At 68.1% G+C, this 56,907-nt stretch carries 57 protein-coding genes (2 of these 57 only partly in view); 25 read left to right on the top strand and 32 right to left on the bottom strand.

Annotated elements, in window-relative coordinates:
- On the bottom strand, positions 1-9 hold the 5' portion of the coding sequence (locus O3I_RS42175; RefSeq protein ID WP_081594261.1) for an NUDIX hydrolase. 528 nt of this gene lie to the left of the window's left edge; only the first 9 of its 537 coding nucleotides appear in the window; the start codon lies at positions 7-9; its stop codon lies beyond the left edge, outside the window.
- A 141-nt stretch (positions 10-150) separates the two neighbouring features.
- Here O3I_RS42175 and O3I_RS42170 point away from each other — a divergent pair, with 141 nt between their 5' ends.
- On the top strand, positions 151-1,611 hold the full coding sequence (locus tag O3I_RS42170; protein WP_041563219.1) for a CCA tRNA nucleotidyltransferase: 1,461 nt from the start codon (positions 151-153) through the stop codon (positions 1,609-1,611).
- On the opposite strand, the gene O3I_RS42165 is transcribed toward O3I_RS42170, so the two are convergent.
- Positions 1,612-2,427 (bottom strand): hypothetical protein, encoded by an 816-nt coding sequence (locus tag O3I_RS42165; RefSeq protein WP_014989204.1) that lies wholly within the window; start codon positions 2,425-2,427, stop codon positions 1,612-1,614.
- Between the two features lie 204 nt (positions 2,428-2,631).
- Here O3I_RS42165 and O3I_RS42160 point away from each other — a divergent pair, with 204 nt between their 5' ends.
- Positions 2,632-3,387: a LamB/YcsF family protein gene (locus O3I_RS42160; protein WP_014989203.1), complete on the top strand. Its 756-nt coding sequence runs from the start codon at positions 2,632-2,634 to the stop codon at positions 3,385-3,387.
- Between the two features lie 4 nt (positions 3,388-3,391).
- Positions 3,392-4,096, top strand: coding sequence for a 5-oxoprolinase subunit B family protein (locus tag O3I_RS42155; protein ID WP_014989202.1), 705 nt, complete (start codon positions 3,392-3,394; stop codon positions 4,094-4,096).
- 8 nt (positions 4,097-4,104) lie between these two features.
- On the opposite strand, the gene O3I_RS42150 is transcribed toward O3I_RS42155, so the two are convergent.
- A complete protein-coding gene (locus tag O3I_RS42150) occupies positions 4,105-5,646 on the bottom strand; it encodes a DUF4185 domain-containing protein (protein WP_014989201.1) in 1,542 nt (513 codons plus the stop codon).
- Between the two features lie 271 nt (positions 5,647-5,917).
- Here O3I_RS42150 and O3I_RS43295 point away from each other — a divergent pair, with 271 nt between their 5' ends.
- The gene (locus O3I_RS43295; protein ID WP_014989200.1) at positions 5,918-6,496 is read left to right on the top strand and encodes a hypothetical protein; all 579 of its coding nucleotides are present in this window, start codon (positions 5,918-5,920) and stop codon (positions 6,494-6,496) included.
- A 46-nt stretch (positions 6,497-6,542) separates the two neighbouring features.
- Here O3I_RS43295 and O3I_RS42140 read toward each other — a convergent pair whose 3' ends face one another.
- On the bottom strand, positions 6,543-7,850 hold the full coding sequence (locus O3I_RS42140; RefSeq protein ID WP_041565015.1) for an MFS transporter: 1,308 nt from the start codon (positions 7,848-7,850) through the stop codon (positions 6,543-6,545).
- Positions 7,851-7,913: 63 nt separating this feature from the next.
- Positions 7,914-8,414: an NUDIX domain-containing protein gene (locus tag O3I_RS42135; RefSeq protein ID WP_041565014.1), complete on the bottom strand. Its 501-nt coding sequence runs from the start codon at positions 8,412-8,414 to the stop codon at positions 7,914-7,916.
- Positions 8,415-8,661: 247 nt separating this feature from the next.
- Here O3I_RS42135 and O3I_RS42130 point away from each other — a divergent pair, with 247 nt between their 5' ends.
- Positions 8,662-9,435: a pirin family protein gene (locus O3I_RS42130; RefSeq protein ID WP_014989197.1), complete on the top strand. Its 774-nt coding sequence runs from the start codon at positions 8,662-8,664 to the stop codon at positions 9,433-9,435.
- A gap of 129 nt (positions 9,436-9,564) precedes the next feature.
- On the top strand, positions 9,565-10,050 hold the full coding sequence (locus O3I_RS42125; RefSeq protein ID WP_014989196.1) for a DUF4190 domain-containing protein: 486 nt from the start codon (positions 9,565-9,567) through the stop codon (positions 10,048-10,050).
- Here O3I_RS42125 and O3I_RS42120 read toward each other — a convergent pair.
- Entirely contained in the window at positions 10,047-10,550 is a 504-nt protein-coding gene (locus O3I_RS42120; protein WP_014989195.1) for a hypothetical protein, read from the bottom strand. The two genes, O3I_RS42125 and O3I_RS42120, sit on opposite strands and share 4 nt — an antisense overlap.
- Positions 10,551-10,685: 135 nt before the next feature.
- Here O3I_RS42120 and O3I_RS42115 point away from each other — a divergent pair, with 135 nt between their 5' ends.
- The 3 genes from O3I_RS42115 to O3I_RS42105 all read left to right on the top strand — a co-directional run bounded on the left by O3I_RS42115 (position 10,686) and on the right by O3I_RS42105 (position 14,033).
- The gene (locus O3I_RS42115) at positions 10,686-11,537 is read left to right on the top strand and encodes a DUF5753 domain-containing protein (protein WP_014989194.1); all 852 of its coding nucleotides are present in this window, start codon (positions 10,686-10,688) and stop codon (positions 11,535-11,537) included.
- Positions 11,538-11,547: 10 nt separating this feature from the next.
- Positions 11,548-11,928, top strand: a complete 381-nt coding sequence (locus O3I_RS42110) for a DUF397 domain-containing protein (RefSeq protein ID WP_014989193.1) — start codon at positions 11,548-11,550, stop codon at positions 11,926-11,928.
- Positions 11,929-12,014: 86 nt separating this feature from the next.
- Positions 12,015-14,033 (top strand): M13 family metallopeptidase, encoded by a 2,019-nt coding sequence (locus tag O3I_RS42105; RefSeq protein WP_014989192.1) that lies wholly within the window; start codon positions 12,015-12,017, stop codon positions 14,031-14,033.
- A gap of 40 nt (positions 14,034-14,073) precedes the next feature.
- Here O3I_RS42105 and O3I_RS42100 read toward each other — a convergent pair whose 3' ends face one another.
- The 8 genes from O3I_RS42100 to O3I_RS42065 form a co-directional block, all read right to left on the bottom strand.
- On the bottom strand, positions 14,074-15,153 hold the full coding sequence (locus tag O3I_RS42100; RefSeq protein ID WP_014989191.1) for an ABC transporter ATP-binding protein: 1,080 nt from the start codon (positions 15,151-15,153) through the stop codon (positions 14,074-14,076).
- Positions 15,154-15,244: 91 nt separating this feature from the next.
- The gene (locus O3I_RS42095) at positions 15,245-16,573 is read right to left on the bottom strand and encodes an ABC transporter substrate-binding protein (RefSeq protein ID WP_014989190.1); all 1,329 of its coding nucleotides are present in this window, start codon (positions 16,571-16,573) and stop codon (positions 15,245-15,247) included.
- Positions 16,574-16,589: 16 nt separating this feature from the next.
- Positions 16,590-17,402 carry a carbohydrate ABC transporter permease gene (locus O3I_RS42090; protein WP_014989189.1) on the bottom strand — a complete coding sequence of 271 codons (813 nt, stop codon included), beginning with the start codon at positions 17,400-17,402 and terminating at the stop codon, positions 16,590-16,592.
- Between the two features lie 50 nt (positions 17,403-17,452).
- Complete coding sequence (locus O3I_RS42085) at positions 17,453-18,382, bottom strand: carbohydrate ABC transporter permease (protein WP_193364890.1); 930 nt, start codon at positions 18,380-18,382, stop codon at positions 17,453-17,455.
- A gap of 225 nt (positions 18,383-18,607) precedes the next feature.
- Entirely contained in the window at positions 18,608-19,513 is a 906-nt protein-coding gene (locus O3I_RS42080; RefSeq protein ID WP_063632420.1) for a L,D-transpeptidase, read from the bottom strand.
- Between the two features lie 301 nt (positions 19,514-19,814).
- The gene (locus O3I_RS42075; RefSeq protein ID WP_014989186.1) at positions 19,815-21,230 is read right to left on the bottom strand and encodes a cytochrome P450; all 1,416 of its coding nucleotides are present in this window, start codon (positions 21,228-21,230) and stop codon (positions 19,815-19,817) included.
- A gap of 57 nt (positions 21,231-21,287) precedes the next feature.
- Entirely contained in the window at positions 21,288-22,559 is a 1,272-nt protein-coding gene (locus O3I_RS42070; protein ID WP_014989185.1) for a serine hydrolase domain-containing protein, read from the bottom strand.
- A 49-nt stretch (positions 22,560-22,608) separates the two neighbouring features.
- The gene (locus O3I_RS42065) at positions 22,609-23,148 is read right to left on the bottom strand and encodes a DUF6764 family protein (RefSeq protein WP_014989184.1); all 540 of its coding nucleotides are present in this window, start codon (positions 23,146-23,148) and stop codon (positions 22,609-22,611) included.
- A gap of 190 nt (positions 23,149-23,338) precedes the next feature.
- Here O3I_RS42065 and lppU point away from each other — a divergent pair, with 190 nt between their 5' ends.
- Positions 23,339-23,944, top strand: coding sequence for an LppU family putative lipoprotein (gene lppU, locus O3I_RS42060; RefSeq protein WP_014989183.1), 606 nt, complete (start codon positions 23,339-23,341; stop codon positions 23,942-23,944).
- A gap of 49 nt (positions 23,945-23,993) precedes the next feature.
- Positions 23,994-25,472 carry an MFS transporter gene (locus O3I_RS42055; RefSeq protein WP_014989182.1) on the top strand — a complete coding sequence of 493 codons (1,479 nt, stop codon included), beginning with the start codon at positions 23,994-23,996 and terminating at the stop codon, positions 25,470-25,472.
- Between the two features lie 5 nt (positions 25,473-25,477).
- Here O3I_RS42055 and O3I_RS42050 read toward each other — a convergent pair whose 3' ends face one another.
- From O3I_RS42050 to O3I_RS42040, 3 genes are all read right to left on the bottom strand, one after another.
- Positions 25,478-25,816, bottom strand: coding sequence for a hypothetical protein (locus O3I_RS42050; protein WP_141691832.1), 339 nt, complete (start codon positions 25,814-25,816; stop codon positions 25,478-25,480).
- Positions 25,817-25,954: 138 nt separating this feature from the next.
- The gene (locus O3I_RS42045) at positions 25,955-26,470 is read right to left on the bottom strand and encodes a hypothetical protein (RefSeq protein ID WP_014989180.1); all 516 of its coding nucleotides are present in this window, start codon (positions 26,468-26,470) and stop codon (positions 25,955-25,957) included.
- A gap of 278 nt (positions 26,471-26,748) precedes the next feature.
- Complete coding sequence (locus O3I_RS42040) at positions 26,749-27,447, bottom strand: hypothetical protein (protein ID WP_014989179.1); 699 nt, start codon at positions 27,445-27,447, stop codon at positions 26,749-26,751.
- 560 nt (positions 27,448-28,007) lie between these two features.
- Between O3I_RS42040 and O3I_RS42035 the strand changes: the two genes are divergently transcribed.
- From O3I_RS42035 to O3I_RS41995, 9 genes are all read left to right on the top strand, one after another.
- Complete coding sequence (locus tag O3I_RS42035) at positions 28,008-28,826, top strand: ABC transporter permease (RefSeq protein ID WP_014989178.1); 819 nt, start codon at positions 28,008-28,010, stop codon at positions 28,824-28,826.
- On the top strand, positions 28,827-29,690 hold the full coding sequence (locus tag O3I_RS42030; RefSeq protein ID WP_014989177.1) for an ABC transporter permease: 864 nt from the start codon (positions 28,827-28,829) through the stop codon (positions 29,688-29,690).
- A 6-nt stretch (positions 29,691-29,696) separates the two neighbouring features.
- A complete protein-coding gene (locus O3I_RS42025; protein ID WP_041563215.1) occupies positions 29,697-31,190 on the top strand; it encodes an MlaD family protein in 1,494 nt (497 codons plus the stop codon).
- Positions 31,187-32,230, top strand: a complete 1,044-nt coding sequence (locus O3I_RS42020; protein ID WP_014989175.1) for an MCE family protein — start codon at positions 31,187-31,189, stop codon at positions 32,228-32,230. Before O3I_RS42025 ends, O3I_RS42020 begins: the two co-directional genes overlap by 4 nt.
- Complete coding sequence (locus tag O3I_RS42015) at positions 32,230-33,228, top strand: MCE family protein (protein WP_014989174.1); 999 nt, start codon at positions 32,230-32,232, stop codon at positions 33,226-33,228. Before O3I_RS42020 ends, O3I_RS42015 begins: the two co-directional genes overlap by 1 nt.
- A complete protein-coding gene (locus O3I_RS42010; protein WP_014989173.1) occupies positions 33,225-34,334 on the top strand; it encodes an MCE family protein in 1,110 nt (369 codons plus the stop codon). The genes O3I_RS42015 and O3I_RS42010 overlap by 4 nt, the downstream gene beginning before the upstream one ends.
- 8 nt (positions 34,335-34,342) lie before the next feature.
- A complete protein-coding gene (locus O3I_RS42005) occupies positions 34,343-35,434 on the top strand; it encodes an MCE family protein (RefSeq protein ID WP_014989172.1) in 1,092 nt (363 codons plus the stop codon).
- On the top strand, positions 35,431-36,603 hold the full coding sequence (locus O3I_RS42000; protein ID WP_014989171.1) for an MlaD family protein: 1,173 nt from the start codon (positions 35,431-35,433) through the stop codon (positions 36,601-36,603). The genes O3I_RS42005 and O3I_RS42000 overlap by 4 nt, the downstream gene beginning before the upstream one ends.
- Positions 36,604-36,735: 132 nt before the next feature.
- Positions 36,736-37,551, top strand: a complete 816-nt coding sequence (locus O3I_RS41995; RefSeq protein ID WP_014989170.1) for a hypothetical protein — start codon at positions 36,736-36,738, stop codon at positions 37,549-37,551.
- Between the two features lie 85 nt (positions 37,552-37,636).
- Here the strand turns inward: O3I_RS41995 and O3I_RS41990 are convergent, their stop codons facing one another.
- From O3I_RS41990 to O3I_RS41955, 8 genes are all read right to left on the bottom strand, one after another.
- On the bottom strand, positions 37,637-38,248 hold the full coding sequence (locus O3I_RS41990) for a ribonuclease H family protein (protein ID WP_014989169.1): 612 nt from the start codon (positions 38,246-38,248) through the stop codon (positions 37,637-37,639).
- Between the two features lie 10 nt (positions 38,249-38,258).
- Positions 38,259-38,732 (bottom strand): SRPBCC family protein, encoded by a 474-nt coding sequence (locus tag O3I_RS41985; protein ID WP_014989168.1) that lies wholly within the window; start codon positions 38,730-38,732, stop codon positions 38,259-38,261.
- Positions 38,733-38,900: 168 nt separating this feature from the next.
- Positions 38,901-40,091: an L-2-hydroxyglutarate oxidase gene (gene lhgO, locus O3I_RS41980; RefSeq protein ID WP_014989167.1), complete on the bottom strand. Its 1,191-nt coding sequence runs from the start codon at positions 40,089-40,091 to the stop codon at positions 38,901-38,903.
- A gap of 22 nt (positions 40,092-40,113) precedes the next feature.
- Entirely contained in the window at positions 40,114-40,797 is a 684-nt protein-coding gene (locus O3I_RS41975) for a hypothetical protein (RefSeq protein ID WP_014989166.1), read from the bottom strand.
- Positions 40,798-41,180: 383 nt separating this feature from the next.
- Positions 41,181-41,972, bottom strand: coding sequence for a TIGR03084 family metal-binding protein (locus O3I_RS41970; RefSeq protein WP_014989165.1), 792 nt, complete (start codon positions 41,970-41,972; stop codon positions 41,181-41,183).
- 111 nt (positions 41,973-42,083) lie between these two features.
- Entirely contained in the window at positions 42,084-43,439 is a 1,356-nt protein-coding gene (locus O3I_RS41965) for a hypothetical protein (RefSeq protein ID WP_014989164.1), read from the bottom strand.
- 117 nt (positions 43,440-43,556) lie between these two features.
- Positions 43,557-44,633 carry a PrsW family intramembrane metalloprotease gene (locus O3I_RS43290; protein ID WP_014989163.1) on the bottom strand — a complete coding sequence of 359 codons (1,077 nt, stop codon included), beginning with the start codon at positions 44,631-44,633 and terminating at the stop codon, positions 43,557-43,559.
- The gene (locus tag O3I_RS41955) at positions 44,630-45,163 is read right to left on the bottom strand and encodes a hypothetical protein (RefSeq protein WP_014989162.1); all 534 of its coding nucleotides are present in this window, start codon (positions 45,161-45,163) and stop codon (positions 44,630-44,632) included. The genes O3I_RS43290 and O3I_RS41955 overlap by 4 nt, the downstream gene beginning before the upstream one ends.
- 228 nt (positions 45,164-45,391) lie before the next feature.
- Here O3I_RS41955 and O3I_RS41950 point away from each other — a divergent pair, with 228 nt between their 5' ends.
- Together O3I_RS41950 and lon are read left to right on the top strand one after the other, a co-directional pair.
- Positions 45,392-45,958 carry a dihydrofolate reductase family protein gene (locus O3I_RS41950; RefSeq protein ID WP_014989161.1) on the top strand — a complete coding sequence of 189 codons (567 nt, stop codon included), beginning with the start codon at positions 45,392-45,394 and terminating at the stop codon, positions 45,956-45,958.
- A 216-nt stretch (positions 45,959-46,174) separates the two neighbouring features.
- Complete coding sequence (gene lon / locus O3I_RS41945; protein ID WP_063632417.1) at positions 46,175-48,538, top strand: endopeptidase La; 2,364 nt, start codon at positions 46,175-46,177, stop codon at positions 48,536-48,538.
- A gap of 85 nt (positions 48,539-48,623) precedes the next feature.
- On the opposite strand, the gene O3I_RS41940 is transcribed toward lon, so the two are convergent.
- From O3I_RS41940 to O3I_RS41930, 3 genes are all read right to left on the bottom strand, one after another.
- On the bottom strand, positions 48,624-49,064 hold the full coding sequence (locus O3I_RS41940) for a PaaI family thioesterase (RefSeq protein ID WP_014989159.1): 441 nt from the start codon (positions 49,062-49,064) through the stop codon (positions 48,624-48,626).
- Positions 49,061-49,666 (bottom strand): TetR/AcrR family transcriptional regulator, encoded by a 606-nt coding sequence (locus O3I_RS41935; protein WP_014989158.1) that lies wholly within the window; start codon positions 49,664-49,666, stop codon positions 49,061-49,063. Before O3I_RS41935 ends, O3I_RS41940 begins: the two co-directional genes overlap by 4 nt.
- 64 nt (positions 49,667-49,730) lie before the next feature.
- A complete protein-coding gene (locus O3I_RS41930) occupies positions 49,731-50,384 on the bottom strand; it encodes a DUF1707 SHOCT-like domain-containing protein (protein ID WP_014989157.1) in 654 nt (217 codons plus the stop codon).
- 118 nt (positions 50,385-50,502) lie between these two features.
- Between O3I_RS41930 and O3I_RS41925 the strand changes: the two genes are divergently transcribed.
- Together O3I_RS41925 and O3I_RS41920 are read left to right on the top strand one after the other, a co-directional pair.
- A complete protein-coding gene (locus O3I_RS41925) occupies positions 50,503-51,573 on the top strand; it encodes a DNA polymerase IV (RefSeq protein ID WP_014989156.1) in 1,071 nt (356 codons plus the stop codon).
- Positions 51,574-51,654: 81 nt separating this feature from the next.
- The gene (locus O3I_RS41920) at positions 51,655-52,650 is read left to right on the top strand and encodes an oxidoreductase (protein ID WP_014989155.1); all 996 of its coding nucleotides are present in this window, start codon (positions 51,655-51,657) and stop codon (positions 52,648-52,650) included.
- Between the two features lie 3 nt (positions 52,651-52,653).
- On the opposite strand, the gene O3I_RS41915 is transcribed toward O3I_RS41920, so the two are convergent.
- Complete coding sequence (locus O3I_RS41915; protein ID WP_014989154.1) at positions 52,654-53,076, bottom strand: type II toxin-antitoxin system VapC family toxin; 423 nt, start codon at positions 53,074-53,076, stop codon at positions 52,654-52,656.
- Complete coding sequence (locus tag O3I_RS41910) at positions 53,073-53,333, bottom strand: FitA-like ribbon-helix-helix domain-containing protein (RefSeq protein WP_237748223.1); 261 nt, start codon at positions 53,331-53,333, stop codon at positions 53,073-53,075. The genes O3I_RS41915 and O3I_RS41910 overlap by 4 nt, the downstream gene beginning before the upstream one ends.
- Before the next feature lie 200 nt (positions 53,334-53,533).
- Here O3I_RS41910 and O3I_RS41905 point away from each other — a divergent pair, with 200 nt between their 5' ends.
- A complete protein-coding gene (locus tag O3I_RS41905) occupies positions 53,534-54,265 on the top strand; it encodes a TetR/AcrR family transcriptional regulator (RefSeq protein ID WP_014989152.1) in 732 nt (243 codons plus the stop codon).
- Between the two features lie 7 nt (positions 54,266-54,272).
- Here the strand turns inward: O3I_RS41905 and O3I_RS41900 are convergent, their stop codons facing one another.
- Both O3I_RS41900 and O3I_RS41895 read right to left on the bottom strand, forming a co-directional pair.
- A complete protein-coding gene (locus O3I_RS41900) occupies positions 54,273-55,220 on the bottom strand; it encodes a DNA-3-methyladenine glycosylase family protein (RefSeq protein ID WP_014989151.1) in 948 nt (315 codons plus the stop codon).
- A 404-nt stretch (positions 55,221-55,624) separates the two neighbouring features.
- Positions 55,625-56,907: the 3' end of an FAD-binding and (Fe-S)-binding domain-containing protein gene (locus tag O3I_RS41895; RefSeq protein WP_014989149.1), read on the bottom strand. Its footprint extends 1,525 nt past the window's final position; the window shows 1,283 of its 2,808 coding nt (coding positions 1,526-2,808); its start codon lies beyond the right edge, outside the window; the stop codon is at positions 55,625-55,627.

Raw genomic sequence — 56,907 nt, 5'->3', positions numbered from 1 at the left:
CGGAGACACCAAGCAATCCTACTGTGTTGGGTTTGCGGTGTTGTCGGCCGCAGCGCCGCGGGCGCGGTTCACCCGAGATCGCCACCACTGAGTGCCGCCGACACGCAGGGCCGCAGGCGCGGCGAGGTCAGCACAGTAAGCTGCCGATTCGTGGTTTCGCCCAAGTCCGAGGACGCAGAGCTGGATAGACGTACCCGATTGCTGGCTGCCGCGGCGGTGACGCTGGGCAGGCTGTCCGATGTGCTGACGCCGCTCGGCGAGATGTTCGCGGCCCGCGGGTACGAGCTGTATCTGGTGGGCGGCAGTGTGCGCGACGCGGTGCTCGGCCGGCTGGGCACCGACCTGGATTTCACCACCGACGCGCGCCCCGAACAGGTGCAGGAGCTGCTGCGCGGCTGGGCCGATCATCTGTGGGATACCGGGGGCTTGGCGTTCGGGACGGTGAGCGGGTCGAAATCCGGCCAGCAGTTGGAGATCACGACGTTCCGCTCCGACAACTACGACCGGGTGTCCCGCAATCCCGAAGTGACGTTCGGCGATTCGCTCGAAGACGACCTGGTGCGCCGGGATTTCACGGTGAACGCGATGGCGGTGCGCATCGGCGCCGACGGCACGCTCGACTTCGTCGACCCGCTGAACGGGATGGACGCGCTGCTCGCCGGCCTACTGGATACCCCTGCCGCACCACAGGATTCGTTCAACGACGATCCGCTGCGGATGTTGCGGGCGGCGCGGTTCGTCGCGCAGCTCGGTTTCGAACTGCATCCGCGGGTCCGGGCGGCGATCACCGAGATGGCCGAGCAGATCGATCGGATCACCGCCGAGCGGGTCCGGGTCGAACTGGACAAGCTGATCGGCGGCGCGCATCCGATCGACGGCATCAACATCATGTGCGAGACCGGCCTGGCGCAGCGGGTGCTGCCCGAGGTGCCCGCGATGAAGCTGGAGATCGACGAGCATCACCAGCACAAGGACGTCTACTGGCATTCGCTCACCGTCCTGCAGCAGGCGATCGACCTGGAGGAGGGCGATCCGGATCTGGTGCTGCGCTGGGCCGCGCTGCTGCACGACATCGGCAAGCCGGACACCAAACGCAACGAGCCGGGCGGCGGCGTCAGCTTCCACCACCACGAGGTGGTCGGCGCGAAGATGGTGCGCAAACGGATGCGGGCGTTGAAGTATCCGAAGCAGTTCACCGAGGACGTGGCCCGGCTCGTCTTCCTGCACTTGCGGTTTCACGGGTACGGCAAGGGCCAGTGGACCGATTCGGCGGTGCGCCGCTACGTCACCGACGCCGATGAGCTGCTGCCCCGCCTGCACAAACTGGTCCGGGCCGACTGCACGACGCGCAACAAGCGCCGGGCCGCCGCGCTGCGCGCCACCTATGACGAGCTGGAGGCGCGGATCGCGCGGCTGCAGGAGCAGGAGGACCTGGCCAAGGTCCGGCCCGACCTGGACGGCAACGCGATCATGGAGTTGCTCGGCCTGCCGCCGGGGCCCGAGGTGGGCAAGGCGTGGCGGTTCCTCAAGGAGCTGCGGCTCGATCGCGGGCCGATGACCAGGGACGAGGCCGAGGCCGCGCTGCGGGAGTGGTGGCGGGCGCAGGGCTGATCAGAACACGATCAGCGTGGTCCCGGCGACGATCGCGGACCGTATCTGCGCCAGGTCGAACGAGCCGGTGATCTCGGGCAGTTCCACCCGGAACCGGACGAGGTCGCCGTCCCTGGTGGCGTGGGCGATACGGGCCTGATTCGGCAGCTGTTCGAGCAGCAGCGCGGGCGCGGCGACCATCCGGCGCGGCATCCGCAGGCCGAACCAGCTGACCCGGTGCAGGTCGATGGTCACCCGGTTGTCGAGCACGGCGGCGTCGACCACGGCCGTCAGTTTGCGGGTGCGGTGCTTCGCGCGGACCAGCCCGTTGTCCTCGATCTCCAGCACCCAGTCCAGCGGCTGGGTGTTCAGCCAGCCGACCAGTGCCGCGGTCGTGACGGTGCCCTCGAGGTCCATCCGCCCGGCGCGGACCTTCGTCGGCACGCCGGGGATCAGCCGCACCTCGTGCGCGATCACGGTCACCGCCTCGATCGGGTGGTCGTCCCAGCGGAGCCGGGACAGCACCGTCTTGGTCTGGAAGTGCGCGCCGCGCCGCCGGACCTTCAGCACCTGGAGCGTGGCGTGCAGGTCGTGCCCGAGCAGGGTGGCGTTCACCTCCTGCCCGCCGAACCGGCTGAGGATGCCCTCGCTGAGCATGGTCATCAGGACATCGGGCAGCAACGCCGTGACGGTGCCCGCACCGAGGTCGACGACCGGATCCACCCAGGCGGTGGTGACCGAGACCCACTGCTCCAGCCAGGATTGATCGAACAGGCGCTTGCCGAGATCGACGGCTCGCAACGGCGACCAGGACTTCGGATCGAAATACGTGGCCATGATTGCTCCGAGCGTACTTGCCCGCCCCGGCCCCGACCATCGCGCTGTGACCCAGCTCGCCCCGCTCGACACCGCCTATCTACCGCGCGCTGTGGCGCCGACCTGCGCCTTTCTCGCGAGCCGGGCCGCCGATCCCTTGGCGATGCGCGGACGAGGACAATAAGGGTGAGGCAATGGCAGCAGTAAAGAAAGGCAGGCCCGAAGGTGCCGCTGGATCTGAACAGTGACCTCGGCGAGGGTTTCGGCCCGTGGCCGATGGGTGACGACGCGGCGATGCTCGACATCGTCACCAGCGCCAACATCGCCTGCGGCTTTCACGCCGGCGATCCCTCGATCATGCGCCGGACCTGCGAGTTGGCCGTCGCGAAGGGGGTCCGGATCGGCGCCCACGTCGGCTACCGCGACCTGGCCGGTTTCGGCCGCCGGGAGATCACGATGAATCCGGCCGAGCTGCGCGACGAGGTGCTGTATCAGATCGGCAGCCTCGACGCGTTCGCCAAGGCCGCTGGTGCTCGGGTGTGCTACCTGAAACCGCATGGTGCGCTCTATCATTCGGCCGGCCGCGACCACGCCCTGGCCGAGGCGGTGCTGGCCGCACTCGCCGAATACGACGGCGAGCTGGCCTTGCTCGGCCCGGCCGGCTCCCAGTTGGAGAAGGCGGCGGTAGCGGCCGAAGTGCGTTTCGTCGGTGAAGGTTTCGCCGACCGCGCCTACACACCCGCTGGCACGTTGGCGCCCCGCGGCTTGCCCGGTGCGGTGCTCGACGCGGATGCGGCTGTCGCCCAGGCGATGTCGATCGCAGTCTCGGGCGCGGCGAAGATCGTCGACGGCTCCGGCACGGTGCCGGTGCAGGCCGCCAGCCTCTGCGTGCACGGCGATACCCCGGCGGCGGTCGAGATGGCCCGGCGTATCCGGGCCGCCTTCGACGAGGCCGGCGTGCCGGTCGCGCCGTTCGGCTGAGCGGATGAATCGCACGTCGGCAACCGACCCGGTGGCTGCGGATCCGCGGATCCGCGCGGCGGGTGATCGAGCGCTGCTGGTGCTGCTGTCGCATCGCACCGAGGTGGTCGAACTCGTCGAGGCACTGCGCCACCACCCGCTCGCGGGCGTGCAGGACGTGCTGCCCGCGGCGGAAACCGTGCTGGTGACGCTGCTTTCACCGGCGCACGCGGCAGCCGTGCGGCACGCGCTCGATTCGCTGCTGTCCGCACTGCAACAGCCTGGGCCAGGCCAGGATTCGAGGGATGTTTCCCGTGGAACACTGGCGCACAACAGTTCTCCCGACGAACCGCTCGTCGTGCCGGTGCGCTATGACGGCGCCGACCTCGCCGAGGTCGCACGGTTGCTGCGGCTGACCGAGGCGGAGGTCGTCGCGGCGCACACCGGCACGATCTGGCAGTGCGCGTTCATCGGATTCGCGCCGGGCTTCGGCTATTTGGCGTCCGACGACGCACGGTTGAGCGTGCCCCGCCGGGCGCGGGCTCGCACCACCATCCCCGCCGGTGCGGTCGCACTGGCCGGCGGCTACTCGGCGGTGTATCCGCGCAGCACGCCCGGCGGCTGGCAGCTGATCGGCACGACGGAGCTGCGGATGTGGGATCTGGACCGGGAGCCGCCCGCGCTGATCCGGGTGGGCGATCGCGTTCGTTTCGTCGACGTCGACGGCTGAGCGCACCGTCAGCGCGGCGAATCCAATTGCGCGTGCATCAGATACACGTTGTAGGTCTGCCAGGCCGAAATGGTGAAGTACAGGTCCCGGCCGGTCGACCACGGATGCAGGAAGCCGCCGTAGGACGTCGGGTAGTCGGCGGTGGACAGCAACGGCACCGCCTCGGTCCACTGTCCTTGCGGCTGGGCGGCATTGCGCAGCACGATCGCCCCGCGGGCGAGGTCGAGGTACACCATCTGCCACTGCTCGGTGCCCGGGTCGAACCGGACCGACACCTCGCCGGCCAGACCGGCGACCAGCGGGGTGGCCTGGTTCTCGGCCGCCGATTCCCAACTGCCGTTCACCCAGTACTGATAGGCCGAGGTGTTGAGCACGTCCCGCTTCGGCACCCGGGCCAATCCGATCACGCCGAGTCGTCCGTTGGGCGTGCCGAACATGTAGACGTGGTCGCCGTGCGGCACCATCGCCGCGACCTGGAAGCGTCCGGCGCCGAAGACGTTGTCCCACTTCGCGTGCGGATCCTTGGTCCAGGTGCGGCCGTGGTCGTCGGAGTAGGCCAGCCCGCCGTAGTTGTTGCGCCACAGGCCGGGAATCCGGCTCCACCGATTCACCGACATGTAGCTGAGGTACTGCCGCTCGCCCAGCGCGAAGCCGGAGGTCGGGATGGTCGTGGTTTCCCAGTTCTTGATCTTGCGGCTGCTCAGGATCTCGGCGGCGTGACACCTGCTGTCCTGCACCATGCGGTCCAGCGAGAGCCCGTCGGACAGGTCGCGATCGGTGCTGTAGCCGAGCACGTTGCTGCGCCAGTCCTGATCCTCACGGCCCGCGCCGCCGGTCACCCAGCCCTTGCCGAAGGTGTCGCCGAACGCCACGGCGACCTCGCCGGGTCTGGTCTCCCACAGCACGCCGAGGTCGGTGCCGTCCACCTGCCAGCGCACGTCGGTGCGATTCGGCGAGCCGTGCCCGGTGACCTGCCCGGCCAGCTCAACCGCGCGCACCTTGGGCGCGTCCACCGGGGGCGCGAGCGGGCCCGATTCCGCCGGATACGTCACCGGTGGTGGTGGCGCGGGTATCGGTTCCGGCGCCGGGCCCTCGGGTACCGGGACCGGAATCGGCTCGATCTCCGGCCTGATCACGATGCGCGGCAACGGGATCGGCGCACCCGATCCCGGTGGCGCCGGGGGTGCGACGGGCTCAGGCTCCGCTGCGATGTCACGGACGTCCGGGCAGGGCGTGTGGCACGGGTCCGGCGCGAGCGGCGGCGGATCGATCCGGACGTCGCGCTGTGGCGGACCGGGCACCGGTACCGGCACGAACCGCGGTATCGGGATCGGGATATCGATCTGCTCGGGCAGGGTGACGGGCGGTGGCGGAGGCAGTGCCGGATCGGGGTCGCGCAGGCGCGGATCGAATCCTGCTTCGCCGCAACTGTTCACCGGCGACGGCGCCCACGGCAGCGGCCCCGCCTGCGCGGGCACGGTCAGCACGCCGCTGAGCAACACACCGAACAGTGCCGGTACACAAGGGGTTTTGCGGCCGAGCCGGCGCATCGCGTCGGGCGCGAGCTAGTCGGAGATCTCGGTGAGCGGGTACAACATGGTGCCCCACCCACCGAATAGTAGGTGCTGCACCGCAGCGAAGATCATCGCCGGAAAAGCCATGTCGCGTTGACTCCCTCTCGAACTCGTTGACACACTGCCGAATCGGGGCGAAGCGAGATCAACGTACCGGACCGGCGCGCCGCAATGCCGGACCTCGTCATCGAAATTATTTGTGGCGAATTAACGGAACCGATGGCCGGTCGGCTGCGTCCAACCAAATATGGACGAGATCGAGTACGTCTTCGGTACCGGCGTCGGCCCCCCGCACGTCTGGACCAGCGCGGCAGATCTGTCATTGGCGAGTCCCGGTGACGCAGTACAACTCGACTTCGACGGCGACGGTCTGACCGACGATGCCCTGTGGGACAGCGCCGGTCTCGGTATCGCCGATGTGGCGGCCCTGGACCTGAACGACGACGGGGTGCTCGACCACTTCTATACCGATCCCACCGGCCTGGGCACCTGGAACCACCACGTCACCGGCACCACGGCCGACGCGGTCGACGAGCCGCTCAACTGGATCCACCGCACCGACGGGTTCGGGGCCGAAGGGCCGCAGGCACCGGACCCGAATGTCGCCCAGCAGGATTCGGCCGTCGTCCCCTGTGCCGTGGAGCCGCCCTTCGAGACGATGCGCCCGGCCACCTTTCATCCGCCCGCCATCCACACCGAGGTGAAACCGCCGGGTACCGCCCCGGACAACCTGCCGCATACCGATCACACGGACCTGCCCGACTATCTGACCCAGTGGACGAATCGCACCGGAGGTGATCCCGGCCGAGCACCCACCATTGCTTGAAACGTCAGGAATTCCGCGCTGTTTCGGTAATTTCCTGTTGAGCGGGTCAGCCGAACTTCGGCTCGGTCCGTCGCCGGGTATTCACCAAGATCGCGACAATACCCGCGCAATAGATTCCGGCGCCGGCCACAATCACCGGCAGTGAGCGTCCGTCATCCGGAATAACCGCGGCCGCCGCGGCGATTGCGACAATGAACGCGATATTGAATACGGTGTCCTGCAACGCGAACACCTGACCGCGCCGCGCATCGTCGATATCTATCTGCATCGTCGCGTCGCCGGCCAGTTTGATCGTCTGCCCGGCCAGGCCGAACAGGAACGCACCGACCAGCAGCAGCCGATGCGCATGCTGGGCCGCCGTCCCGGCCTCGGCGATGGCGATCGGCGTGACCAGCGTCAGCTGCACCACGGTCGCGCAGATCAGCCCCAGCACGACCGTGCGCGGCCGCCCGAGTCGCGGAATCAGCAGCGGCGCGACCACCGCGGCGGCCAGCATTCCCGCCGCCGTCGCGGCGATGGCCACGCCGAAACCGAGCAGGCCGTTGCTCAGACCCGAGCCCGCGGCGGGCGTCTGCCGCAGCACCAGCACCATGATCAAGGTGTTGGTGCCGAACACGATCCGATGCGTGCCGATGCCCAGCATCGCCGTCGTGACCTGCTTCGACTCCCACACCGCCGACGCGCCCGTGCGTAAGCCGGTGAGGATGGCGTGCACCGCACTGTCGTGCTTCGCCGCCACGCTGGGTTCCGGTCCGAGCACCCGCGGCGCGAACCCGGCCGCCAGCAGCGCGCTGAGCACCGATCCGATCCCGCTGATCGCCACCGCGACCGCCGACCCGAAATCGCCCGCCCCGATCAGCCCGATCACCGCGACCGAGGTGGCCGCGCCGAGCGCCGCGCACCCCGACGCCACCGTGGCGAGCACCGAATTCATCGGCACCAGCCATTCCTGCGCGAGCACCCGCGGCAACGCCGCCGACACGCCCGACTGCACGAACCGGCTGATCCCCACCACGGCCAAGGCCAGCAACAGCAGCGGCGTCTCCCCGATGCCGGCGAGCAGCCCCGCGCACACCACCCCGATCAACACCGCGCGCAGCACGTTCGCGACCAGCAGCACGGCTCGCCGATCCCAGCGATCGAGCAGCGCGCCCGCGTACGGTCCGATCAACGAATAAGGCAGCAGCAGCACCGTGAAACCGGCCGCGATGGCCAACGGGTCGGTCTGGCGTTCGGGATTGAACAGGATCGCGCCGGACAGCGCCGCCTGGAACATGCCCTCGCCGAACTGCCCGGCGAAGCGCACCACCGCCAGCCGCAGCACGCCCGGGCTCTCGCGCAGCGCGTCCCGCAGCGGGAGCGGCCGCTCGGGCGCGGGTGTGGAGCTCTCGGAGCGACCAGTGGGCACGCCGCGAGGTTAGTGGGTCGGGCCGTGCCGCGCCGAATCAGCGCGAAGGGCCTGGTCGCTGACCAGAGCGCTCACCGCGGCTCGCATGTCGTGCGCCATCGGCAGGTGCGCGAGCACCTCGGCGTCGATCCAGGCGAACGCGTCGTGCTCGCCGGGGGCCAGCGCCACCTCCCCCGGCTCGGTGGTGACCACGAAGCTGTACTTGCGCACCTTGGACTTCGTTCTGGTCGCGTAGTCGAAGCCGCCGAGGAAGTCGGTGATCACCCGGGCCCGCAGGCCGGTCTCCTCGAACAGTTCCCGGTGCACGCACTCGGCGAAGGTCTCGCCGGATTCCACACCGCCGCCGGGTAGTTCGTACATGCCGCCGTGGTAGTCGTCGGGTACCCGGCGCACCACCAGGAGTTTGCCGTCGCGGAACACCGCGACCCCGACGACGAAATGTGCGATGCCGTCGCGCCGGGCCTGCTCGCGGAGCCCGCGCTCGAGGTTCGTGAGCGTCTCGGGTCGCATCCCGTCGTCACCTCCGGTTTCGTTGCGGCACATCATGTTACGAATCCGGCCCGGAAACGGCAGGCCGCGGGGGTGCACCGGGCGCCGGTCGCGCGGACCGGTCGGTTCTGCTCGCCTGGCGTTCACCCGCTGGTCGCTCGCGTAAAATGCCGAGTGCAGGACAATTTACTAGGAATGTGGAGTACCGCCACGGAAGTGCTCCTACCCTGAAAGGTGATCGGTGCACGGGCCCGAGAGGAGGACCATGATGTCCACACTCACGACACCACACATCGACGTCCATCGAGCAGGCGACCGCATGAAGACGCGGGTTTCCTGGTTGGATTCGAAGCACTCCTTCTCGTTCGGGGAACACTACGATCCCGACAACACCCATCACGGCCTGCTGCTCGTCAACAACGAAGACGTGGTCTCGCCCGGTCAGGGTTTCGACACCCATCCGCATCGGGACATGGAGATCGTCACGTGGGTGCTCGGCGGCAGTCTGGTGCACCAGGATTCGCTCGGGCACAGCGGTGTGATCTATCCGGGTCTCGCGCAGCGGATGAGCGCGGGCACCGGCATCCTGCACTCGGAGAAGAACGACTCGTGGCGGCTCGACGGCGCCGAACACGACGAGCCGGTGCATTTCGTCCAGATGTGGGTCGTGCCGGACGAACCCGGCCTGACCCCGGGGTATCAGCAGCTCGAGATCGATGACGCGCTGGCCGGCGGCGGCCTGGTGACGGTGGCGGCGGGCCTGCCACGCTACCGGGACCGCACCGCGATCGCCATCAACAGCAGTCATGCGGCGCTGCACGTGGCGCGGATGTCCGGCGACCCCGAGCAGACGATCGACCTGCCCGACGCGCCGTATCTGCACGTGTTCGTCGCGCGCGGCGAGGTGGACATGGAGGGCGTCGGCACCCTGGACGAGGGCGACGCGGTCCGGCTGACCCGGACCGGTGGTCAGCGCGTGCGCGCCCGGCGGCCCTCGGAAATTCTGGTGTGGGAGATGCACGCCCGGTTGGGGGCGCAGTAGGCGCGTGGGCGTGCGCGGCGCGCGGGTCGACATCCGTCCGGCTGTGGTCGATATGCCCGACTTTATTAACATCCGCCCGTAGCGTGGGCGATCAGTAGGCGATCCCTGCGCACCCCGGAGAGGAAATCCATGTCGCAATACCCGCCTCCAGGCCAATATCCCCCACCTCCCGGATACCCGCCGCCGGGGCAGCAACCCGGGCAGTACTGGCAGGAATCGCCGAAGGGCAAGGGCCTCGCGATCACCGCGCTGGTCCTCGGCATCCTCGCGCTGCTCACCTGCTGGACCGTGATCGGCGGCTTCCTGTTCGGCGTCTTCGCCCTCATCTTCGGCATCATCGCGGCGGTCAAGGCCCGCTCGGGCCGCGCGGGTGGTTCGGGCATGGCCATCAGCGGCCTGGTGCTCGGCATCTTCGGCATGATCATCGCGGGCGTGCTCGCCGTCGTCGGCTACAGCTTCTTCGTCGACTCCGGCGGCAAGGACTTCATCGACTGCGTCAGCAAGGCGGGCAACGACCAGGCCAAGCTCGACCAGTGTGAGCGGGACTGGAACCAGAATCTCGAGGACCGGTTCAGCATCACGCTGACCCCGCCGCCCGCGCCCACACCGCGCTAGGCGCCGCTCGCGCACGCCCGGGTAGCGGCCAGCACCTCGCCCATCTCGCGGCGAAAGTCGTGCTCGGGCGGCGCGATCCAGTTGCGGTAGCCGGTGTGTTCGTCGGTGGGCGAGGGCAGCACGACGTGGCTGCCCGGCAGCGCGACGGACGCGCAGACCCGGAACAGGTCGGCGAACAGCGTGGTGTCGAGGTAGGAGTTGTCGGTCGGGCCGGTCAGGAAGGTCCAGCGCGACGAGCGCGGATGCGCGATGATCGGCCCCGGCCGCGCCTCGGCCGACGTCTCGGTGAGCCGCGTCCGTACCCGTTGACCGAGCGCGGCGGGCATGACCACCGCGCCGACCGCGCCGACCTCGAGCATGATGCGGCCCAGCGCCGGGTCGACGATTCCGTAGAGGCCGTGGTCCTTGCGGTAGCTGCGGCAGCGGGCGAGCGCATCCTGGATCGCGGTGTAGTCCGGGACGCCCGGATGACCGTCGGATTCGGTGCGGGACAAACTCATGACGAACCTGCCTCGATGCGGGTGGATCGTGTGAAGTGGGAGTGAATCGACCGCTGAGACCCGACCATAGTGCGGTGCGTCACTATTGACAATAGTCACACGCCGGTGCTGCGCCCGCGCGTACGATCGCCTGTCATGGCACCCGTCTCGCCTACCGTTGCCCGCTGGGAACTGGTGTTGCGACTGCGGGAGCTGCGCGAACTACGCGGGTTCGACTCGGCGGGTTTCGCCAAACGGGTCGGCTTCACCCCGGCCAATTGGTCGCATGTGGAAAAGGGCCGGCGGGTACTGACCACCAACACCATCGGCCCGGTGCTCGAACTGCTCGAGGTCGAGGCCGAGGAGCGGGCCGAACTGCTCGCCCTGCTCGACGCGAGCAAGCAGCGCGGGTGGTGGGCCAGGTCGTCCGCGCTGATCGGCCCCGAGCTGCAGCGGCTGTACGGCATGGAGTTCGGCGCGCAGAGCATCCGCAGCTACGACAGCCTGGTGGTGCCGGGCCTGTTGCAGACCGAGGACTACGCGCGCGCCCTGATCAGCGCCGACGTGATGATCCGTCCGGTGCAGGTGGAGCAGCTGGTCTCGATCCGGATGCGCCGACAGGAACGACTGCGCGGTGTCGAGCCGGTGGAGCTCACCGCCGTGATCGGCGAGGGCACCCTGCTGCAGCAGACCGGCGGGCCCGAGGTGTTGCGCGGGCAGCTGACCCATCTGGCCGAGCTGATCGATGAGCTCGACACCGTCGAGGTGCGGGTGATCCCGTTCGCCGCCACCGCGGGCGCGGTGCTCGGCGGGTCCAGTTTCCATCTGGTCGACTTCGCGGGCGAGCAGTTGCCGACCTTCGGCTGGGCCGAGAGCGCGGTGTTCGGCGGGGCGGTCGACGACCCGGATCTGGTGCGCGATCTCAGCTTCGCTTACGTTCGCGCACAAGAACAATCGCTGGACCGTGACGAGTCATCGACCCTGATCAGAGCCTATGCCGGCGTGTAAAATCCTGCCCATGGCCACCACCCCTACCCACCGGTCAGTTCCCACCGGCTGGTTCACTTCGACACGGTCCAACAACGGCAACCAATGTGTCGAGGTCCGTTTCGATGGTGCTGCGGTGCTCGTCCGGGACAGCAAATACCGTCGCGATCCGGCCAACCACCCCGCCGACGAGCCCGTCATCACCGTCACCGCCACCGAATGGACCGCATTCCTGGACGACCTGCGGGCGCGGCGGCGAACCGAGGGCACCCTGATCGCCGCCACCACCGCCGAGGGGCACACCACGTTGCGCCACGGCGACACCGTCCTCAGCTACACCCCCGCCGAGTGGGAGGCCTTCCTGCTCGGGGCGCACGACGGCGAGTTCGACCGCGTCGCGCAGACCGTCTGACCGCAGCCACCCGCACCCCCGGCCCACCGTGGCCGGGGGGCCGACTCTCACCTGCGCACCGCCCGTCCGTGGGCATACTGGATAGCGTGACTTCCGAGCTGACCAGTCCTTCCGGCATTGATCTGTCCTATCTCGACCAGGGCGTACGGGCGCAGGACGACCTGTTCGCGCATGTCAACGGCAAATGGCTGGACGACTACGAGATTCCTGCCGACCGCGCGGTGGACGGCGCCTTCCGCACCCTGTACGACCAGGCCGAGCGCGACGTGCAGGCGATCATCGAGCGGGCCTCCGCCGAAGCCGCGGCGCCGGGCACCGACGCACGCAAGATCGGCGATCTGTTCACCAGTTTCATGGACACCGAGACGGTCGCCGCCGCGGGGCTCGCCCCGATCTCCGCCGAACTCGCCGCCATCCACGAGGTCGCCGACCGTAGCGCGTTCGCGGCCCTGCTCGGCCGGTTGCAGCGCACCGGCGTCGGCGGCGCCGTCGGGTTCTACGTGGACACCGACGACAAGAACTCCACCCGCTACCTGGTGCAGCTCACCCAGTCCGGCCTCGGGCTGCCCGATGAGTCGTACTACCGCCAGGACGAACACGCCGAGATCCGCAGCGCCTACATCGCGCACATCGGCCGCATGTTCGCCCTCGCCGCGGCCGATCCCCGGATCGCCGAACTGCTGCCGCAGGATCTGGACACCGTGGGGCAGCGGGTGTTCGAACTCGAACGCAAGCTCGCCGCCGGGCACTGGGACGTGGTGCGCCGTCGCGACGCGGAGCGCAGCTACAACTTGACCACCTTCGCCGCACTCGTCGCCGATCACCCCGAGTTCGATTGGGCGGCATGGACTTCCGCGCTGGCGCAGCACGTGGCCGCGTCGGGGCCCGAGGCGTTCGCCGAAGTCGTAGTCCGGCAACCGGATTACCTGGACACCTTCGCGCAGGTGTGGGCGGCGGAGTCGCTCGCCGATTGGCAGGCCTGGGCGGCGTGGCGGCTGCTGCGTTCGCGCGCACCGTATCTCACCGACGACCTGGTCGCGGAGAACTTCGCGTTCTACGGACGCACGCTCACCGGCGCCGAGGAGATCCGCGAGCGATGGAAGCGCGGTGTCTCGCTGGTACAGGACCTGCTCGGCGAGGCCGTCGGCAAACTGTATGTGGCCGAGCACTTTCCGCCCGAGGCCAAGGCCAGGATGGTGGAATTGGTCGCCAACCTGCAGGAGGCCTATCGGCGCAATATCGCGCAGCTGGACTGGATGGGCGCCGACACCAGGGCGGCCGCGCTGGCCAAACTGGAGAAGTTCACCCCGAAGATCGGCTATCCGGACAAGTGGCGGGACTACTCCGATGTGCGGATCGACCCGGCCGACCTGGTCGGCAACTACCGCAACGGCTACGCCGCCGACCACGACCGCGACCTGAACAAGCTCGGCGGCCCGGTCGATCGCGACGAATGGTTCATGACGCCGCAGACCGTGAACGCCTACTACAACCCGGGCATGAACGAGATCGTCTTCCCTGCCGCGATCCTGCAGCCGCCGTTCTTCGACATGAACGCCGACGACGCCGCCAACTACGGCGGTATCGGCGCGGTGATCGGTCACGAGATCGGGCACGGTTTCGACGATCAGGGCGCCAAGTACGACGGCGACGGCAACATGGTCGACTGGTGGACCGACGACGACCGTGCCGAATTCGGTAAGCGGACAAAGGCTTTGATCGATCAGTACAACGTGCTCTCGCCCAAGGCCCTGTCCGACGAGCACACCGTGAACGGCGAATTCACCATCGGGGAGAACATCGGCGATCTCGGCGGCCTGTCCATCGCCCTGCAGGCCTACAAGATCTCCCTCGACGGCGCCGAGGCTCCGGTGATCGACGGCCTCACCGGCCTGCAGCGCGTCTTCTACGGGTGGGCCCAGGTGTGGCGCACCAAGGCCCGCACCGAAGAAGCCATCCGCCGCCTCACCATCGATCCGCACTCCCCGCCCGAATTCCGCTGCAACGCGGTGGTCCGCAACATCGACAGCTTCCACGAAGCCTTCGACGTAACCCCCGAAGACGCCCTCTATCTCGCCCCCGAGGCCCGCGTCCGCATCTGGTGATGCGGTGCACCGCCGCGGGTCCCGGCGACCCGCGGCGGGGTCAGCGCAGGCGGTCTTCGGTGTCGGCGTCGAAGAAGAAGACGTCGTCCAGTTTGGGGCGGAGCCGGAGTTGGTCGCCGAGTGCTACCTGGAAACGGCGGTCCACTCGGGCGACCACCTTGCCGGAGCGGCTGTTCCAGTCCTCGGCCACGCCGTGGCTGTAGACGAAGGATTCGGCGCCGAGTTCCTCGAGCAGTTCGGCGGCCACGGTGAGGCCGTCGGCGTCGGTGGTGACCTCCCATGATTCGGGGCGGATGCCGACGATCACCCGATCACCGGTTTTCGCGGTGCGCGGCAACGGGATACGCAGGTCGTCGAGTACCGCCGCCCCGTCTCGGACCGGCGCCTCCAGCAGGTTCATCCCCGGCGAGCCGATGAAACCCGCGACGAAGGTGTTCACCGGGTTGTCGTACAGCTCGCGGGGCGCAGCGATCTGCTGCAGCTTGCCGTCGAGCAGCACGGCGACCCGGTCGCCCATGGTCATCGCCTCCACCTGATCGTGGGTGACGTAGACGGTGGTGGTGCCGAGCCGCTTCTGCAACGCGGCGATCTGGGAGCGGGTGCTCACGCGCAGCTTCGCGTCCAGGTTGGACAGCGGCTCGTCCATGCAGAACACCTGCGGCCTGCGCACGATCGCGCGACCCATCGCGACCCGTTGCCGTTGTCCGCCGGACAGTTTCGCGGGTTTGCGGTCCAGCAGGTGTTCCAGCTCCAGCATCTTGGCCGCCTCCTGCACCCGGACCAGGGTGTCGGCCTTGTTCATGCCGGCGTTGCGCAACGCGAAGCCCATGTTCTGCGCGACCGTCATATTCGGGTACAGCGCGTAACTCTGGAACACCATGGCGACGTCGCGGGCGCGTGGCGGCAGCCCCGTGACGTCCTTGCCGCCGATCAGGATGCGCCCGTCCTCGACCGATTCCAGCCCGGCCAGCATGCGCAGGCTGGTCGACTTCCCGCAGCCCGAAGGGCCGACGAGGACAATGAATTCGCCGTCGGCGATGTCGATGTCCAGGCTGTCGACAGCGGGCGTCGGCGCACCGGGATACAGGTGCGTGACGCTCTCGAACTGCACGGTTGCCATCGTTGTCGGCCTTTCCTCGGATGAATCGAATTGCGCCCCAGGTCAGTGCGGCGGGCCGCCGGGTGCCCGCCGCCACGACGAACCAGGGGTTCTACTTGGGCAGCTTCGGCGTGATCTGCCGGTCGATGATGGCCTGCAGCTGGCTGGTGACGTTGCCGAAAACCGTTGCGGGGTCGGCGTTCTGCAGGCCGATCTGTTCCAGGCCGGTGCCGATGATCTGGTCGCCGCCGGGCACGAACACCCGCGCGTAGTCCTGCGACTTGGTCAGCGGCAGCTGGTCGATGGCGACCTTCGCGTTCGGGTTCTTCGCCAGGAAGTCCTGTTCGGTCGGGTCGGTGACGGCCGACTTGCGCACCGGCATGTACCCGGTCTGCTGCGAGAAGTACGCGGTGTTCGTCGGGTTGGTGATGAACTCGATGAACTTCAGCGCGTTGATCTTGCGCTGGTCCGAGATCCGCGCCGGAATCGCCAGGCCGGCACCGCCGGTGGTGACGCCGGGCCCGTTCGGGTGCGGCAGGAAGGCGGTACCGAACTGCAGTTTGCCTTCGGCGTTCTGCTTGATGCCCTTGAGGTCACCGGTGGACGCGATGGTCGAGGCGATGACACCGGTGCCGAAATCGACGGCGATCTGCGGTTTGATGCCCGCGTACTTCTTGGTGTGGATCATGTCGCGGAAGAACTGGCCCGCCGCGATGGTGCCGGGGTCGGTGAACTTCAGCGTCCACTGATCGGAGTACGCGCCGCCGAAGGTCCAGTTCGGGCCCTGGAAGGTCCAGGCCAGGTAGTTCTTCGCATCGCCCCAGCCGTGCGCGAGCTTGCCGTCGCCGACCACCGACTGGATCTTCGGGCCCCACTCGTCGAATTCCTGCCAGCTGTTCGGACCGCGGTCCGGCAGACCGGCTTTCGCCCAGACGTCCTTGTTGTAGTAGAACAGCGGCGTCGAGCGGGAGTACGGCAGCGCATAGTGCTTGCCGTTGAACAGATAGTCCGAGGCCAGCGAGTCGACGTAGTCGTCGAGCTGCACGCCCGCGGCACCGAAGTGCGCGTCGAGCGGTTCGATGGAACCGTTGAGCGCGTAGTTGAACCACCACACATCGGAGAGCACCACGACATCGGGCAGTTCACCACCGGAGAGCGCCGCGTTGAACTTCTGCGACACCTCCTCGTAGTTCTTGCCCGCGTCGATCAGGTTCACCTTCAGGTCCGGGAACTTCTCGGTGAACCGTTTGATCAGCTCGGTTTCCTGGTCTTTCGAGCTGCCGGGGTGGTTGGACCAGAAGTTGATCGTGTTGGAGTCGCCGGACTGCTCGGACCCACCGCCGGTGCCCGCGCACGCGGTGAGCACAGCACCCGCGGCGACCGTGCCGGCCAGCCCGAGGAATCCGCGCCGGGACAGCGCGGGGAACTGAGAAGTGGACACGTGGTTTCTCCTGTTTCTAACCCTTGACCGCACCCGAGGTGAGGCCTTTGATCATGTGACGTTGCAGCGCCAGGAACACCAGCAGGATGGGCAGCATCGTGAGCAGCGTGCCCGCCATCACCGGCCCCCAGTTGGTGACGCTCGGGTTCTCGGTGTTCTGCAGCAGCGTGAGGCCCACCGGCAGCGTCGCGACCTCGGGCCCGTCCGCCATCAGGAACGGCCAGAGGTACTCGTTCCACTCGTTGACGAGGGTGACCACCGCGAACGCGACCATGGTCGGCCCGGACATCGGCAGCACCACCCGGGTGAGCAGCCGCCACCAGTTGGCGCCGTCCATCCGGGCCGCCTCGATCACCTCCGAGGGCAGCGAGAGGAAGTGGTTGCGCATCAGGAAGGTGCCGAACGCGACGCCGCAGAGCGGAACGATGATGCCCACCAGGGTGTTTCGCCAGCCCAGCTGGGAAACCAGCGCGTAGTTGGAGATCACGGTGATCTGGTTCGGCACCATCAGCGCCGCGATGATCACCAGGAACACCACGTTCTTGCCCGGAAAGCGCAGGAACACCAGCCCGTACGCACTGAACACGCCGAGCACGAACTTCACCGCGGAGACGACGCCGGTGACGATCAGCGAGTTGCGCAGGAAGGTCCAGAAGGGCAGCGTCGTCGTGGCGTCGGAGTAGTTCTCCGGCCGCCAGCTGTGCGGCCAGTACACCGCGGGCTGCACGTAGATGTCGGGGCGTTCCTTGAACGAGGTGATGAAGATCCAGAACAGCGGTACCCCGACGATGATCAGCACGCACACCATGGCCGCATAGCCGAGCACCATGATGCCGCGCTGCCGCCTGCGATACGAGCGGGTCTCTACCCCAGCGGTTTTCACTGTTCGTTCCGATCCATGACGCGAACCTGGATCAGCGTGACGATCAGCAGCACCAGGAACATGATGGTGGCGACAGTCGCGCCGTAGCCCGCTCGGAAGTTGCGGAAGGACTCCTCGTAGACCTGGAAGACCATGGTCGTCGTCCCGGTGCCGAGCGGTCCGCCGCGGGTCATCACGTTGATGATGTCGAAGACCTGCAGCGAATTCAGCAGCACGGTGATCGACAGGAAGAAGGTGGTCGGACGCAGCTGCGGCAGCAACACCTTGGTGAAGGTGGTCCAGCGGCTCGCGCCGTCCATCTCCGCGGCCTCCATCAGCTCGGCCCGCACCCCTTGCAGCGCGGCCAGATAGATGACGAAGCTGTAGCCGAGGTTCTTCCAGATGTAGGTCACGGTGATCATGAACATCGCCCAGTGCGGGTTCTGGTAGAAGTCCGGCACCTTGTCCACGCCGATCCGGTGCAGCACGTCCTGGACCAGGCCGAAGCTCGGATCGAAGATGAACTGGAAGGCCACGCCGATCGCGGCGCCGGAGATCACGAACGGCGCGAAGATGGCCGAGCGGACCACGTTGCGCCCGAACAGCTTCCGGTCCAGCAGCAGGGCCAGCGCCAGGCCGAGCACCATGCTGCCGACCACCGCGGCCAGGGTGAACACCACGGTGTTGGTGACGATGTCCCAGGAGTCCGTGCGGCCCCACCACTCGCGGTAGTTCGCCACACCGATGAATGTGGCCACCGGATCGGAGATGTTCCAGTCGTAGAACGAGAGCCGGATGTTGTCGATCAACGGCCGATAGACGAACAGCGTCAGCAGCGCCAGATTCGGGACGACGAGCACGAGGAACAGCGCGTAGTCCTGCCAGGGGCGGCCGCGCCAGCCACGTCCACGCGGTTGGGGTAGAACTCGCTCCGGCCGCATTCGCACGTCGCGCACTCTACGGAAAGGAGCAAACAGCCGGTTAACGCTGCCCCCCGACCTGTTGAACATCTCGAGCACGCGCTCAGTGAATCAAACGACCAACAGAATGATCACCGATTTCCCCAAATGCACATAAAGTGCACGCTCGCCGGGCCGCAAACGCAAACGAGGCGAGTCACCGGTTGCTTCAGCGCAACCTCGTGACTCGCCTCGTGCGAGAAGTGGCAGTAGCTACGGGTTCCAGTCGCCCAGGCCGTCGCTGGAGCTCAGCACCCCGCCCTGGGTGTTCTCCACGACCACCGGGTCGCCGCGCCGCGAGTTCTCCATGAACCACTTGGCGTTCTCGGTGCTCACGTTGAGGCAGCCGTGGCTGGTGTTGGACTTGCCCTGCTGGCCGACCGACCACGGGGCCGCGTGCACGAAGATGCCGCTGTTGGAGATGCGGGTCGCGTACTCGACCTCGAGCTTGTAGCCCTCGGGGTCGGTGGTCGGCACACCGTACGTGGACGAGTCCATGATCATCTTGGGCAGCTGCTCGCCGACGATATAGATGCCGTTGGGGGTCTCGTGCTTGGGCTTGCCCATCGAGGTCGGCATCGTCTTCACCACCTCACCGTTGCGGGTGATGGTGATGGTGTGGGTGTTGTCGTCGGCCGTGCTGACGAACGCGTCGCCGATCTTGAAGGCGCTGCGCGTGCCGCCCGCCTCCACCTGCACGTCGATGTTGTCCGGCCAGTAGTCGTTCGGCCGCCAGCGCACCTGCTTGTCGCCGCGCCAGTAGAAGTGGCCCGGCGCCGACTTCGACGAGGTGATCTTGATGAACTTCTCGGCGAGCGCGTGGTCGGGCACCGGCTCCTTGAAGTTGATGATGATCGGCTGCGCCACCCCGACGACCTCGCCGTCGGCGATGTTGATCGACGGCGGCGCGAAGTTCGGCTGCTGCGGCGCCGGCTCGTTCGCCGACCCGGCGGACCCGGAACCGAACCCGGGGAAGGGCTCGGCGCCCGCGGGGGCGACCAGGAGGACACCGGCCGCCGCGATCGTCGCGGACAGCAGAGCGCCCGCGCGCAACCGGCGGGACAGCTGAGCTCCCCGGCGGTGCGCGACTGGCGACCCGGTGTGCGAAGCGACATGCATAGGTTTCTCGTCCATTCCATCTCTCGCGCGCACGTATAGACGCGCGCGTGAACAAAGATCTCATTCGCCCGGGAGCCAGCAGAGCACTCCACGGGTATTGACGGCCCGACCCTGCCGTCCTTCCTACCGTCCCGGGGTGACCTGAAGCCAGTTGTCTTTCATAATGATTCGAGCAGACCGCCCGGTGTGGTAGCCGTCACGTAGCCGGTCCGCCTTCAGGTGGTTGAGTGAAAGTTACCGGTCACGTCGGCGAGTCCGCTGCGCCGCGGACCGCCGCTGGTAGGCCGCCGCGCCGACACGATCAAACATCTTCGTGACATAAATCACTCACGATGTCGAACAGAATCGGTCGATGCGGACCGGTTGCTATGTTGTGCGGCACCGAAATCGGCGTACGCCCGTTCGCATACCGTTGCGGCAGGCGCAACCGCACGTCGCCGATAATGGTGGCCAACGCAATTCGCAGCTCATAGTCGGCCAGCGCCGCACCGACGCACCGCCGATGCCCGCCACCGAACGGCGCGAATTCGTAGGGCCGATACCGGCGTTCGAGGAACCGCTCCGGGCGGAACAGTTCGGGTGCGGACCACACCGCAGGATCCGAATGCAGCAACGGCACCGCGATCCCCATCGTGTCGCCCGTCGCCAGGGCGATCCCGCACAGCGTGCCCGGCGCGGTCAGCCTGCGCACCACGATCGGCACCGCGGGGTGCAGCCGCAATGTCTCCTGGCACACCGCGTCCAGATAGGGCAGCCGCGCCAGCTCGGCCGGATCGGCCGCCCGCCCGATGACCCGTAGTTCCGCGCGTAATCGTTCCAGCGTCGGCGGCGCGCGATGCAGGTGATACAGCGCCCAGACGAGAGTCGTCGCGGTGGTCTCGTGCCCCGCGACGAGCAGGGTGCGCAGTTCGTCGCACAGCTCCGCGTCGGAGATCGCGGTGCCGTCGTCGTACCGGGTGCTCAGCAGCAGGCCGAGCAGATCGGTCGTGCGGCGGTGCGGATCGGCTCGCCTGCGGGCGATGTCGTCGCGGATCAACCCGTCCAGCCGGGCCCGCGCCCGCACGAACCGGTCCCACGGCCCGAGGCCGAAAGCCTTGCGCCGCAACACCGGCAGCAGCATCAACGGCCCGGAGAACGCGTCGAGGAACGCACCGATCGCGCCGACGTATTCGGCGCGGTGCCGTGCGGTGTGCACGCCGAACACGGCGGTGAGAATCACCTGTACCGTGATCGAACGCGCGGCCGCTCGCGCATCGATGCGTGCACCGGGAACCCAGGCCGGGCCTGTGTCGCCGGACAGCTCCGCGCGGGTGGCGTCCCTGATGAGCGCACCGTATTCGCGGATTCGGGTGCTGTGGAACGCGGGCGTGAGCAGCGCCCGATCCCGACGATGTCGCGCACCCGCGGCCAGGATCAGCGACGCCGAGCCGACCAGCGGCTCGATCGGATTGGGCCGCGGCGGTTCGACGGAGTCGACGGGCGCCCGGAACAATTCGCGCGCGCCCGCAGCGGTGCCCGTGAACAACGCCGACCCCATACCGGGAAACTCGCAATAGATAGGGTCGCCGTCGCGCGCCCGCCGCCAGCGGAAGTACCGGTCGAAATCCAGGCCCGCCCGCAGTGCGTGCCACAGCAACGGCCGCGGTCGCGGTAGCCGCGCAACCGGTATCGGCGGCGCGTCCGGGCCGGGACCAGCGGCGTCCTCTTCCATACTCATAGCAACGAACCGGCCGCGGCTGAGGTTCGACCTGACCTCGAGGTCGCGCAGCGTGGCTCAGTCGCTCTCGTCGACCGCCACCGCGGGCTTGGCCTTGCGCACCGTGGCCCGCGCCGTCGCCGCCAACCGGGCCAGCCTGGCATCGCCGAGCGCCGTCACCGCGTTGCCGAGCCGGTTGGTGACGAACGCGATGGACATGCCCAGCTCCGGATCGGCGTACGCGCCGGACCCGCCGACTCCGTAGTGGCCGAACGCTTTTCGCGGCTGCTGCTTGGACATCAGCACCGGCCGGTGATAGCCGAGGGTGAAGCGCAGCGGCAGGCCGAGCACGTAATCCCGGCTCTCCGCGGGCTGCACCTGGTTGATCGTCTCGATCGTCTCCGGTCGCAGGAAACGCACCGTCCGGCTGCCGCCGCCGGGCTGCGGGAGTTCCACCGTGCCGTGGTTGGCGAGCGCGCCGTACATCCTGGCCAGCGCGCGCGCCGAGAAGACGCCGTTCCAGCCGGGCATCACCGCGTCGTGCACCCGCGGGTCGCGGACCAGTTCGTCGAAGCTCTCCGGCATGCCCGCCTCGGCGAGTCCGCGGATCGGCCGCACCCAGGACAGCACCGACGACGCGGTGTTCCAGCGGATCCCGGGCGGGCTCAGGTGCGGAAAGATCTTGGCGATCCGGTACCGCTCGGCTTCGGGCACCCGGAACCAGAACTCGTCCAGCTCGAGCGGTTCGGCGATCTCGCGGCGCACCACCTCGGTGAACGGATCACCGGTCACCCGCTGCACGATCTCGGCGACCAGCCAGCCGAAGGTGATCGCGTGATAGCCGGAGGTGCGAATGCGGCGTGGGTCGGCCGGGCTCTCGGCCAGCGCCGTGACGACGGCCGCGTAGTCGAGAATGCCCTCGCGGCCGGGCACCAGGCCGCGCACCCGATGCAGCCCGGCCCGGTGCGACAGCACATCGCGCACCGTGATGTCGGCCTTGCCGTGCGCGCCGAACTCGGGCCAGTAGGTGGCCACGGGCGCGTCGTAGTCGAGCAGGCCGCGCTCGGCGAGCCGGTGCACGACGGTGGAGGCGACGCCCTTGCCGGTGGAGAAGGTCAGCGCGACGGTCTCGCCGTTCCAGCGCCGGTCCTTGGCGGCCCAGCCGCCCCAGATGTCGACCACCGGCCTGCCGTCGAGGTAGACGGCCAGCGCGCCGCCGCCGCGGCTGGGTTGTTCGAACATGCCGAAGAATTGGTCCGCGAGCCGGATGAAGCGCGGGTCGACCAGCATCTCCCGGGGCGCGAGGAGTTCGCCGCGCTCGGCGCGACCGTCGAAGCCGCCTGCCGCCATTGCCGAAACCATGAGGTCACCTCCTGACCACCGATCGTCGGACCGTCCCTCAGGGTAACCGCTCGTCGGCGGTCTGCCACCGGCCCAGCGGGGTGCTGAGGCAGGTGTCGCCGGTGCTCGAATTCCAGGCGAAGGCGCCGCCGCCCAGGCAGATCACGCGGGTCTCGGCGGTCCGCGCGCTCGCGCGCGACCCTTCGAAGGCGACCGACACCGCGAGCACCGGAGGCCAGGCGGCGATCGAAACATCCTCGCGATCAATGGAACTGAGCGCGATGGCATCCTGTCCGACGCCGATCGCCAGCGGTATGCCGCCCGAGCCCTCGCCCGCGCCGACCCCGCCCGCGATACCGATCCCGAGTGCGCGGGCGCCCCCCGTGGCATTCGCGTAACCGATACCGTCGATGCCGAGCGATTTGGCCTCACCCAGCAGATCGGTGGCCGCCCGGCAGGCGGTCCTGCCGTCGATCACGGTGATATCGGTCCCGTGCGCCGAAGTGCATTGCACGTCGGTAGCTGAGGCGGTGCCGGAAAAAGACAGCGAGACCCCCGCCGCGGCAGTCGCGCATACGATCGCGCTGATCAGCTTCACGGACAAACTCCTCTCGCACCGAAAACACCACTGTACTCAGATCGGTTGCTAGGAGCCTGATTCCGCAGTCGGGTCGACGTGTGCGCGGTCCATGGTGTATGCATGGCGTGTATTTCAAGCACTGCTTTGCGCACTTCGAATTCTTTCCGGGGGTCCGAGTTCGAAGCACTACAGCTCGGGAGGACTGTACGTGTCTGGTCAACTGACCTGGGGTCGTGTCGCGTTTGCGACGTTGGTCGGTGTTGCCGCCCTCGCGCTGGTGGGCTGTAGCTCCACCATCAGCGGTCACGCGCAGCCCGCGGTGAACAACGGCACCATCGATGCCGTCTCGGTCACGCCGCGGCCTTCGTCCGGCAAGCCCGCGCCCACCAGCACGAACAAGGGTGGCAACACCGACTTCGAGGCGAACATCGGCGACTGCGTCACGCTCGGCGGCACCACCAGCAACGCCACCATCGCGAAGGCCTCGTGCGGCAGCCGGGCGGCCAACTACAAGGTGATCGGCAAGGCGCCCAAGAGCACCGCCTGCGTCGGCGACGCGGACAACTACTACGCCGAAACCCTCAACGGCATCGAACAGGGCGCGTACTGTCTGGATATCGACTGGGTGGTCGGCGGCTGCATGGATGTCGGCGGCGACGACCCCAAGCGGATCGACTGCACCGGCGCCACGCCGCAGAAGGGCGTCAAGGTGGTCAACCGGGTCGAGGGCGCCAGCGATGTCAGCGCCTGCGACAGCGGTTCCGGCTATGTCTACGAGGAACGGCATTTCGTGGTCTGCGTCCAGGAACTCTGACACCACCGGAATACCGCCGCTGTTCGATCCTGCGCATTATGTTGGGTCGGTGAGCACGACTGATCTTCCGCGGCTGAAATCGTCCACCGGGCGCTGGATTCTGCTCGGCACGATCCTCGGTTCGTCGGTGGCCTCGCTCGACGCCACCGTCGTGAACATCGCGCTGCCCCGGATCGGTGAATCACTCGACACCGACGTCGCGGGCCTGCAGTGGACACTGAACGGTTACACGCTGACCTTGGCGTCGTTCATCCTGCTCGGCGGCTCGCTGGGCGACCGGCTCGGCCGGCGCAAGGTATTCGTCTGGGGCACCATCGGGTTCGCGCTCGCCTCGGTGCTGTGCGGTGCCGCGATGAACATCGAGATGCTGGTGTTCGCGCGGATTCTGCAGGGTGTGGCCGGTGCGATGCTGACGCCGGGCAGTCTCGCCCTGATCTCCTCGTCGATCGACCGGCGTGATCAGGGCGCGGCGATCGGTTTGTGGTCGGGGTTCGGCGGCGTCTCCGGCGCGCTCGGCCCGTTCCTCGGCGGTTGGCTGATCGAGGTGGCGGGCTGGCGCTCGATCTTCTTCATCAATGTGCCGCTCGCGGTGGTGGTCGTGCTCGTCGCGCTGAAACATGTGCCGGAGAGCCGTGATCCGAACGCCGGCACCCGGTTGGACGTGCCGGGCGCCTTCGTGGTCGCGCTCGCCCTCGGTGCGCTGACCTTCGGACTGATCGACACTATGCCCCTGCTCGTCGTCGGCGGGCTGCTGCTGCTCGCGGCGTTCGTGGTGATCGAGTTGCGCAGCGACCATCCGCTGGTGCCGCCGGTGCTGTTCGCCTCGCGCGTCTTCACCGCGGCCAACCTGGTCACGCTCGCGGTGTACGCCGCGCTCGGCGGCGTGTTCTTCCTGCTGGTGCTGGAACTGCAACTGGTGGCCGGGTATTCACCGCTGATGTCGGGTGTCGCGACCGTGCCCGTCACGCTGGTCATGCTGCTGTTGTCCGCGCGTGCGGGCCGGTGGGCCCAGGTGCACGGCCCGCGCCTGCCGATGACGGTCGGTCCGTTGCTCGCCGCGGGTGGGCTGGTACTGCTCCTCCGAATCGGCCCGGACACCACGTATTTCATTGATGTGCTGCCCGGCGTGCTCGTCTTCGGGCTCGGGCTCACCGCGCTGGTCGCCCCGCTGACCGGCGCCGTGCTCGGCGCGGTGCCGTCGAGCGAGGCGGGGATCGCCTCCGGGGTGAACAACGCCGTCGCGCGCACCGCGCAACTGCTCGCCGTCGCCGCGCTGCCCGGCCTGGCCGGAATCTCCGGTGCGCTGGGCGATCCCGTCGCGTTCGACCACGGTTTCGCCAAGGCCATGTGGATCTGTGTCGGCCTGCTGATCGCGGGCGCGGTGCTCGCCGGTGTGCTGCTGCGCGCGCCGCGGCGCCCGCCGACCCTGGACAACGTGGACTGCCTGCCGCAGTGCGCCGCGGCCACCGGACCCGCTCTCGCGCCGAGCGAGCGAGCGCCGCAGTCGGGCGACCGAGCGCCGCAATGAGAGCGTCACATCTTTCGGATGTGCACGGCTGGGTAGAGCGCCACGCAGGTGATCGCCGCGGTGTATATCGCGAGAAAAATCAGAAAGGGTGTGGAGACATGCCGGTCGATATCGTGTCGCACGATATTGATCATCGCGATGATCGGCGGGATACACATTGCCGAAGCGGCGAGACCGTAGTTTCGGATCGTGCGGTTCGCCCGGCCTCTGAGTTCCGGATCGGTCAATACTCGATCGGAGACCTCTTCGCGAAAAGGGGTGTCGCGCAGGCCTTGTCCACGATGGCCCTGGATCGCGGAACGTGCGACCATGAAAAGCACTGCGCTGTAACCGATAATAATCACGTATGGAAGCATGCCGCCCCTGTTTCCTGCCGATCACGCTACGGCGTCCCGTGCCCTCGATGCTGATCTCGATCGATCGTATCCACACCGTGCCGGGCCGGCGGCTCGTTACCGCTCGCCGACCCGGACGGTCGCTGGTCAGCCCTTCGGGAAGCGGATGAGCACCGCCGCCACCACCGCGATCAGCCGGTCCTTGTTCTTGATGAACTTCCAGACCACGCCGCCGAATTCGCCTACCAGGCAACCGATGATGGCGTTCCTGGCGTAGTTGGTCCCCTGTCCGCCGTTGGCGATGTCGTCGAGCACGGAGGTCGCCACGCTTCCCAGCGCGCCTCTGGCGCACCAGGCGGCTGCTGCCACCAGCAGCCCTGCCGCAGGCAGTCCCGCATTTCGCCGGAGTTCGGCATTGGCACTGGTGTGGGCCTGCCGGATGTCGGCGATGCCGTCCGGGCCGAGTCGCTCTTCGGCGTATTGCTGTGCCGCCGCGGAGGGGCCGAGACGTCGCGTGGGTATCTCGAATCGGTCCGCCTGCAGTCGGCTCTGGACGACCTGGCCGGTCGGGGTCGCGGTCGCGACCGCGACGGAGCCGCCGGTGATCGTGATCGTGGTGGCCAGCACCAGAATGCCGGCGGTAACGCTGCGTCGTATATTCATTTTTTCCCTGATCTTCGTTCGACGTATCTGGCTCAGGGGTCAGCACAGCAAAGTAGAGCTATTGCGAAATGGCATTCGCAATCGGATTGGTTTCTGTGTCCCCCGATGGATGTGCGGTGCCGGCACCTGCTGAAGTTAACGGATGGCTCGGCGCGCGGTAAAGGTCGCCGACCCGAAGTGGCAGTGCGACATGGCAGTACAGCCGACGATGGCAGTACAACAAAAACGGCGGCGCACCACTGTCGCAGTGGTGCGCCGCCGCGCCGTTCGCCGAAATCTCAGATCGGCCGGAATCCCGCTCCGATGCCGCCGCGAGCGTTGACGTCGTCGGTGATCGTGGACATGTTGGTGCCGACCTCGGGGCCGAAGCACGCGACGGCGAGGTAGGCGTTGACCATGCCGACCAGCGTGGAGCCGACGACGACCGGCGCGCCGGAATCGCCCTCCACGACACACATCTGACTCCAGGTCTCGGTGTTCGACCCGAACACGTCGCCCCAGCTGATGCCGCAGGTGTTGCCGGTGGTCCGGCCTTCCTTGCAGACGATCGTCGGGAACTGGGCGGGTCCGCCGAGCCCGGTGATGGTGACGTTGCCGATCCGATTCACCGGGATCATCTTGTCCTCGTTGAATTCCAGGACGGCGTAGTCCAGGTCGTGGTTGGAGTAGACGAACCGGCCGATCACGCCGGCGCCGCGGTCGGCCTCGGCGTACACCTCGTATCCGGGTTCGCCGCAGTGCCCGGCGGTGAAGCCGACGAGGCGCCCCGCGCCGTCGCGGCCGACCGTGGTGACGGTGCACTCGAACAACTGGTCGCTGAGGGCTCCCGGCGTGTCGGAGATGATGATGCCGGAGCCGCCGCCCACGACCGGTGGGCCGGGATCGGCCTGCGCGGCCCCCGCGCCCGTCCCCAGCAGCGCCGCACCCAGGGCTACGGCGAAGGCGGCGTTGGCCACCTTGGCGAGTTTGCTGAACATGTCCCTCCAGACGTCGGAAGCCCGCACGATATCAATCTGTCGCACCCATCGTGTCAGTATTTCTGTCCGGGCGCGTCATCTACAGCAGGGTGTCCAGGATGCTCCGAGGTCCACCCTATTTCAGGCAAATCCTCCCTTTTGTCTCTTATCGCCGTCGATAGCGACACGCTATGGAAAATCCTTTTGTTCGGTTCCTGTTTGTACTCCGGTAGTAGTGCGGTCCGTTTCGTACGGTTCCGGAATCGATAGGGATTTTGCCTGAATATTGTCCGAATAAATTGCCCGGATGGTCCGTTCCGAGCCGTCGTTTCTCAGCTTGACCTGTCACTTGTGCCAACGTCGATGCCCGCCTGTTTGGGCTATGCCCCAATGTCGATGTCCCACGTCATAGCGTTACGCGCACTGTGGCCGAGGTCTATGACTGCAATCACAAGAGGGTGGTGTGTTCTGGCTTACTACGTAGTAAGGTGCGTCAAGCAAACAAGTCGTCGGGGCAGCCAACCGGCGTCGAGAGGGGTTAGCCAGTGCAGTCGACCGAGAGTCCACCAACAGGGTCACGGATGAGTGATGCGGTCGATTGGACCAAGGGTTACTGGGCAGACCATCCGAAGGCTTCGCTGGAAACCTTCGGTCGCCAGATCACCATGGGGATCGCGGCGGTTGCCGAACTTTTCGTCTCGATCTTCCGTCGCCGCTTCCCTTTTCGTGAGTTCATCCGCCAGTGCGCGTTCATGTCGAGCGTCTCGGCGGCGCCCACGCTGCTCGTCGCCATTCCGATCGGTGTCATCGTATCGATCCAGGTCGGCTCGATCGCCGGGCAGGTCGGCGCGACCTCCTTCATCGGCGCGGCCAACGGCCTCGGCATCATCCAGCAGGGCGCTCCCCTCGTCACCTCGCTGATGATCGCCGGCGCGGTCGGCTCCGCGGTCTGCGCCGACCTCGGCTCGCGCACCATCCGCGAAGAGATCGACGCGATGAAGGTGATGGGCGTCGACCCGATGCGCCGGTTGGTTGCTCCGCGCCTCGGCGCGGCCATGCTGGTCAGTGTGCTGCTCTGCGGCTTCGTCGTCTTCGTCGGTTTCTTGACCGGTTACATCTTCAATATTTTCGCGCAGAACGGAACGCCGGGTTCATATATCGGTACGTTCTCCTCGTTCGCCGTCACGCGTGATCTTCTTGTCGCACTGGTGAAATCGCTGATATTCGGTTTGCTCGCGGCGATCATCGCGTGCGACAACGGACTGAATGCCCGCGGCGGCCCGGGCGGCGTGGCCAACGCGGTCAATTCGGCAGTGGTGAGTTCGGCGATCATGTTGTTCGGCGTGAACCTGATAATCACTCAGGTGTACAACGCACTGTTCCCGTCACAGGTGGTCTGAGTGTCGTCGACATACGTTCCCCCGCTGCTGCGGCCGTTCCAACAGCTTCGCAAGGGCGCGTCGGCGCCGGCGAACCTGCTCGCCAAACTGGGCCACCAGGTGTTCTTCCTGTTGCGCTCGATCGGCTCGATTCCGTTGGCGCTCAAGCACTATCCGAAGGAAGTGTGGCGGCTGCTCTCGGATGTCACCTGGGGCAACGGGAACCTGGTCGTCGGTGGCGGCACGATCGGCGTCGTGGTCATCCTCAGCGCTTTCGGCGGGATGACCGTCGGCATCCAGGGTTACAACTCGCTGAACCTGCTCGGCCTGAGCCCGATCACCGGCGCGATCTCCGCGTTCGCCACCACCCGGGAGATCGGCCCGCTGCTCGCCACGATCGCGTTCGCCGCGCAGGCGGGCTGCCGGTTCACCGCGCAGCTGGGCGCCATGCGGATCTCCGAGGAGATCGACGCGCTGGAGTCCATCGCGATCCGGCCGCTGCCCTACCTGATCAGCACCCGGATGTTCGCCGCGATGATCGCCATCATCCCGCTGTACTGCCTGGGCCTGGCGATGGCCTACATCTCCTGCTCGCTGACCGTGCAACTGATCGGCGGCACCGCCAGCGGTACCTATCAGCACTACTTCTACCAATTCCTGGTACCGGGCGACGTGGTCTATTCGCTGGTGAAGGCGATCCTGTTCGTCGCGGTCACCACGTTCATCCAGTGCTACTACGGTTTCTTCGCCTCCGGCGGGCCGGAGGGTGTCGGTGTCGCGGCCGGCCGGGCGATCAAGGTGTGCATCATCGCGGTCGTGTTCGCGAATCTGTTCATGACATTGGCGATCTGGGGCGTCACCGCCGGAATCCGGATCTCAGGGTAGGACGAGATGATCATTGATCCGAGTGGGCGTGGTCCCACCATGCGCCAGCTGCTCCTCGCGGGTGTCGGCGGGCTGGTCGTCTTCGCGATCGTGCTGGCGTTCTTGATGGGCCGCTACACCGGTTACTTCGTCGACAAGGTCAACGTCGTCGCGAACCTCACCACCACCGGTGACGGCCTGCCGGAGAAGGCGGACGTCAAGTTCCGTGGCGTGCTCGTCGGCGAGGTCGCCGACGTCGAGGTCGCGGCCAAAGGCGAGCTGCAGAAGGTGCAGATCGAGATGAAACCCGAGTTCGCGAAGGGCGTTCCGTCGAACGTCACCGCGCGGGTGGTGCCGAGCAACCTGTTCGCGGTCACCTCGGTCGAGCTGGTCTTCAACGGCCCGGCCGATCAGTTCCTGCGCGAGGGCTCGGTCATCGAGGAGGACCGCAGCGCGGGCACGCTCGCGCTGCAGGACACCCTGACCACGGTGCGCAACATCCTGGACCGGATCGATCCGATGCAGTTCGGGCGCGTGCTCGGCACGCTCTCGCAGGCGCTCGACGGCAGCGGCCGGATGCCCGGCTCCACCGTCGAACGGTTCGATCGCTGGTTGCAGTCGGTGGACGACTCCATCCCGAACCTCGGGGTGATGCTCGGTGACCTGTCCGCGTCGATGCACGCGCTGAACCAGTCCGCGCCCGAATTGCTCGACGTGCTCGGCACTTCCGTCGATACCGCGCGCACCATCGCCGACCGGCGCACCGATCTCGTCGCGTTGATCACCGGCACCAGCAGCACGGTCGACACCGTGAACGATCTGTTCGCGCGCAACGGTGATGTGGGCAAGCAGGTCACCGCGGGCACGAGCGATATGTTCGGCGCGGTGGCCGCGGATCCGTCCGCGATCACCAACACGATCCTGAATCTCAGTGAGATGGTGCGCCGGATGGACACCACCTTCACCTGGGGTCCGCAACAGCAGCAGCGCTGGAACGCGGGTATCACGCTCACGCCGTACAAGCCGTACACCGTGGCCGACTGCCCGCGCTACGGCGAGCTGGCCGGACCGAGCTGCGCCACCGCGCCCGCGGTGAACGAACTGCCGCCGCTGCCGGACAAGCTGAAGCCGCGCGCGCTGGAATCGGCCGCCGGTCTGCCCCCGGTGGTGCCGATGCCGGGCCTGCCGCTGATCCCGGGTGTCACCATGCCCAACCCGGCGACCGCCGCGGGCCCGGTGGCCGGCGAGCCGCGTCCGTTCGCGGGCACGCCGCTGGAGGGCCTGTTCCCGATGCTGCCCGGTCTGCTCGGCGGGCAGCCCGCTCCGGCGCCCGCGCCGGGCCCGGTGCCGCCGGCCGCCGCACCGGCGGGCGCGCCGAAGGTCGGGGAGATCTCCTACCAGGGCGATGCCGCGATCACCCAGCTGCTCGGGCGGCAGCCGACCACCGCCGAATACCTGCTGTTGAGCTCGATCTTGAAGGGCGGGACCATGCACGTGGCCCAGAGCGAGGCGAGCCGATGAGTATAAAAAAGCCGCTGATCGGGTTCGGCATCTTCGCGCTCGTCTCCATCCTGGTGACGGTCGTCGTCTGGAATACCTTGGCGCGCATCGTCCAGGGCGACACCAACACCTACTCCGCGACGTTCTCCGATGTGCTCGGCCTGCACACCGGCGACGATGTCCGAATGGCCGGCGTGCGGGTCGGCAAGGTCGAGAAGATCGAGCTGAACCGCGACCCGAAGTCCAAGAAGCAGGTGGCGAAGGTGACCTTCGTCGTGCAGCGGGATCAAACCCTGTTCGACGACACCAAAGCCCTGGTGCGCTACCAGAACCTGATCGGGCAGCGGTATGTCGCGCTGGCGCCGGGCAAGGCGCCGAGCCCGGCGCAGCTGAAGAACAACGGATCGATTCCGCTGGAGCGCACCGAGCCGTCGTTCGATGTGTCCGGGCTGCTCAACGGTTTTCAGCCGCTGTTCCAGGCGCTGCAGCCCGAGCAGGTGAACCGGTTGTCCGAGACTTTCATCCAGGCCCTGCAGGGCGACGGGGTCTCGTTGAGCGCGTTCATCGTGCAGGCCGCGCAGCTGGCCACCGATTTCCAGCGGCGGGACGCGATCCTGTCCGACGTGATCGTCAACCTGTCCGGCGTGATGTCGGGGTTGGCCAAACGAGGTGATGAATTGGAGACCCTGGTGACCCAGACCCGGGCCTTGATCGGCGGGTTGTACGAGCAGGGGCAGTCGTTGCAGTCCTCGACCGTGCAGATCGCCAACGCCACCAGTTCGCTGGTGGACATGGTCGGCAACATCCAGCCGAAGCTGCAGACCGCGCAGAACTCCACCAGCGCGGCACTCACGCTACTGCTGAACAACGGCGCCAAGCTCGACCAGATGGCGGTCGACCTGCCCAACATCGTCTCGATCGGCGGCAAGCACACCTCCGAGGGCGGCTACGCCAACGCCTACCTGTGCGGCTTGGACGTCTCGCTGTACGGCGTGCTGTTCCCGCGCGGTCTGTTCTCGCAGATCGGTGGCACTTCGCACTCGGCGGTGTGCCGCCCATGATGAGCAAGCTCAAGACCAAGTTCGACAACAACCGCTACTTCTGGCTCGGCATCATCGGCGGTGCGCTCATCGTCGCGCTGCTGCTCGCCTCCAGCGCGATCAAGCTGCTCGGCGTCGGTGAGCAGTCGATCAAGGCCGAGTTCGTGCAGGCCGCGGGCATCAAGGTCGGCGACCGGGTGGCCATCGCGGGCGTGACGAGCGGCCGGGTGGACGGCGCGAAACTCGAGGGCGACCACGTGCTGCTGACGCTGAGCGTCGACAACGGGGTCAAGCTCGGGCCGGACGCGCGCGCCTCGATCAAGATGGCGACGCTGCTCGGCGCCCGGTATGTGGATCTGGAGCCCGGCGACGGCACCGGCCTGAAGGGCGGCCGAATCCCGGTGTCCAACACCGCCGTTCCGTACAACCTCGCCGATGTGGTGCAGGTCGGCACGCCGAAGTTCGAGGCGCTCGACACCAAGAAGCTGTCCGAGTCGCTGAACCTGATCAATCAGCAGATGGGCGATTCGCCGCAGCTGATGGCGCAGGCGCTCGACAGTGTCGGCGCGCTGGCCAAGGTGATGGACACCCGCCGCGACGAGGTGGACAGCCTGCTCAAGGACCTGAACCGGGTCACCCAGATCCTGGGCGACAACCGCAACAGTGTGCTGCTGGTGATCACCCAGGGTGAGGCCATCGCGAACCGGGTGATGGAGCGGCAGGGGCTGCTGCGCCAGCTGCTCGACAACGTCGCCCAGCTCACCAAGCAGCTGCAGGCGATCGGCGCGGAGAACGACAACCAGCTCGGCCCGACCATCCAGCAGCTCAACACCATGGCCGAGGGCCTGCAGAAGAACAAGGACAATCTGGACCGGTTGCTTTCGCTGATGCCGCCGACGGTGCGCTACCTGGCGAACTCCTGGGGCGGCAGCGGACCGTACGGCGACGTCGGCCTCCCGTGGCTGTTCCCGGACAACTGGTTGTGCTTCGCCAACGCGATCGAGGGGTGCCAGGGATGAGCTTCGCCAAGACCGTCAAACTCCGTTCCCTCGCCAAACTGCTGCTGGTCAGTGCGGCCGCACTGACCGTCGGAAGCTGCTCGCTGGTGCCGACCTCGGTGAACAACGCGCTGGGCCAGACGATTCGGATCACCGCGGACTTCGAGAACATCGCGGGCATCTACGAGGGCAACCCGATCACGGTGCTCGGGCTCGATGTCGGCAAGGTCGAGAAGATCGTGCCGAAGGGCACCCTCGTCGAGGTGCACATGTCGATCAACAACGACGTGAAGATTCCGAAAGACGCGATGGCGGCGATCATTTCGCCGTCCATCGTGACCGACCGGCATGTCGAGCTCACCCCGGTCTACACCAAGGGCGACACGCTGGCCGACGGTGCGCACCTGCCGCTGGCCAAGACCAAGACTCCGGTCGAGCTGGACACGATGATCAAGACCATCGATCAGTTCGCCGCCGCGCTCAAGCCCGAGCCGGGCAGCGAAGGCCTCGGCCCGCTCTCGGGCCGGGTGCTGTACCCGATGGTGAACGGCAACGGCGAGAAGATGCGTGACACGCTCAACGCCCTGTCCGGCGCGCTGAAGATCGGTGTCGACAACAAGGACGCGGTGTCCAACATCATCGTGAAGCTGAACGAGCTGACCACGATGCTGGCCGACAACGACCAGTCGGTGCGCGATTTCAGCAACCGGATGACTCAGCTCACCGGGCTGCTCGCGGAGCAGTCGCCCGGTCTGCAGGCGACGTTGAACCAGATCAACGACTTCCTCGCCAACACCAGCACGACCCTGGTGCAGTACCAGGACCAGCTGGCGGGTTCGATGGCCGGACTCACCAATGTCACCCAGCAGTTGCGCGACAACGCCTACGGCATCACCGAGGTCGTCGACGTGGCGCCGCTGGCCTTCCAGAACGTCGACAAGATCATGAACCGCGAGCACGGCTACGTGCGCCTGCACGCGGTCATCGGCACGGCCCTGACCGGCGACATCCTGAGCCTGTTCTGCGAACGCATCCAGATGAAGGCGGAGGGCTGCCGTACCGGATACGGCCAGGACTTCGGGCCGGATTACGGCCTCACGGCAGCGCTGCTCGGACTGACGAAATGACGTATCGAATGACGATCAAGGCACGACGGGCGCTGATGGCGCTGGCGGCGGTGGCGGCCGTGTCGGTCACCTCCGGGTGCGGGCTCACGGTGGAGAAGCTGCCGCTGCCCAAACCGGGTGTCGGCGGCGAAACCTACACGGTCCACGCGGTTTTCGAGAACGCGCTGAACCTGCCCGATCAGGCGAAGGTGAAGATCGGCGGCTCGGATGTCGGCGTGGTCTCCAAGATCACCACCAAGAACTTCCAGGCGGTCGTCGACCTGCAGATCAGCAAGGACATCGAGTTGCCCGAGGGCAGCACGGCCGAACTGCGCCAGGCCACCCCGCTCGGTGACGTGTTCATCGCGGTGTCCAAGCCGAAGACCGAGGCGGGCGCGACCATGCTGCGCGACGGCGCCACCCTCGGGCTGGACAAGACCTCCGCGGGCGCGACCGTCGAGCAGCTGCTGATCTCGATCTCCATGCTGTTCAACGGCGGTGGCGTCGCCAGCTTGAGCAAGCTGACCTCGGAGCTGGACTCCATCGTCGGCGGGCGCGGCGGCCAGCTGTCCCACCTGATCACCGAAATGACCGGGGTGATCGGCAGTTTGAACGACAACAGCGCGAAGGTGGACGGGGTGCTGACCGAGTTCAGCGCGCTGGCCAACACCATCGAGACCCGGCGCAACGAGCTCGGCCAGGTGGCCGACACCCTGCCGCAGATGATCGGCGCGATCGCCGAGAACAACCGCGCCATCGGTGATCTGCTGACCAAGGTGTCGACCACCAGCGCCGCGCTCGGCGACTACGCGAGCAGCTCCGGCGAGCAGCTCGCCAGTCTGCTGGACAACACCCGGCAGCTGATGGACGCGCTCTCGGCCACCGGGGACAACCTCGAGATCCTGCTCGATCGCGCACATGTGCTGCGGCCCAAGCTCGACGCGACCTTCAAGGGCAAGAGCTTCGCGGTCTACGCCACCGCGACCAACCTCGACCTCAGCGCGCTGACCGACCCGGAGCACGGCAGGCTCCAGGACCTGCAGGATCTGCAGGACTTCGCGGGCAGCCTGATCCAGGTGCTGCAGATCGTGCAGTCCCGAGTGCAGGGGGGTCACCGGTGATCGCGAAGCTGAAAGAGCACAAGCTGGTCCTGTCGACCATCGGCCTGGTGCTGGTGTTCGTCATCGGCGCCGCCTATCTGATGGTGAGCGTCATGCGGGTCAACCCGTTGCGGTCCAACTACACCGTCACGGTGAACCTGGACCGCTCCGGCGGGCTGCAGCCGGGCAACGACGTGACGTTGCGCGGCTATCGCATCGGCAAGGTGACCTCGATCGAACTCACCGATCGCGGCCAGGCCATCGCGGCGTCGGCCCAGATCGAGAGCAAGTTCAAGATCCCGATCGACACCGATATCTCGGTGCAGGCGCTCTCCGGCGCGGGCGAGCAGTACATCGACTTCCGCCCCGGCACCGAGCAGGGCCCCTACCTCGGGGACGGCGCGGTGATCAAGTTCGATGCCGCCAAGATCAAGACCCCGACCCCGATCTGGTCCGTGCTGGACAATTCCAGCGCCCTCATCGCGCAGGTCGACCCGGACAAGTTCGGCGTGATCCTCAGCGAGCTCGACACCGCGCTCAGCGGCGGCCCGGATCAGTTGCGCGGCATGGTCAACGGCATCAGCCTGGCCATGGCCGGCTTCGACAGCCTGCTGCCGCAGACCACCAACCTGATCAGCAACCTGCGCACCATCGCGGAGACCACCTCCAACGCCCAGCCCGACCTCGCCACGCTGACCCGCAACTCCGGGACGCTGTTCGAGCAGTTCAACAACGCGAACACCGAACTGCAGGGCGTGCTGGAGCGCGCGCCGGGGCAACTGGCCGGGCTCGGCGCGGTGCTCGACAAGACCAGCGACCCGATCACCAGCCTGGCCGCCAACTTCTCGGCGATGACCAAGGCCGCGCAGCTGCGGTTGCCCGCGCTGCGCGCGCTGTTCCCCTCGCTCGCGGCCGGTGCCGAGGCGCTGGGTGTGCCGGCGCACGACGGCGAGTTCCACGCGATCCTCGATCTGTGGCCGCGCCCGTTCTGCACCTACAACACCCCGCAGATCCGTAACGAGACCGTGCAGGACGGCTCGATTCCGAAGTGGAACTACTGCGAGAATCCGCCTCCTGGTATGTACATTCGCGGCGCCGCGAACGCGCCGCGGCCAGATGTGCCGAACAACGGCGCGCACATGCCGCCGGGTGTCGATCCGAACGAACGGACCATGCCCCCGGTGCGGTGAGTGGCCCCCGGCCCCGCGTCGATCGCGCGGGTCCGGGCATACTCGCCGGTAGAACGCGTACGGTTCGCCCGAGATGCGGGCCCGTCAGTCGATCGGTGCGCCCGCGCGCCGGGAAAGTGCAGGTTTGTATCGATGTCCACCGACGACGCCGACACCAACAAGGACGCCGAGACCGCGGCGGATGCCGCGAAGGATGCGGGCGAGCAGTCCGAGACCGCGGCAGCCACGCCCGAGCTGTCCAAGACCGAGGCGGCACCGGCCGCTGAGGCCGACAAGTCCGACCGGATCAGCACGCCCGAGACCGATCTCGGTAAGGGCGCAGGCCAACCGGCCGCGTCGGGCCGGTCCGGCTCGGTGCCGCTGATCGCGGCCTTCGTGGCGGGCGTGCTCGCGGTCGCGGCGATCACCGCGGTGGTGGTGTTCTTCCTGCAGGGCAAGGATCGCGGCGACAAGCTCGACGCGATCCGGGACGCGACCAACGCCGCATGCTCGTTCGGCAAGGACGTCTCGATCTACGACTACTCGAAGGATCTCGACGGCTACTTCACCAAGGTGAAGTCCGGTGCGAGTGGCGAATTCCTGAAGGAGTTCGACGACGCGACCAAGGCGCTCAAGGACGCCATGGTGCAGGCCAAGGTGAAGTCCTGGGTCGACGACGTGCAGTGCGGCTACCAGTCCGGCGACAAGACCTCGGCGAACGTGCTCGTCACGCTGACGCAGTACCGGACCAACTTCACCCAGTCGAACCCGGAGCGGCAGTTCGTCGTGGTGATCGCGCAGCTCACCAAGTCCGGTGACAAGTGGCTGGTCGAGAAGCTCGATTCGCCGATGCTGAAGGGCGCGGGCACCGGCCTGCCCGGTGCGCCCGCTCCGGCGCCGAACGCGCCCGCCGGGCCGGAGGGTCAGCCCGCTCCGACCGAGCAGCCCACCCCCGCCCCGGGCAACTGATCCCGGGACGGTAAGGCACCGAGCGCCTCCGGCGGTGGGCCGAGCCACCACCGCCGGAGGTCATTCGGGCGGCCATTCCGCGAAATCAGAACAGCGTCAATGCCTGTGGCGCCGACGGCGCGGCCGCCTTCCCCGCGGCCTGGCCCGAGACGGCAGCCGGTGGGCGTGACCGTTCGGGCTTGTGCTGCAACACGTCCGGCACCGCCGGCGCTTCTTCCACAGTCACCGCGGGGATTTCCGCGGTGTTCGCCTCGGCGACGGCTGCCGAGGCGGCCGCCTTCCGAGCCGCTTCTCCGGCAAGCGCGTCGGCCTGCTCGTTGAAGTAGTTGCCGACATGGCCACGGACCCAACGGAATCGAACCGGGCCGGGCCGACCGGCGATCGCTTTGTCGATCTGGCGGATGAGCTCTACGTTCTTCACGGCGCCGCCGGTCGAGGTGCGCCAGCCGTTGAGTCGCCAGCTGGAGATCCACTCCGACGCGCACTTGATCGCGTACAGCGAATCGCTTTCGATCAGCAGGGGTTCCGAACCGGGATGGGCGAGAATCGCTTCCAGTACCGCGCGCAATTCCGCGACCTGGTTCGTACCGGACGCGCCGCCGCCGCTGGCCGAGGAGCCCTGATGATTGACCCACGCCCAGCCGATGGCGCCGCCGGGGTTGCGCAGGCAGGATCCGTCGGTGCTCACGATGATCATGGCTGGCACCCTACGCAATCCGACCGACAAGATCGGTACCGTGGAATTCTTCTATCTCCCTTCGCAATTGGGACTCGGTGCGGCGGAGCGCCGATTTCACGGCGGAGTCCACCAGACCGACGCAGAGGCGCCCCGCGAAGCCGCGCGGTGGACTGTACTCCGCCTCCGACGTCAGCACCGACCTCCCGTAACCGAGTGGGTCGAAGCGCAGCGTCAGGGTCCCGGATAAACGCCCACGCAGCGTATACCCGATCACGACGTTGCGGCGATATTCGGTGACCTCGCATGTCATGGCCGGCCGCCAGAACATCAGCAGCCGGGTGGCGGCGGTGAACGTGGCGCCGAGGCCGTGGTCGAGCTCCCCGTCGGGTTCGAAGCCGGCGACGCCGAACATCCAATCCGGGACGAACAGGTGGTTGTCCGTATAGGTGAAGGCGACCTCGACAGGCGCTCCGACGTCACTCGCGTACTTGATATGGCCCATGGGCCCTCCCATTTCCACGACTGGCGTTAAAAGTACTACAGCTCTCCTCTTTATTGGAGCGGTTGCGCAGGATTTGGCACAGGCCTTTTTCGCATGGCGACCGGGCGGTTGCTTGGTTGCTCGTGGCCGGTCAACCGGCTTATCGAACCGTCTGGTCTGTTCTTTGCGTCAGAGCTGAGCGACGATGTGCTCGGCGATCGGCATCGCCGAGGTGGCCGCGGGCGACGGCGCGTTGAGCACGTGGACCGAGCGCGGCGTTCGCTCGATCATGAAGTCGTGCACCAGGGTGCCGTCCCGCAGCACCGCCTGCGCGCGGATGCCCGCCTCGCGCGGTCGCAGATCCGCCAGGGTCAACTCGGGGCAGTATTTGCGGCACTCGGCCAGATAGCCCCGCTTGAACACCGAGTTGCGCAACTCGCGCAGCCCGGTCCGGATATTGGCCCTGGCCACCCGGTGCACCCCGGGAAACCCGAGCACCGCACCGGCGTCCCTGGCATCGAAGCTGCCCTTGCGATACCCCTCCCTGGCCAGCCCGAGTACCGCGTTCGGGCCGACGGTCAGCGTGCCGTCGATGGTCGGGCTGAGGTGGACGCCGAGGAACGGCAGCTCCGGATCGGGGATCGGATAGATGAGCGTGCGCACCAGCCCGGCCCGTTCCGGCGGCAGCTGGTAGTACTCGCCGCGGAACGGCACGATCCGAAAGTCGTTGCGCAGCCCGGCCATCCGGGCCAGCCGATCAGCCTGCAGGCCGGCGCACACCACCAGGGTCCGCGCCGACCACGACCCGGCCGGTCCGGTCGCGGTGACCGCGCTGTCGGTTTCGGTGAGCGCGGCGACCTCGGCGCCGAACACCACTTCCCCGCCCGCCGCCGCGACCTCGGCGGCCAGCGCGGCGGTGATCCGGGTGTAGTCGACGATGCCGGTGTCCGGCACGAACAACGCGCCGACACCGCGCACCTTCGGTTCCCGCCGGTGGAGTTCGGCGGCATCGATCAGCTCGACCGCCACCCCGTTGGTCACCGAGCGCTCGTGCAACGCCAGCATCCGCTGCTGCTCGGCCGCGTCCGTCGCGACCAGCAGCTTGCCGCAGACCTCGAACGGAATCCCTTGGGCCGCCGCGAATTCCTTGGTCCAGCGGGCGCCCTGGCGGCACAGCCGCGACTTCAGGCTGTCCGGCGGATAGTAGATGCCCGAGTGGATGACCCCGCTGTTGTGCCCGGTCTGGTGTGTGGCCAGTGCGGCCGCCTTCTCCAGCAGCACCAGGGTCGCGCCGGGGTGCCTGCGCAGGATGCGGTGCGCGGTAGCCACCCCGACGATGCCACCGCCGATCACGCAGAAGTCGTACATGCTGTGCGGCATACGAGCACCCTAGGCCGACGGGCTACACCGTGACGCCGGGTTGCCCACCGTGCGGGGTACCCCAGCCCGCCGACGGCGCGGCAGCGGGTTCGGGCGCACCGGATTCGTCCGGTCCGGCGGTGCCTGCCTTCGCGGCGCGGTCGATCCGCAGATCGTGCTCGCCGAGCTCCGGGTCGGTCAGCAACAGCACGACCGCGCCACTGCGCGTGTCGAATTCGGTGCGCAGCCGGGTGACCGCGGTGGTGTCCCGCCGCGGGTCGGCGGGCAGGAAGCCGGTCAGCACGGTGACCGCGTTGGTATCGACGGTCAGCGAGATCGTGTCGTCGGGGACCGCGGCGAGTTGCGCGCCGACGTAGGCGTCGCCGAACCGCAGCCGGCCGCCGACACCGGTGTTATGCGTGGTGAACGTCGAATGCAGTTGCGGGTCGGTCGCTTTCGGCGCCGCGTCGACGACCTCGCGCGGCCGCGCGGGCACGGGGAGTTCGTGGCTGCCCGCGGTCAGCACCGTCTCCGCGTATATGGGTTCGCCGTCGAATTCCCCGGCGGGCATCGCCGGTGGCGCGGCGGCCGGGCCGGCGGGCCGCTCGGTCTCGGCGATCTGATGCACGATGTAGGCGCCCGCGACCACGGTGAGACTGAGGCTCGCGGCACCGGCGAGCACGACCGCGGCATGCCGCGCGATATGGGCAGGCTTGTGTGTTCTCACGATGCGTCCCTTTCCTCCGCTCAGTTCCCTGGCAGCGGCCCGCATCGTTGAAAGCCGTACAGTTGTCCAGGTTACGGCGCGGGCGCGGGGGGTGCCGGGTCCGGGAGAGCAGGATCACATCGCGGCGTGGAACGGTCGCGGGGCGTCGAGTCCGAAGCGCCGGAGTCGTTTAGGTTTCCAGCAGGTCGAGCGCGGGTAACCAATAGTTCAGCTGGCGAGCGTCATTCTCGACTGCCACATCGAGACACCCGGCCAATGGCGTCCGGCCGATACGAACGGCGCACCCAAGTGTGGCGCTCGCCGGCTCCCGAATCCTCGGAATTGGTCGGGTGCCGACGACGGCCGGATGCACGCATCCGGCCGTCGTTGTCGTCGGTGGCAGGTCAGGCGAACTGTCCGGCCGTCCGGCCCGCACCCGTCGGTCCGGCGAAAGCCTGTGCGAGGGTGAGCCATTCGGCGGCGTCCGGGCCCGTGGCGACGATCGCGAGATCGTCCGGGTGGCGGCGCTGGGTCACCAGCAGGCAGAAATCGAGCGCCGGTCCGCTCACCCGCTGTGCGGCCTCCTCGGGACCCCAGGACCAGGTCGCGCCATCGGGCGCGGTCAGTTCCACCCGGAATTCCGCGGCGGGCGGGGTCTTTCCGTGCACGGTGTAGGCGAAGTTCCTGGTGCGGACGCCGATATGGGCCACCGTGCGCAGCCGGGCGGTCGGCTCCCGGGTGACGCCCAGGGTGTCGGCCACGTCCTGGCCGTGCGCCCAGGTCTCCATGATGCGGGCGGTGATCATCGAGGCCGCGCTCATCGGCGGGCCGAACCAGGGCAGTTTGGTGCCCGCGGGCACCGCGCGCAGTGCGTCGGTGAGTGCTTTGCGGCCGCGGTGCCACCGGTCCAGGAGTTCCGCGGCGCGTGCGGCCGCGGCCTCCTCGGCCGCGTCGTCGACGAAGGTCAGCACCTTCGGGCCGGCCTCGGTCACCAACCGCTGGAACTCCACGGCATCGGTGGCGGCGACCGTGGCGATCTCGTCGGTCCAGGCCAGATGGCCGATCTGGTGGGCGATGGTCCAGCCCGGCGCCGGGGTGGCGCGGGTCCACTCGGTGGCCGCCAGCGGGGCGACGATTCGTTCCAGATCGGCGCATTCCTCGGCGAAATCGCCGAGCAGCGCTTCGAGGTCAGCCATCTGCTCCCCTGTTCCTTACCGGGCACACCGCCTCGGGTGCCCGCGCCGGTTCAGCATCGCAGCGCCCTCAGAAAAATGCAAGCACGCGTGCTTGTATTTGGATCAGCGGCTTCACCAGCCGAAGACGATCAGGTGCGAGGCGCCGACCGCCAGTCCGAGCACCGCGCCGTGCAGGTAGAGCAGCCATGCGTCCTGCTCGACCGAGGCATAGAACATCTCCATGAACTCCCCCGGCGTCAGCTGCCGCAGCTTGCGGGCCGCGAACACGTCGATGGTCTTCGCCTGCTCGAGCGTGAACTCCTCGTCCTCGACCAGCGTCGGCGCCAAACCGACGGCCGCGCCCGCCGCGCCGGCCTTGAGATTGTCGAACTGGCGTCGCCCGAGCGCCGCGCGGACGAACGAGGTGGTCGGGCCGAGCTGCCGGTGGATCTCGTCGGAGACGAGCCGTTCCAGCAGCTGACGGGTCTTGTCGCCGTTGGGGCCGTCCAGCAGTTCCCTGGACAGGTTCGGCAGGGTGAGCACCTGGTAGGCCAGAATGTGCGCGAGATCGGTCGCCGCCTGCGGCTGCCGCTTGGCCAGCAGGGCCTGCTGCCACAGGTACTTGTACCAGGGTTGCGGATCGCCGGGCTCGAACACCATCTTCACCGCGATGACGTTCACGATCACCCCGATCGCCGCCGACGCGAGCAGCACGATCACCCACCCCGGCACCCAGCCCAGCACCGGAATCCGATGGTGCACATGCATGTACAGCGCCAGCGCGAGCCCGAACGGCGCGCCCAGCAGGCCGATCCGGACCATGAACCGCAGCTCGGGCGCCGCGATCGTGGTGGTCAGGTCTTTGAGGATGTCCGGGTTGTCCTGCAGGTACCGGATGACGAAGCTCTTGATATCGATCAGCTGGTCGACGTTGTCGCCGAGCGATTCGAACGCGCGCCGGGAGAGCGCGGGCAGCTCACGGTCCACCCGCTGGTAGATGATCTGCTTTGCGGCGCGCGGGACCGTGCGCCACAGGTCCGGGTTCTCCCGGTACATCAGCTCGTCGACCAGCGGCTGCACCTGTTTACGGGCCAGCACCGCGACGTAGTCCGCGATGCCGTCCAAGTCCAGTTCGTGGATGAAATCGCGCGGGCTGCCGATCCGCATGAGCGCCTTGTCGACGCAGATGCTGGCCATCTTCTCGGCGCGCGCCGGAATGAAGCCCTGGAAGCCCAGCCGGCGTCCGTCGCCGGAGAACGTCGGCAGCACCTGCACCCGGCGCGGGAAATACGGGTACAGCACGTGCAGGCCCGGGATCCGGAAACCGCGAAACCGCACCGGCCAGAACAACATCAGCACGCCGGTCCAGTTGGTCAGCCAACCCGCCAGCGCACTGAAGATCGGGAACGTGATCAGGTCGACCACGAACTTGGACTGGCCGGTCAGCTCCTCCCAATCGATGAACACGCCAGCGGCGAGCGAACTCATCGATGGATCTCCCTAGGCCGAACCGGCGGAACCGCCGGTATGAGGTATCAAGGCCCCAACATTGTCATTGCGCCGAAGCGAGTGTCAACGCGGCCCGGGGTTATCGGCAGGGCAACGTCACGGCACGCGGATGCCGGAGCTCGCACCGGCTTCCTGCACCCACTCCAGCAGCACACGTTGCCGCCGCAGCTGGAGCCCGCGGCTGTGCTGACCACTCATCCTTTCCACCGCGCGGGCCTTGCGCCTGCTGCGCCGGGTGACCAGTGTGCTCAGCTCACCGGCCGGCGCGATCCCGCGGGCCACCGCCCAGTCCACCACCGCGCGGAACCAGGTCCGCTCGGTGTGCAGCACCCAGGCGTAGACCGCGGCGAAGATCAGCACGTACAGCACCGTGCGCAGCAGGATCGAGCCGACCGGGACGTGTGCGGGGCTCGGTGCGTCCCAGCCGAAATGCAGTGCGGCGCCGAGCAGATAGAACAGCAGGAAGGCCTGGGCGCGCCGCCCGGCCGGCCAGTCCGTGCGCGCCACCGCCAGCACGATGCCGATCCCGGCCAGCGCGGTGAGCATCCAGTGCGAGGTGACCCCGGTGAGCAGCCGTACGATGCCGACCAGCACCGCGTAACCCGGATCATGCTGTGCGGACAGCAATCCGGCGTTGGCCTCGTAGGTGAGGTTCTCGACCACCTGGAATCCGAGACCGGTACAGCCGCCGAGCAGCAGCCCGTGCATGGGCCGGTACAGCAGCGGCCGGGCCAGGCAGGCCACCGCGAAAACGCCGACGCCCTTCACCGCCTCTTCCACGATCGCCGCGGAGATCGGCGCCTGCCAGTCGATGGCGAACGCGTCGCCCGCCAGGTTCTGGATCACCCGCATGTTGTGGTCGTTGGCGAACATCGCGATGCCGGGGCCGGCCAGCGCGCCCCAGAGGAAGCCGAGCAGCAGCGGCGTCCGGATCCGTCGCCGGGCCCGGAGCCTATCCAAATGCAGTACCAGCCAACCGAATACGGCCAGGGTGGCCAGCGTGAACGGCAGTCCGACCAGGACGTCGCGCCAGTTCAGCGCCAGCACCGGCGCCAGTTGCGCGAGCAGCCCGGCCAGGCCGAGCACCGCGATCAGCCAATACGACCAGAACAGCGCCGACCTCGGCCGCCACCACCGCAGCGGCGTGCCCGGCGTCGCGGCCGCCGTGCTCATCGCCGCACCCGCAGAGTCTCGACCACCGGAGTCAGCTCGGCCAGGGTGGCGTCCGCGCCGATCAGCACGAGCGTGACGGCCAGGTTGTCGTTGCCGAGGACGGCGCAGACCCCGGCGCGGTCCGTGCCGCGGCAGGTCGGCCCGCCGAACCCGTTGGGCGTCTTGATCTCTCCGCCGTCGAAGGAACCGTCGAAGCCTTGCACGCCGAGCACCCGTAACCGCCACGCGGCCGCGGCGGGAAAGTCCGTGACGCCGTCCACCACGCTGACCGCCAGGCGCGCGCCGCTCGGCGCCACCAGCACCGCGGTGGTCTGGTCGCCGGTCGGGCGGCGTTGCCACCCGCCGACGCCGCCGAATTCGATCGTGTCCGGCGCCTCCCCCGGTGCGGTGAGCGCGATCTCGGCGTCGGCGGCCAGCGTCGTCTCCCGCACCGGCACGAGCGCGGCGAGCACCGACGGGACCACGATCAGCGCGGCGACCACCGCGAGCACGACCGCGGCCGGTCTGCCGTCGCGGCTCGATCCCGTCATACTGTGCTCCCCTCGGCGCAGGGTTACCGAGAAACCGCGTCCGACCTGCGGCGCAGCCGGATCAACGATAGAGCAGGACGGGCCGGTTCGGTGGGACGCGAGCCGCGTATCGCGCATGGACCGTGCAGATCGGAAACAACCGTAAACAATCCGTAAGCCCCCTCCGGCACTGTGAACGCACACCAGAACAGCGGGCCCGCACCGGGCCCGGCCTCGAAAGGAAATCCGATGCGCAAGCTCAAGCTCCAGGTCCAGACCACCGTCGACGGCTACATGGCGGGCCCGAACGGCGAGATGGACTGGATGACGTTCCCCTGGACCAACGACGTCGGCGCCTACATCACCAAGATCATGGAGCCGGTCGACACCATCGTGCTCGGCCGCAACCTGGCCGAGGGCTTCATCCCCACCTGGGCTTCCCGGACCCCGGAGGACGGCGAAGACCAGGAAACCATCGACTGGATGAACAACACCCCCAAGGTCGTCATCTCCAACTCGCTCACCGAATCCCCCTGGGAGAACGCCACGGTGGCGGGCGGTGACCTGGCGAAGATCATCAACGACCTGAAGTCCCAGCCCGGCGGCGACCTGATCGTCTACGGCGGCGGCACCCTGGTCTCGGCCCTGCTCGCCGCGGAACTCATCGACGAAATCCACCTCTTCGTCAACGCCACCGCCATCGGCACCGGCCTGCCGGTCTTCGCCCCCGGCGCCTACCAGCGCCTGCGCGCCGTCGGCGCCACCCCCTTCGACTGCGGCATCATCGCCCTGCACTTCGAGCCGCAGCGTTCGTGACCCCCGCGCCCCTCGGACCCGGGTGAGACCCGCACCCGGTCCGGGACGCCACGCCCCCGTCGTCTTCGCCGTCAGCGAACAGGGGCTTCGGGCGGAACAAAGGGGGTGGGGGTGGGGTTGAGTTGGTATCGCTCAACTTTTGGAAGGGTCGAAGACGTGACTACACCTCAGAACTTGCCGGTGCTGTTCCTGACCGATCCGATCGTGCTGCCGGGCATGGTCGTGCCCATCGAACTGGACGAATCGGCGCAGGCCGCGATCGATGCCGCGCGGGCCGCCAAGACGGACGCCGTGCTGCTCGCGCCGCGCCTGACCGAGGGCTATGCCTCCTACGGCGTGGTCGCCACCATCGAACAGGTCGGCCGGATGCGCGGCGGCGCGCCCGCGGCCGTGTTGAAGGCCGAACGGCGCGCGAAGATCGGCCACGGGGTCACCGGGCCGGGCGCCGCGCTGTGGGTCGAGGCCGAACCAGTCGAGACATCGCCCGCGGACGGCCGGACCAAAGAGCTGGCCGCCGAATACAAGAAGCTCGTGGTCTCGGTGCTGCAGCGCCGCGAGGCCTGGCAGATCATCGACGCGGTCAACCAGCTGACCGACCCGTCCGCGATCGCCGACACCGCGGGCTACGCGCCGTACCTGACCAACGATCAGAAGCGCGAACTGCTCGAAACCCCCGACGTCACCCAGCGTTTGCACACGCTGATCGAGTGGACCAAGGACCACATCGCCGAGGCCGAGGTCACCGAGAAGATCAGTGACGACGTCCGCGAGGGCCTGGAGAAGAGCCAGCGCGAGTTCCTGCTGCGCCAGCAGCTCAACGCGATCCGCAAGGAACTCGGCGAGGACGAACCCGACGGCGCCGACGACTACCGCACCCGGATCGAGCAGGCCGACCTGCCCGGCAACGTGCGGGAGGAAGCCTTGCGCGAGGTCGGCAGGCTGGAGCGGGCCAGCGATCAGAGCCCGGAATCCGGCTGGATCCGGACCTGGCTGGACACCGTGCTCGAACTGCCGTGGACGGTGAAAACCACGGACAGCACCGATGTCTCGGCCGCCCGCGCGGTCCTGGACGCCGATCACCACGGCCTGGACGAGGTGAAGGACCGGATGGTCGAGTACCTGGCCGTGCGGTCGAGGCGGGCCGCCCGCGGGCTGGAGGTCGTCGGCGGGCGTGGCTCCGGCGCGGTGCTCGCGCTGGTCGGTCCGCCCGGTGTCGGTAAGACCTCGCTCGGCGAATCCGTGGCGCGGGCCATGGGCCGCGAGTTCGTGCGGGTCGCCCTCGGCGGCGTGCGCGACGAGGCCGAGATCCGCGGGCACCGGCGCACCTACGTCGGCGCGCTGCCCGGCCGGATCGTGCGTGCCATCAAGGAGGCGGGATCGATGAATCCCGTTGTCCTGCTGGACGAGATCGACAAGGTCGGCTCGGACTTCCGGGGCGACCCGGCTGCCGCGCTGCTCGAGGTGCTGGATCCGGCGCAGAACCACACGTTCCGCGACCACTACCTCGACCTGGACCTGGACCTGTCCGACGTGCTGTTCATCGCCACGGCCAACGTGATGGAGACCATCCCCGGCCCGTTGCTGGACCGGATGGAACTGATCACCGTCGACGGTTACACCGAGGACGACAAGGTCGCCATCGCGCGGGACTTCCTGGTGCCCCGGCAGCTGGAACGCAACGCGCTGACCGCCGACGAGGTGCTCGTGACCGACGCGGCGCTGCGCGAGATCGCGGCGAACTACACCAGGGAAGCCGGCGTGCGGCAGCTGGAGCGGCTCATCGCGAAGGCGTTGCGCAAGGCTGCGACTCGGCTGTCCGAGGGCGGAACCGGCACGGCGACAACAGAATCCGAGGTCGTCGAACTCGGCTACGGCGCGGATCTCGGCTACGACGCGCTGGTGCAGTCCGAGCAATCGCTGACGATCGACCTCGGCAATCTGAAGGACTACCTGGGCCGTCCCCGGTTCACCCCGGACTCGGTGGAACGCACCGCGGTCCCGGGTGTGGCCACCGGACTCGCGGTCACCGGGCTGGGCGGCGACGTCCTCTACATCGAGGCCAACGCCGCGGAGGGTGAGCGGTCGCTGACCCTGACCGGGCAGCTGGGTGACGTGATGAAGGAGTCCGCGCAGATCGCGCTGACCTACGTCCGCTCGCATCTCGAGGAGATCGGGATCGAGCCGTCGGTGCTGGATCGCAATATCCACGTGCACTTCCCGGCGGGCGCGGTGCCCAAGGACGGTCCGTCCGCGGGCGTCACCATGGTCACCGCCCTGGTGTCGCTGGCACTGGACCGGCAGGTGCGCGCCGATGTCGGGATGACCGGTGAGGTCACGCTGAACGGGCGGGTGCTGCCGATCGGCGGGGTCAAGCAGAAGCTGCTCGCCGCGCAGCGAGCCGGTCTGAAGACGGTGTTCATCCCGGCCCGCAACGAGCCGGACCTGGACGACGTCCCGGCCGAAGTGCTTGCCGCACTGGACGTCCGCCCCGTCGGCGACGTGGCGGAGATCCTGGCCTACGCCATCGAGCCGGTCGCCGAACCGGCCCTGGACGGACCGGCCTTCGCCGCCAGCGCCTGATCCGGAACCGGAGGGCCGGGCACACACCGTGCCCGGCCCTCCGCCGTGTCACCGGGCCGGGCAACCCCTCGTCTGCCCGGCCGGGCTACGCGTCGGGTGGCTCGAGCGCGCGGTCGACCGAGCGCGTGGTGCCCTGCGCCACCGCGCACAACACCCTTGTGCCGTCGGCACTTTCGGCGTAGATCTCGCAGCGGACCACCGCCTGGCGGCGGGTCGCGTCGATCACCGTCGCCTCGGCTCGCAGTCGCACTCCGGCGGCCGGTCGCAGATACGTGATGGTGAATCCACCGGTGAGCACGTTGGCGCCGAGTGCCGTGCCCCCCGCGAAGGTGAGCGCGTTGTCGGCCGCGTAGGACAGCACGCCCCCGTGCACGAAGCCGAACTGCTGGCCGAGTTCGGGGCGGATGGGGATGGTGAGCGTCACGGTGCCGGGACCGAAACCGGTGATCTCGGTGCCGACCAATTCGGCGAAAGGCTGTGCGGCGAGGACCTTTTTGGCGAGGTCCAGGTCGATGGGCGCGGTCATGAGCTGCCTTTCGTGTGCGCGCCGGGGCCCGGCCGCGCGGAATCGGAGGGTGTCGCGGCCAGGCTCAGCCAGGCCGCATCGGCGAGTTCATCGGCGACGTCGAGGGGGCCGGCCGGCACGGCGCCGCTGAGCCACTGCCGCGAATACTCTTGCGTCGCACCGAGCCACAGCGCGTAGACCAGATCCAGCGGCAGCTCGCGGACCGCGCCGTAGCCCGCGTGCGTGCGCCACCAGCGCGCGACATTGCGCAGGAACTCGCGATTGCTCTCGCTCTCGCGCACGCCCGGCGGCCGGGCGGACAGGAGAACCTGTGCCCGGTACTGATTTTCGGCCACCCAGCGCAGGTGCTCGCGGACACCGGCCGTGACGCCCTCGTGCGCGTCGGCGCTCTCGCCCACCACCGCCCAGAAATGCCGCTGGTAGTCGGCCAGCGCGTGCGCCCACACCTGCCGGTAGAGGTCGGCCTTGTCCGGGAAATGGTGATAGAGCGCGCCGACGCTCGCGCCCGCGGCCTCGCGGATCTGCGCCAGGGTCGCCTCCAGCGCGCCCCGTTCCGCGAACTGCCGCTCGGCTGCCAGCAGCAACCGATCTCGAATCTTCACAACCAGAATTTAGTTCTGTTTCGCGGACGAGGCAAGGCTGCGCGCACCGGGATTCGGGAAAACGTCAGGCGGGAGGACGCGGGCGGCCGCGTAGCCAGTCCGCGAAGGAGCGCCGCGGCCGGCGCGGATATTTCGCGAGCAGGGTGCCCGAACGGACCTGCCCGTCGACCCGCAGCAGTGGCGCACCCGGCCGCACCGGCCCGATCGCCTTGTTCCGCACACTGCCGCTCTTGCTCTGCACTCGGTCGAGATCGATCCACCAGCCGCGCGGCACCAGCAGCGTGATCTTGCCGGACCCGACCGCCGCGTGCACCGTGATCTCGCGATGCGGGCAGATCGCCTGCGTGAAGTCGATGACGATACTGCCGGAAGAACATTCGGCGGTGATCTCGGCCGGGACGATCCACCGCCCCGCCTTCTTGCGGGTGCCGCTGCCCGTGCGCAATTCGATCGGCTCACCCGCGACCGCGGCGCTCGGCAGATCCGAGGTCACGGCCGCCAGGTCGGTACTGGTCTGCGCGGAGTAGACCAGGACCAGCCTACGGTCCAGTTCGGGCAGGTCCAGCCGGCCCTCCTCGACCGCGAGGTGCAGCAACCGCGCGGCGGTCTCCCGGTCGGCGTCGCCCACTCGGATCGCGGGCAGTCGAGCGGGCGGGGCTGCGGGCACCTCGGGCACCCGGCCGCCGCCCGTCGAATCGCTGCCGCGCCGCTTCGTCATCGATGCCCCCTTGCTCTGGCTCAGCAAAATGGTACGTCCGGGCACGCTCACGGCCGCCGTCAGCGGCCGATCGTGCGGAAATCCGCTGCATGTCGGCCCGGTGCGGTAAGACGGAGCTATGGCCAGATGGCTGTTGCACGTCGATCTCGATCAGTTCCAGGCGGCGGTGGAGTTCCGCCGCCATCCGGAACTGCGCGGCCTGCCGGTCATCGTCGGCGGCAACGGGGATCCGACCGAGCCGCGCAAGGTGGTCACCTGTGCGTCCTATCCGGCCCGGGCGTTCGGCGTCCGGGCGGGCATGGCGTTGCGCAGCGCGCAGCGCAAATGTCCGGAAGGGGTGTTCCTACCGCTGGACATGGCGACTTACGAGGAGGCCTCGGACGAGGTCATGTCGCTGCTGCGCACCTTTCCCGGCCGGGTCGAGGTGTGGGGCTGGGACGAGGCTTTCCTCGCCGCCGACACCGCCGAGCCGGAGCAGCTCGCCGCCGAAATCCGCAGCGCCATCGAGGAATTGGAGCTGACCTGTGCGGTCGGCATCGGTGACAACAAACTCACCGCCAAGCTCGCCACCGGTTTCGCCAAATCCACGGGCAAGACCGCCGCCGCGCCGGACGCGGGCGCGGGCGCGGCCGCCGGGGTCTTCCGGCTCACCGCCGCGAACTGGACCGAGGTGATGGCGCACCGTCCCACCAACGCGCTGTGGGGTATCGGCGCGCGGATCGCCACCCGCCTCGCCGATCTCGGCATCGAAACCGTCGCCGACCTCATGGCCGCCGACCGGCAGCGCCTGGCCGCCGAGTTCGGCCCCACCACCGGCCCGTACCTGTGGGTGCTCGGCCACGGCAAGGGCGACACCGACGTCACCACCGAACCACGAGTTCCGGTGGGTCGCAGCAAATCCGAGACGTTCCCGCGCGACCTCACCGAGCCGGGCGAGATCCGCGCCCAGGTCGCCCGGCTGGCCACCGAGGTCGCCGAGGAGATGGCCGAGGCCGGGCGGATCGGCATCCGGGTCTCGGTCACCGTCCGGACCAACACCTTCTACACCCGCAGCAAGCAGGAAAAACTGCAGGTGCCAACCATTGATCCCGCCGAGATCAGTGAGACGGCGCTGCGCATCATCGATCGTTTCGACCTCACCCGCCCGGTGCGGCTGCTCGGCGTGCGGCTGGAACTCGTCCCGGAGTAGCCGCGAGGCCCGTTTCACCGGTTGAGATCGGCGCGGTCCGAAGCCGGGCTGTGGATGTGCTGTCCCACTAAGCTCGTCCGCATGGAGTTCTGGGCGATGGTGGCGCATGAATCGGATAGCGGGATCGTTCTCACCAAGCAGGAGGTGGGGGAGGAATTCCTCGGGCCTGGCGATGTGACGATCAAGGTGCACTACTCCAGTGCGAACTTCAAAGACGGGCTGGCCATCACGCCCGGCGGCGGGGTGGTCCGCAAGTACCCGATCATTCCGGGCATCGATCTCACCGGCGAGGTGGTCTCCTCCGCGGACGACTCCTTCACCCCCGGCGACCTGGTGGTGGCGCACGGCTACGAGATCGGCGTCTCGCAGCACGGCGGGTTCGCCGAATACGCGCGGGTGCCCGCGGAGTGGGTGGTGAAGCTCGACGGCCTGAGCCCGCGCGACGCGGCCGCGCTCGGCACCGCCGGTTTCACCGCGGCGCTCAGCGTGCAGGCGCTGCTCGACCGCGGGCTCACCGTGGAAGACGGCCCGGTGCTGGTGACCGGCGCGACCGGCGGGGTCGGCAGCGTCGCCATCGATATCTTGTCCGGCCTCGGCTACGAGATCGTCGCGTCCACCGGCAAGACCGACGCCGGTGATCTGCTCAGTGAGCTCGGTGCCAACGAGGTGATCGGCCGGCTGCCCGAGGACCCCGACGCCAAGCCGCGTCCGCTGGGGAAGGCGCGCTGGGCGGCCGCGGTGGACAGCGTCGGCGGCAAGTCGCTCGCACACGTCCTGAGCACCGTCAGCTACGGCGGCGCCGTCGCGGCCAGCGGCTTGACCGGCGGCGCCGAACTGCCGACCACGGTGTTGCCGTTCATCCTGCGCGGCGTCGCCCTGCTCGGCGTCGACTCTGTCAACCTGCCGATCGAGAAGCGCCGTGCCCTGTGGACCCGGCTCGGCAACGAGTTCCGCCCGCAACACCTTTCGGCCTTGACCCAGGTCGCCCCCATCACCGAAGCAGCCAAGGTCCTGCACAGCATCCAGAGCGGATCGCACACGGGCCGCACAGTATTCGGCGTCCTCGGCGAATTCTGATCCTCAGCGATTCGCCCAGGGGTCGATGACCTCGATACCGGTGTCGACGAAATCTTTCGTGTTGCGCGTGGCGAGGGCGGCCCCGCGGGTGTGGCAGATCGCCGCGATCTGTCCATCCGAGACGGCGATGGGCCGCCCCTGTCGCGCCCGATCGGCAGCGATCTCCGCGAACCGTGCCGCCGCGTGCACATCGAACGCCTCGACCCGGTCGCGGAGATCCTCCTCGACCATCGCGTCGATGACATAGGCCAGCGCGGTCTTTCGCCGTCCGTCGGGTAGCCGAGCCACGCCGTGCCAGAGTTCGGCAGCGCTCACCGCGGTGGTCGCGAGTTCGTCGGCGGGCCAAGAGTCCATCCACGCGAGGACATTGGGATCGGGTGCCGGGCGCAGAAGTTCGGACAGCACATTGGTGTCGAGGATGATCATTCGTCGAACTCCACCACGCGCGGGTACTGGTTCCGTTCGGGCAGCTCGAGTTCGAATCCCTCGACCGCGGCGGCTCGGGCATGAATCCGGCTGCCGAGACCGGCGGGCGCGACCGGGGTGGTGAGCTTCTCGCGCAGGATCTCGCGCACCTCGGCCTCCATCGATCTGCCGTTGTGTGCCGCGCGGACGCGTAACCGCGCGTGTAGTTCGTCGTCCAGTCCGCGCACCGTCAACGTGGCCACAGCAACTACCTCCATAACTAGCACCCCCACCTCAGCGCCATGGTCGGCCCACCCGACTGCACTGCATTCAATGCTAGCACTGCTTGACCGCGGGCTAATCGGAAATGCGGGCTCGCTGCCGCTCCCGATCTCCGCGAACCATGTGCGCAACTTTTAGTTATGTTCGCAAAGGAGAACGTTGTGCGCTACGCTCGGGCGTGACGGAAGGAGACGGCATGTCCGCCGAGCAGCATCAGGTCGGATCGGTGTGGACGCGGCCGCGCAAAGGCCGTGAGCAACCCGCTCTGACCAGGGAGCACATCGTGACCGCGGCGGTCGCGCTGCTCGATGCCGAGGGCATGGAGGCGCTCACCATGCGCCAGCTCGGCGCGCGTCTGAACGCGGGGGCGACCTCGCTCTACCGGCATGTCGCGAATCGGGACGAGCTGATCGAGCTGGTGGTCGACGAGGTCTACGGTGAGATCCGGCTGCCCACCGCCGGCGCTTCCGCGGCTTGGCGCGCGGCGGCGGCCCAGTGTGCCGACGAATTACGCGCGATGATCCTGCGGCATCCGTGGATCGCCTCGACCCTGGGGCAGGTCGGCCTCTATTACCTGGGCCCGAACGTGATGCGGATGAACGCGCGGATGGCCGAGGTGTTCGCCGCGGGCGGCTTCGCGACCGAGGAGGTCTCCGACGCGATCGGCACCCTGCTCGGCTACATCATCGGCGTCGGCATCACCGAGGCTGCGTGGCTCTCGCTGCTGGCCCGCAGCAACCAGACCGAGCCGGAACTGCTGGCGAGCCTGCGACCCGCCGTCGAACGCGCGGCGGGCGAGTTCCCGCAGCTGCGGGCGACGACCCCCGACGCGGAATGGAACACCGATCCCGCGCAGACCCGGGACAAACGGTTCGCCTACGGGCTCGACCGGGTGCTCGACGGGCTGGACGCCCGGCGCAACAGCTAGTGGGGGTTCAGTGCCAGGTGTGATCGGTGATCGGGGTGCGCGGCCCGAACTTGGGCCGGTGCGCCTGCCCGCTGATCTCCAGCAGCCGCACTGCCCGATAGCGGTGCGGCCGTAGCGGTTCCAGGTATTCGACCATGGTGTCGTCGTCGATCGGATGGCCGAGCAGCGTCCAGCCCACCACGGCGGCGAGGTGGAAGTCGCCGACCGACAGCGCGTCCGCGTCGCCGAACGCCCGCTGGGCGATCTCGGCGGCGGTCCACACCCCGATACCGGTGATGGTCCGCACTCGGCGCGCCGCCTCGACCGGGTCGACATCGGCCGCGCGTTCCAGCGAACTCGCCACCCGGGCGGCGCGCACGATGGTCTGCGCGCGCTGCGGGCCGACGTTGGCCCGGTGAAACGCCCAGGACGGCACGCGCCGCCAGGTCTGTGCGTCCGGCGCCACCCGCATGCCCTCCGGCGCCGGTCCCGGCGCGGGATCGCCGAACTGCCGCACCAGCTTTCGCCACGAGGCGCGCGCCGCGACGGTGTGCACCTTCTGCTCCAGCACCGCCGGTACCAGCGCCTCGAACACCAACCCGGTGCGCAGCATGCGCAAGCCGGGGAATCGGCGATGGGCCTCGACGAGCTTGGGATGATCCGGCGCGAAGCCGTCCAGGTCCTCGTCCAGGCAGAGCATGTGTGCGAGCCCGTCCAGGAACTCTTCGGTCCCCGGACCCCAGGCTTGCGCTCGCACCGCGCACGGACCCGACTGGGTCAGCCGGTAGGTGACCGGCCCCGAAGCCATCCGGGAGGCGTGCCAGTGCGCGCCGTCCGGGGTCGTGCGATGGCACGGATCTCCGGCGCCGCGGCGCAGCGGAGCGATGGTGCTGGCCAGGTCGATCGGACGGTCGGAGGTGACGGTCCTGGCCTGACCGGTGGGACCGGTTCCCGGCTCGACCGTCGCGCTGTGCATCGGACCATTCTGCCCGACCGTCCGAACCGGTCGTGTTCAGCTCCACCGCAGATCCACAAAATCGTGCACGCCAACGTCATTCGGCCCTTGGGCGATGCCGGCAATGCATCACCGCAGCGTGCCGGTATTTTGTAACGCGAAGAATAGGGGTGGCGATATTCGAGCGATCGGCAAACACCCGGCAGAGTTGTTCGCTCTGGTCGGTTCGCGCCGAGTATCGTCCCCGGTCGCTGTATGGAGGTATCGCATGATCACCAACCTGCTCAACTGGTTGCTCAACGCCTGGGGTGGCGTTTCCGCGGGCAGTTCGGGTTACCAGATCCCGCCGGGCACCCTGCCTTTCGGTAGCTGATCGGGGCCGTGCCCGCGTCGCGTTTGCGTCCGATGCAGGCTTGGAAACCTCACTACTGCACCAGGAACTGCGCCAGATGGCGGGCGGGGCGGTCGGCCAGCTGGGCCGCCTGGGTACGGCAGGAGAAGCCGTCGGCGAGGAATACCGTCTCCGCCGCCGCGGTCCGCAGGGCGGGCAGCAGGCCGTTCTCAGCCACCGCGACCGAAATGTCGTAATGGCCGCGTTGCATTCCGAAGTTTCCGGCCAGACCGCAACAGCCGGTGATTTCGGTCACCGTAATTCCCATTCTGGTTAACAGTTGGCGATCGGCGTCGAAGCCGAGCACCGCGTGCTGGTGACAATGCGGCTGCACCACCACCGAATGGTCCGAGCGGCGCGGCGGGCGCCAGTCCGGTTGGTCGGTCAGGAATTCGGCGAGCGTGCGTACCGCCCGTGCCGTCGGCGCCGCGCGCGGATCCTCCGGCAGCAGTTCGGGCAGGTCGGATCGCAGGACCGCGGTGCACGAGGGCTCCAGGCCGAGCACGATGCCGCCGCCGCGGACGTGTTCGTCCAGTGCGTCCAGCGTGGCGCGCAACCGCGCCCGCGCACCGTCCAACTGTCCGGTGCTGATCCAGGTGAGCCCGCAGCACACCCGCCGGGCGGGAATGCGCACCCGATAGCCGAGCGAGTGCACCAATCGCGCTGCGGCCATGGCTATCTCGGGGTCGAACGCGTCGGTGAAGGTATCCACCCAGAGCATCACCTCGGGCCGTTGCGCTGCCGCGTCTGGATGTGCTTGCCCGGGCGCGAAAGGCTCGTCACCGAGGTCGCGCCACCTCCGCCGGAAGCTGCGGTCCGCGAGCCTTGGCACCGGCCTGCGCGGGTCGATCCCCGCCGCGCGCAACCCGATTCGCCGCAGGGGACCTATCTCGGCGAGCGCGTTGGCGGCCCGCGGCACTCTTGTCGCCAGGGACAGCCACCGCGGCAACCACCCGAGCGAATAGTGGTCGAGCGGCCGCGGCCTGCGCCGGTAACGGCGATACAGCGCCTCGGATTTGTAGGTGGCGACGTCGACCCCGGCCGGGCAGTCCGAGGCGCAGGCCTTGCAGGACAGGCACAGATCGAGGGACTCGGCTACCGCGTCGGACGACCACGTCAGCGCGCCACGGGCCACCTCCTGCAGCACCCGCGACCGACCGCGGGTGCTGTCCTTCTCATCCCTGGTGGCCAGATAGGACGGGCACATGAAGCCGCCGCTCGCGCGGGTGTCCGCGCGGCACTTCCCGACGCCGACGCAGCGGTGCACCGCCGTGCTCAGATCACCGTTGTCGTGCGGGAACGCGAACCCGCCCGCGG

This window comes from Nocardia brasiliensis ATCC 700358 (assembly GCF_000250675.2).
Taxonomy (GTDB): domain Bacteria; phylum Actinomycetota; class Actinomycetes; order Mycobacteriales; family Mycobacteriaceae; genus Nocardia; species Nocardia brasiliensis_B.
The sequence above is the reverse complement of the archived record's forward strand: the minus strand, read 5'-3'. Positions and strand labels throughout refer to the sequence as shown.

Coding starts and splice junctions, on each gene's coding strand:
- O3I_RS42165 (WP_014989204.1), bottom strand. CDS start 2,427: ATGGCCACGTATTTCGATCCGAAGTCCTGGTCGCCGTTGCGAGCCGTC.
- O3I_RS42155 (WP_014989202.1), top strand. CDS start 3,392: ATGAATCGCACGTCGGCAACCGACCCGGTGGCTGCGGATCCGCGGATC.
- O3I_RS42150 (WP_014989201.1), bottom strand. CDS start 5,646: ATGCGCCGGCTCGGCCGCAAAACCCCTTGTGTACCGGCACTGTTCGGT.
- O3I_RS43295 (WP_014989200.1), top strand. CDS start 5,918: ATGGACGAGATCGAGTACGTCTTCGGTACCGGCGTCGGCCCCCCGCAC.
- O3I_RS42135 (WP_041565014.1), bottom strand. CDS start 8,414: ATGCGACCCGAGACGCTCACGAACCTCGAGCGCGGGCTCCGCGAGCAG.
- O3I_RS42130 (WP_014989197.1), top strand. CDS start 8,662: ATGTCCACACTCACGACACCACACATCGACGTCCATCGAGCAGGCGAC.
- O3I_RS42125 (WP_014989196.1), top strand. CDS start 9,565: ATGTCGCAATACCCGCCTCCAGGCCAATATCCCCCACCTCCCGGATAC.
- O3I_RS42120 (WP_014989195.1), bottom strand. CDS start 10,550: ATGAGTTTGTCCCGCACCGAATCCGACGGTCATCCGGGCGTCCCGGAC.
- O3I_RS42115 (WP_014989194.1), top strand. CDS start 10,686: ATGGCACCCGTCTCGCCTACCGTTGCCCGCTGGGAACTGGTGTTGCGA.
- O3I_RS42110 (WP_014989193.1), top strand. CDS start 11,548: ATGGCCACCACCCCTACCCACCGGTCAGTTCCCACCGGCTGGTTCACT.
- O3I_RS42100 (WP_014989191.1), bottom strand. CDS start 15,153: ATGGCAACCGTGCAGTTCGAGAGCGTCACGCACCTGTATCCCGGTGCG.
- O3I_RS42090 (WP_014989189.1), bottom strand. CDS start 17,402: ATGGTGCTCGGCTATGCGGCCATGGTGTGCGTGCTGATCATCGTCGGG.
- O3I_RS42080 (WP_063632420.1), bottom strand. CDS start 19,513: ATGCATGTCGCTTCGCACACCGGGTCGCCAGTCGCGCACCGCCGGGGA.
- O3I_RS42075 (WP_014989186.1), bottom strand. CDS start 21,230: ATGAGTATGGAAGAGGACGCCGCTGGTCCCGGCCCGGACGCGCCGCCG.
- O3I_RS42070 (WP_014989185.1), bottom strand. CDS start 22,559: ATGGCGGCAGGCGGCTTCGACGGTCGCGCCGAGCGCGGCGAACTCCTC.
- O3I_RS42045 (WP_014989180.1), bottom strand. CDS start 26,470: ATGAATATACGACGCAGCGTTACCGCCGGCATTCTGGTGCTGGCCACC.
- O3I_RS42040 (WP_014989179.1), bottom strand. CDS start 27,447: ATGTTCAGCAAACTCGCCAAGGTGGCCAACGCCGCCTTCGCCGTAGCC.
- O3I_RS42035 (WP_014989178.1), top strand. CDS start 28,008: ATGAGTGATGCGGTCGATTGGACCAAGGGTTACTGGGCAGACCATCCG.
- O3I_RS42025 (WP_041563215.1), top strand. CDS start 29,697: ATGATCATTGATCCGAGTGGGCGTGGTCCCACCATGCGCCAGCTGCTC.
- O3I_RS42020 (WP_014989175.1), top strand. CDS start 31,187: ATGAGTATAAAAAAGCCGCTGATCGGGTTCGGCATCTTCGCGCTCGTC.
- O3I_RS42015 (WP_014989174.1), top strand. CDS start 32,230: ATGAGCAAGCTCAAGACCAAGTTCGACAACAACCGCTACTTCTGGCTC.
- O3I_RS42010 (WP_014989173.1), top strand. CDS start 33,225: ATGAGCTTCGCCAAGACCGTCAAACTCCGTTCCCTCGCCAAACTGCTG.
- O3I_RS42005 (WP_014989172.1), top strand. CDS start 34,343: ATGACGATCAAGGCACGACGGGCGCTGATGGCGCTGGCGGCGGTGGCG.
- O3I_RS41995 (WP_014989170.1), top strand. CDS start 36,736: ATGTCCACCGACGACGCCGACACCAACAAGGACGCCGAGACCGCGGCG.
- O3I_RS41990 (WP_014989169.1), bottom strand. CDS start 38,248: ATGATCATCGTGAGCACCGACGGATCCTGCCTGCGCAACCCCGGCGGC.
- O3I_RS41985 (WP_014989168.1), bottom strand. CDS start 38,732: ATGGGCCATATCAAGTACGCGAGTGACGTCGGAGCGCCTGTCGAGGTC.
- lhgO (WP_014989167.1), bottom strand. CDS start 40,091: ATGCCGCACAGCATGTACGACTTCTGCGTGATCGGCGGTGGCATCGTC.
- O3I_RS41970 (WP_014989165.1), bottom strand. CDS start 41,972: ATGGCTGACCTCGAAGCGCTGCTCGGCGATTTCGCCGAGGAATGCGCC.
- O3I_RS41965 (WP_014989164.1), bottom strand. CDS start 43,439: ATGAGTTCGCTCGCCGCTGGCGTGTTCATCGATTGGGAGGAGCTGACC.
- O3I_RS43290 (WP_014989163.1), bottom strand. CDS start 44,633: ATGAGCACGGCGGCCGCGACGCCGGGCACGCCGCTGCGGTGGTGGCGG.
- O3I_RS41955 (WP_014989162.1), bottom strand. CDS start 45,163: ATGACGGGATCGAGCCGCGACGGCAGACCGGCCGCGGTCGTGCTCGCG.
- O3I_RS41950 (WP_014989161.1), top strand. CDS start 45,392: ATGCGCAAGCTCAAGCTCCAGGTCCAGACCACCGTCGACGGCTACATG.
- lon (WP_063632417.1), top strand. CDS start 46,175: ATGGTCGTGCCCATCGAACTGGACGAATCGGCGCAGGCCGCGATCGAT.
- O3I_RS41940 (WP_014989159.1), bottom strand. CDS start 49,064: ATGACCGCGCCCATCGACCTGGACCTCGCCAAAAAGGTCCTCGCCGCA.
- O3I_RS41930 (WP_014989157.1), bottom strand. CDS start 50,384: ATGACGAAGCGGCGCGGCAGCGATTCGACGGGCGGCGGCCGGGTGCCC.
- O3I_RS41925 (WP_014989156.1), top strand. CDS start 50,503: ATGGCCAGATGGCTGTTGCACGTCGATCTCGATCAGTTCCAGGCGGCG.
- O3I_RS41920 (WP_014989155.1), top strand. CDS start 51,655: ATGGAGTTCTGGGCGATGGTGGCGCATGAATCGGATAGCGGGATCGTT.
- O3I_RS41915 (WP_014989154.1), bottom strand. CDS start 53,076: ATGATCATCCTCGACACCAATGTGCTGTCCGAACTTCTGCGCCCGGCA.
- O3I_RS41910 (WP_237748223.1), bottom strand. CDS start 53,333: ATGGAGGTAGTTGCTGTGGCCACGTTGACGGTGCGCGGACTGGACGAC.
- O3I_RS41905 (WP_014989152.1), top strand. CDS start 53,534: ATGTCCGCCGAGCAGCATCAGGTCGGATCGGTGTGGACGCGGCCGCGC.
- O3I_RS41900 (WP_014989151.1), bottom strand. CDS start 55,220: ATGCACAGCGCGACGGTCGAGCCGGGAACCGGTCCCACCGGTCAGGCC.